Source organism: Lentzea sp. NPDC092896 (assembly GCF_044754905.1).
GTDB lineage: Bacteria > Actinomycetota > Actinomycetes > Mycobacteriales > Pseudonocardiaceae > Lentzea.
This window is the reverse complement of the sequence record NZ_JBIVPX010000004.1, coordinates 169979-227649: the sequence shown is the minus strand read 5'-3', so window position 1 is coordinate 227649 and position 57671 is coordinate 169979. Positions and strand designations below refer to the sequence as shown.

Below are 57671 nucleotides of genomic sequence, written 5' to 3'. Positions count from 1 at the left end.
GCGCAAGCTCGTCAGCGTCGTGATGGTGTCCGCCCAGCTCGGTCTCGCGGCCGGTGACGGTGACCCGGAGGACGTCGACGCGGTGCACCAGGAAGTCGCTTCCGTCGTCTCCGCCGAGGTTTCCCGTCTTGGGGGCGTCGTCGGCGGCAACGTGGGTTCCGTGTTCCTGGCTCTGTTCGGTGTGCCCAAAACGGCCGAGGACGACGCCGATCGCGCCGTGCGTGCGTCGTTGGCCATCCGCGACCGGTTGGCCGCTGTCGCCGACGTGCAGATCGGCGTGGCGACCGGCGACTCTCTCGTGCGGCTGCCTTCGTCCGGTACGCCCACTGCCACGGGCGTGCTGCTCGATCAGTGCCGTCAGCTGATGGCGTTGTCTCCGCTGGGCGCCGTTCGTACGTGCTCCGCGACCCGTGAGGCGGCAAGTTCGGTGACGTGGGAGGCCGATGGCGCTCCGACCGGGGGCTGGCAGGCGGTCTCGTGCGTGTCACCGCGTGGTGCGACCCGGCGTTCGCAGGCCGCCGTGCCGTTCGTGGAACGTGAGCGTGAGTTGCTGGTGTTGCAAGGGCTTCTCGAAGAAGTCCGCACGCGCCGACGCCCGCACTTCGTGACCGTGCTCGGCGAAGCGGGCGTGGGCAAGACACGGCTCGTCAACGAGCTCACGTCGTCTTGCAAGACCGCATTGCGTGGCACTGCAACGGCTTTCGGCGACGACCACGGCTACGGGCCGCTGTCGGACGTCGTGAGCGGCTTCTCCTCCTTCGAGACCCTGCGGGCCGCTCTCGCGTCGTTGGTCGGCGTCGGTGAGCTCGCGGACCGGCTGCACGGGAGCCTCGCCAGCCTGGCCGAACCCGGTCCTGGTGTGCGGGCGGACTTCCCGGCGTGGCGGCGGTTCCTGGAGGAGGTCGCGGAGTCCGACCCGCTGGTCGTCTTCCTGGAGGACGTGCACTGGGCGAACGACGTGGTGCTCGACTTCGTGGAGGAACTGAGCGAGCACGCCGGTTCCGTGCCGTTGCTGGTGATCGCCACCGCGCGGCCGGAGCTGCTGCAACGCAGGCCGTCGTGGTTCGGCGGCAAGCGCAACGCGACCACGATCAGCCTGGAGCCGTTGTCCCACAACGGAACGCGCAGCCTGCTGAACTCGTTGCTGCAGACCCGCGAGCTGTCGTCCGAACTCTGGCAGGCGCTGGTGACGTGTGTCGGCGGCAACCCGTTGTTCGCCACCGAATACGCCCGCATGGTGGCCGATCCGCGCATGCCGTGCGTGCAGAACGACGCTTCGCTGCCGGTCCCGCCATCAGTGCGTGGCGTGCTGACCGCTCAGCTCGACTCACTGCCGTTCGAGGTGAAGGCGGTGCTTCAGGACGCCGCCGTCGCGGGTGATCTGGTGTCGCCCGGAGCGGTGGCCGCGGCGGGGCAGCGGAACGCTCTCGAGGTCGCCAAGGCTCTGGAACTGCTGGAACAGCGCGACTTCCTGCGCCGTCAGGGCCGCAACAGCGAGACGGGCGAGATCGAGTACGGGTTCCGGCATCTGCTGGTGCGCGACGTCGTGGCGGACCAGTTGCCCCGCGCCGAGCGTGCCGTGAAGCGGGAACGCGCGCTCGGCTGGTTCGAGGAACCGGCACTGGACCTCACCGACCGCCGGGCGGGCTGACCGCTCCCCGGTGACACGCTGAACGCCGGGCCGCGCGACCCACCCCCAGCGCGCTGCCCGGCGTTCAGTTCCTGCTTCAGCTGGTGACGACCTGCACCAGGTGGTCGACGGCCTCCGCGACCGGCACCTCGACGCGCTCGCCGGAGCGGCGGTCCTTGACCTCGACCGTGCCGTCCTTCAGGCCGCGGCCGATCACCAGGATCGTCGGGACGCCGACGAGCTCGGCGTCCGCGAACTTCACGCCGGGGCTCGCCTTGCGGTCGTCCAGCAGGACGTTGAGGCCCTTGGCGCTGAGCTGCTTCGCGAAGTCCTCACCGGCGTTCATCAGCGTCTCGTCCTTGCCGGCGACCACGACGTGGACGTCGGCGGGGGCGACGTTGCGGGGCCAGATCAGGCCGCGGTCGTCGTGCGACTGCTCCGCGATGACCGCGACGAGCCGCGAGACGCCGACGCCGTACGAGCCCATGGTGATGCGGACGGGCTTGGAGTCCGGGCCGAGGGCGTCGAGCGAGAACGCGTCCGCGTACTTGCGGCCGAGCTGGAAGATGTGGCCGATCTCGATGCCGCGCGCGGCGACCAGCACACCCTTGCCGTCCGGCGACGCGTCACCTTCGCGGACCTCGGCGACGTCGATGACGCCGTCGGGGGTGAAGTCGCGGCCCGCCACCAGGTCGACGACGTGGTGGTCGGCCTTGTCCGCGCCGGTGACCCAGGCGGTGCCCGTGACGACGCGGGGGTCGGCGAGGAAGCGGATGCCGTTGGCCTGGATGGCTCCCGGGCCGATGTAGCCCTTCACCAGGAACGAGTTCTTGGCGAAGTCGGCCGCCTCCAGCATCGCGACCTCAGCCGGTTCGAGGGCTGCCTCGAGGCGCTTGAAGTCGACCTCGCGGTCACCGGGGACGGCGATCGCGAGCAGCTCCCAGTCCTTGCCGGGGCTCTTGACCTTCACCAGGACGTTCTTCAGCGTGTCCGCCGCGGTGAACTTGCGGTCGGTGTTGGCGTTGAGGAAGTCCACCAGCGTCTCGATGGTGGGCGTGCTCGGCGTGTGGTGCACCTGTGCGGCGGGCTTGTCGTCGATCGACTGCGCGGGGGGCACGGGCGTCGCGACGGCCTCGACGTTCGCCGCGTAACCGGACTCGGTGCTGCGCACGAACGTGTCCTCGCCCGTCTCGGCGACGGCCAGGAACTCCTCGGACGCCGAGCCGCCCATCGCACCGGACGTGGCGGAGACGATCACGTACTCCAGGCCGAGCCGGTCGAAGATGCGGATGTAGGCGTCGCGGTGGTTCTGGTACGACTGGCTCAGGCCCTCGTCGGTGAGGTCGAACGAGTACGAGTCCTTCATCAGGAACTCGCGGCCGCGCAGGATGCCCGCACGGGGACGCGCCTCGTCGCGGTACTTGGTCTGGATCTGGTACAGCGTGACGGGGTAGTCCTTGTAGGAGCTGTACTCACCCTTCACGGTGAGGGCGAACATCTCCTCGTGCGTGGGGCCGAGGAGGTAGTCGGCGCCCTTGCGGTCCTTGAGGCGGAACAGGTTGGGGCCGTACTCCTCCCACCGGTTCGTCGCCTCGTAGGGCTCCTTGGGCAGCAGCGCGGGGAACTGGATCTCCTGCGCGCCGAAGGCGTCCATCTCCTCGCGGACGACGGCCTCGATGTTGCGCAGGACCTTGAGGCCCAGCGGCAGCCAGGTGTACCCGCCCGGCGCGACGCGGCGGACGTAGCCGGCGCGCACCAGCAGCTTGTGGCTGGGCACTTCGGCGTCCGCCGGATCCTCGCGAAGGGTGCGCAGGAACAGCGACGACATCCTGGTGATCACGGTGGGTGCTCCTCGTTCACGGGCAGTTGAAACAGCGTACTGGTTGGGCGTTCCCCGAAATCGCGCGCGGTGCTCCGTCTGGGCTCTGACCTGGGCGAACCAGAATTGTCAGACCCCTTGAGTAGCGTCCGATCCATGCCTCTGACCATTGCCATGATCACCATCGACACGGGCGACGCGCGCAAGCTCGCGGAGTTCTGGACGGCCGCACTCGGCACCACGATCCAGAACGACTGGGGTGAGTTCATCGTGCTCGCGCCGAACACCGAGACCGGCGTCGCGCTCGGCATCCAGCAGGTGCCGGACGCCACGCCGGGCAAGAACAGAGTCCACTTCGACTCGCACGTGCCGGACCGCAAGGCGGAGGTCGCCCGCCTCCTCGCGCTCGGCGCCACGGAGATCGCGGTGCACAGCGTTCCCGGTCTCGTCTGGACCGTGCTCGCCGACCCGGACGGCAACGAGTTCTGCGTCGGCCAGGCCGGCGAGGAGCTCTAGCGGTACGACTCGGCCCGTCGCCGGACGAGTTCGCTCCGCACCGGGCCGGGTCACGCCGTCAGAGCGCCACCGGCAGCCGGGAGCTCCAGCGGCACGGCTCGGTCCGTCGCCGGGCGAATTCGCTCGCCGGCAGACCGGGCTACGCCGTCAGAACGCCACCGGCGGCCGGGAGCTCCAGCGGCACGGCTCGTCCGTTGCCGGGCGAATCCGCCTGCCATCGGGCCGAATCACGCCGTCAAAGCGCCACCGGCAGCCCAGAGCACTAGCGGTACGACTCGGTCCGTCGCCGGACGAACCCGCCCGCCATCGGGCCGAGTCACGCCGTCAAAGCGCCACCGGCAACCCAGAGCACTAGCGGTACGACTCGGTCCGTCGCCGGACGAATCCGCCCGCCACCAGACCGAGTCACACCCGTCAACGCGCCACCGGCAACCGAGAAACTCCAGCGGCACGGCCGTCCGTTCCTAGGCGAGTTCGCTCACCACCAGGCCGGGTTACACCGTCAGAGCGTCGACCAGTCCAGCGAAGAGCTCCAGCGGTGCGGCTCAGTCCGTTGCCGGGCGAATCCGCTCACCACCCGACCGGGTCACCCGGTCAGAGCGCGACCGGCAGCCCGTAGTCGATCCAGGTCCGCGCCACCTCGAACCCGGCGCGCTCGTACACGCCGAGCGCACGGGTCGAGTTGGCCGAGTCCACGGAGAGCCCGGCGCGGTGATAGCCCTGCGTCCTGCCCTGAGCCAGCGTGCGGCTCAGCAGGGCCGAGGCCACCCCACGCCCGCGGTGCTCCTCCAGGGTGCCGACGTCCCCGATCCACAACTCGCGGACGCCGGTCATCTCCTCGACCACCGGGTAGTGCCGTGCGAGCACGAACCCGACCACGGCGCCTCCGGAGAGCGCCAGGAAGGAGGACTCCGGAACGAACCGCAAGCTGTCGGTGAACGACGCCGCCCACTCCTCAGGGCTGCGGTCGACCGACCCCCAGTGCTGGGCGAAGGCCGTGTTGCAGACGTTGCGGACCTCTTCGCCGCGGGCCGCGGAGAACGGCACGATCTCGTAACCGGACGGGATCGGGACCTGGGCGAGTGACTCGCCCAGTGCCACCTCCAGCTCGTAGAAGTAGCGGTCGGCGCCGAAGCCGAGCTTCTCGACCAGGGCGACGTGTCCCTCGGAGCGGCTCTCGACCATGGTGCACACGGCGAGCGGCAGGTCCGGGTGTCGTGCGACGTGGAGGTCGTGCGCCAGGGTGGCGAGGCGCGGCAGCAGTTGCCGCCCGATGCCCTCGCGGCGGAACTCGGGGTGGACCGCTCCGTCGAGCCGGACGCGGTGCGTGCCCACGGGGTTGTCGCGCAACGCGACCAGCCCGTAGGCGGCAAGCCTTCCGCCCGCGAGCACGGCCAGCGATCCACCGGGCAGGTCGGCCTTGCCGAACGACTCCGCGAAGTCCTCTTCGGACAACAGTTCGCCGGTGTCGTCGACCGCCTCGGCCGCGTTGTAGAGCGCGGCCACCGCCGGGATGTCCGCTGTCGTGAGCGGGCGCCACACGAGTTCCACGTCGAATGACGCTACGGGGAGGGGATGTCGCCAACAACCGAATAACGCGTTGCCCGCGATGAGCCACCGGGGCCATCCTGCGAGCGATGACGCCACCGGAGATCGCACCGCTGCACGAGGACCTGACGTTCCACGGACCTCTGTCCGAGGCACGAGCAGCTCGCCTCATCCGCTCACTCCTGCCGTTGGACGACGCCCACGTGCTGGACGTGGGTTGCGGCTGGGCGGAGTTCCTCCTGCGGACCCTGGAAGCCGCTCCCACGGCCACCGGCACCGGTGTCGACCTGAACGCCGCGGACATCGCGCACGGTCAGGCCAACGCCGAGGCACGAGGACTGGCCGGCCGCGTCAGTCTGCAGGTGGCGGACGTGGCCCGGTGGCATCCGGACCGGCCGGCCGACGTCGTGATCGTCAACGGCGCCAGCCAGGTGTGGGGCGGAGACCCGTTGCAGCACACGGCGAACGCGCTCACGGCGGCGAAGCGGCTGTTGCGCGCGGGCGGCAGGCTTCTGCTGGGCGAGGGTTTCTGGGAACGCGAGCCGACCGAGGAACAGTTGGCGGCCATGCCGGTGCCACGCGACCAGTACGGCTCGGTGGCCGATCTGGTGGACCTCGCGCACGCTCACGGCTACCGCATGCTCGCGGTGGAACAGGCGAGCCTCGACGAGTGGGACGTGTTCGAGAACGGGCACGGTCTCGCCTGGGAACGCTGGCTGCGCGACAACCCGGACTCCGAGCACGCGCCGGAGATCAGGGCGAAGGCCGACACCTCCCGGGGCTACCGGTTGCGGGGGTGGCGCGGCACGCTCGGCCTGGCCTACCTGACGCTCCAGGCGCCGTAGGCCTGGTCCGGTAGGCCTCGTCCGCGACAGTCACGGACGAGGCCGGCGCGCCGCACCTCCGTCGGGGAACACGGCCGGGCTCGAACCGGCGTCCCTCCGGATCAAGAGCCGGAGCTCTACCACTGAGCTACGCGTTCCAAGGGCGTTCGGCGGGCCGGGCTCGAACCGGCGTCCACCCGGCCCCAGAGCCGGGCGCTCTACCTCTGAGCTACCACCGAACGCACCACACAGCCTGCTCAGCCGGGAAGGTCCTGTCCACCGAATACCTCGGTGCGCAGTGGCTTGCCGCTGAACGCGTGCGCACGCCGCAATGCCATGGCCCACAACGGATCCGACACGGCCACGCCGTGCACGAGTTCCGGGGTCGGCCGGAAACGCGCGATCAGGCCGTGCTTGCGGGGCGCGGTCCAGCCGGCGCGCTGAGGATCCACGCCGTGCGAACGGCACGCGACCTCGACGAACGAACGCGTGCACGTCGCGGTGCCGTCCAGCACCTCCCACGGCAGCGGCAGGGATGCCCACACGGCGGTGTCCGGGTGCAGGCCGCCACCGGTCTGCTCGTGCCACCAGGCCAGGTCTGCCGCCATGACGCGCATCGTCTTGCCCGGCCAGGCGGCCTCGAGCAACGAGGTGAGACCCGCGGCGTGCAGGCAGGCGATCCACGCGGTGCGGGCGGCGTTGTAGGCACCGGCGTAGGCGTTCCAGGTCGACGAGTCGACACCGGAGCGCACGATCATCGTCGCCCTGTCCACGTCGGACGTGCGCCACAGCTCGCCGAGCACGGAGGCGATGGACCTCGTCGCCGCGGACCACCGGCCGAGCAACTCACCGAGCTGCTCTGCGGACAGGTGCCGCAGGACGTCCCACACCGGGTGCGCGAGCGCGATCATCGCCCAGTCCGTGCCGGACCGGCACCGTTCGAGGAGCACGTCGGCCACCTGGTCGAACGGGTTCTCGCGGCCGGCCAGGCTGAACTCGCGGCGCAGCTTGCGGCGCGCCGTGAAGTACGCGACGAAGCAGGCCGCGTCGGGGTCCGCCCGGAAGCGGTCGCGGTCGATCACACCCACGAACCCAGCCGACGCGAGCAAGGTCGCGCGGCGCAGTTCCTGGGCGCGCCCCAGCCGATCGGCCTTCGCGGACAGCCTGCGCAGCACGCGGAAGCGGCGGTTGTACTGCCGCTTCGACAGTTCGATGCCGGCGGACGCGCGGGCGTCGCGGTTCAGCCGGTCCGCGAGGAAGTCCGCGTGCTCCGGGTCGAAGCCGATGCCGGCACCGGCCAGCGCCGCGAACTCCAGCACCGACAGCGGGGCCTCGACGTCGACCACGTCGTCCATCTCGAACAGGCGGCGGGTGGCGGCGACCTGACGTGCGGCACCGACCGGGCGGGCGTAGTCGTCGCTCATCCCGGAGAAGCCGTGCAGGCGGGACGCGTGCGCCGCGACACCGTTGATCACCGCACGCTCGCGCCGCTTGAGCGACGGCAGCGCCTCCAGCACGAGAACTGCCACGTCCTCCGGGCGCGGCCGGGCGTCGAGCGAGCGGTACAGGCGGTCGAGTGCGTCCACGCCTTCCAGATGACCACGCCCTGTCCAGCTGTTTTCCGGCTTTGCCCTACCCTTTTCAACCGTGCTGGTGCTGCTTCCCCCGTCGGAGACCAAGGCGATCGGCGGCGAGGGCGCGCCGCTCGACCTCGACGCGCTGTCGTTCCCCGAGCTCAACCCCGTGCGCGACAAGCTGGTGTCCGCGCTGGCCGATCTCGCGAAGAACGTCCCGGCGAGCCTCAAGGCGCTCGACATCTCCGAACGCCAGGTCGACGAGGTGCACCGCAACGCGGCGCTGCGCACGTCGGAGACCACGCCCGCACTGTTGCGCTACACCGGTGTGCTTTACGACAACCTGGACTTCCCGTCGTTGAAGAAGGCGGCGAAGGAACGCGCCTACCAGCGGCTCGCGGTCGCGTCGGCGCTGTTCGGGGCGGTGCGCGGCGGCGATCCCGTGCCCGCGTACCGGTTGTCCGGCGGCAGCACGCTGCCCGACCACGGCAGCCTGCGGACGTTGTGGAAGCCCGCCCTGGAGCCGTTGTTCGAGGACGCCGGCGAGTTCGTCGTCGACCTGCGGTCCGGCGCGTACTCCAGCCTCGCGCGGATCCCCCACGCCGTCGTCGTCCGGGTGATCACGAGCGAGGGCAAGGTCGTGAGCCACTTCAACAAGGCGCACAAGGGGTTGCTCGCGCGCGCCATCGCGACGTCCAGCGCGGAGCCGCACGACCTGAAAGGCCTGGTCAGGCTCGCACAGAAGGCCGGGCTCACGATGGTGCCGACGGGCGAGAAGACCGCGGACCTGATCACCGGTTAATTCGGTTGCGGGCATCGGACCCGCGCGGCAAGCTTCTCTCCGAAGCGTGAAACGAAGCTGGATCGAGGAGGTGCGTGATGTCAGAGCCTGTCTTTGGACGTGGCACCGCGTTCGCGACCCGTCCAGCCGCCCTTCGCGCCTGATCAGCACCGTTTGATCGCAGAGCGCCAGTGGGGCGGTCACCTTCGCCTTTTGGGAGACCCCACCGTGCGCGAGCACGATCTTTTCGAACGTTACGAATCTGCTTTCGACGGCGCCGACGACACCATGCGGCGCAAGGGAAAGCGCACCAACCGGATCGCCGACGACGCGGGACCGACGCGTCGCGGCCGAATGACCGAGGAAGAGAAGCTGCGGGTCTCGCGACTGCGCGAGGACCAGCTCAGCTCCGCGGACACCCCCGAGGACGGCGACCGCTGGTCCACGTGGGGCGACGCCGACCAGGGTCCGAAACCGCATCCTGACTGGCTCATCACGGAACTGGCCGCGGTCGACCGCGAGCTGGGCATCGTGAAGACCGGCAAGGAGGCGGACGTCTTCCTGCTGGAACGCGCCATCGGCGACAGGTCGACCCTGCTCGCCGCGAAGCGCTACCGCAGCAACGACCACCGGATGTTCCACCGCGACGCGGGGTACCTCGAGGGTCGTCGCATGAAGAAGTCCCGTGAGACGCGGGCGATCGCGAACCGCACCGCGTTCGGGCGCAACCTGATCGCGGAGCAGTGGGCGGTCGCGGAGTTCGCCGCGCTCGCCCAGCTGTGGCAGATCGGCGCACCCGTGCCGTATCCGGTGCAGCGCAGCGGCACCGAGCTGCTGCTGGAGTTCATCGGGGACGCCGACGGCACGGCGGCACCGCGGCTCGCGCAGGCCCGTCCCGACGAGGACGAGCTGCTCGACCTGTGGCGTCAGCTGGTCGCGACGCTGATGACGCTCGCCGAGGCGGGCATGACGCACGGCGACCTCTCGGCTTACAACCTGATGGTCCACGACGGCAGGCTGGTCATGATCGACCTGCCGCAGGTGGTCGACCTGGTCGCGAACCCCCGCGGCCCGGAGTTCCTCGACCGCGACGTCCGCAACATCTGCGGCTGGTTCGCCTCGCGTGGCCTGCCGCACGAGATCGGCGACGCGTCCGCGCTGGTGGCGACGCTGCTGGACGTGGCGGGTATGGCCTGACCCACGTTGCGCGCCCGGCCGTGTCCAACGACACTGCCGGGCGCGCAAGGCTTCGCGATAGATCAGCTAGACTGTGCTGTACACCGATGCAGGCTTGACGGCCGTTGACCGGTGTTTCCACCCACTCATCAGCGGCGTGACCATCACGCCGGGCCCGTCCTTGTGATCGGCACCGCGGTAGCTCGCGGGGCAGCCTCGAGACGTGCCATGTCCCGGAGGTTTGTTTTGCCATCAATGTCCGAAGGCCGTTCCGAGCGTGGGCAAAGCCGCAGGTCACCGCGGCGCCGCTCGGGTCGCCAGGGCAATTCCTCGCGTCCGCAGCAGCGGGTCGAGGAACCGATCGTCGCCGAGGTCTTCGAGAGCACGCTGCCGGAAGGCCCGCTGCCCTCGTTCGCTGAACTCGGCCTTGCCGACGCGCTGATCAAGTCGCTCGTCGCCAACGAAATCACCGAGCCGTTCCCGATCCAGGCGGCCACCCTTCCCGACGCCATGGCCGGCCGCGACATCCTCGGCCGTGGCCAGACCGGCTCCGGCAAGACGCTGGCGTTCGGCCTCGCGATGCTGACCCGCCTCGCGACCGGCCGCTCGCAGCCGAACAAGCCGCGCGGCCTGATCCTCGTCCCGACCCGCGAGCTCGCGATGCAGGTGGAGACGGCTCTCATGCCGCACGCCCGCTCGCTGGGCCTGTGGTGCCGCGTCGTCGTCGGCGGCACGTCGTTCCCGCGCCAGATCGAACACCTGCGCCGCGGCGTCGACCTGCTGATCGCGACGCCGGGCCGTCTGTCCGACCACGTCCGCCAGGGCACGTGCGACCTCGGCTCCGTCGAGATCACCGCGCTGGACGAGGCCGACCAGATGGCCGACATGGGGTTCATGCCCCAGGTCCGCGCGATCCTCGACCTGACCCCGCAGGACGGCCAGCGCCTGCTGTTCTCCGCGACGCTCGACGGCGACGTGGACAAGCTGGTCCGCCAGTACCTGCACAGCCCGGTGACGCACTCGGTGGCCCCGGCCACCGCCAGCGTCACGACCATGGAGCACCACCTGCTGTTCGTGTCCGCTGAGGACAAGCAGAACGTGGTGACCGAGGTGGCCGCGCGCGAGGGCCGCACGATCATGTTCGTGCGCACCAAGCACCACGTCGACCGCCTGGCCAAGAAGCTCCGCTCGGTCGGCGTCCACGCCGGCGCCCTGCACGGCGGCAAGGCTCAGAGCGCACGCACCCGCGTGCTCGGCGAGTTCCGCGAGGGCACCACGCCAGTTCTGATCGCGACGGACGTCGCGGCACGCGGCATCCACGTCGACGACGTCTCACTCGTCGTGCACGTGGACCCGCCGGCCGACCCGAAGGACTACCTGCACCGCGCCGGCCGCACGGCCCGCGCAGGCCAGTCCGGCACGGTCGTCACCCTGGTCACGCACGACCAGCGCCGCGCAGTCCAGGGCATGGCCGCACGCGCGGGCATCCGTCCGGAGAGCACGAAGGTGCGCCCCGGCGACGACGACCTGGTCCGCATCACCGGTGCCCGCACGCCTTCGGGCGAGCCGATCATCGAGCGCGAGAAGCCGGCCCGCCGCAGCGGCGGCTCCGGCGGTCGTCGCTTCGGCGCCCCCGCGGCCGCCGGCAGCGGTGGCGGTGGCTACCGCGGCGGCTCCGGCCGGCGCACCGAGGGCGGCGAGTTCCGCGGTGGACCGCGCCGTTCGGAGCGTTCCGAGGGTGGTCGCACGTTCGGGCGGACCGAGCGCGGCGCGGGTCGTCCGCGCCGGGCAGCACCGCAGCACTGAGCTTGATCTGATCAACGGCTGAAGGCCGCTTCCCCGTCTCGGGGAGGCGGCCTTCGTCGTGTGCGGGGGTCTGTCGTCTTGAAGGACGTCCTTTGCCGTGCGGTAGCTGCCTCTCCTGGTCGGGAACGGCGTTGGCTGCGTTGGGGTGGGCCGTTCCCCACGACGAAGCGCCGCTTTTCGCCGTTCTGTGGCCGAGTTGTCCACAGATCGGTGAGCGGTGGGTTGACGCGCCCGAATCGTCGTTAAGTTGGGTGGAGGCAGGTGGTCAGCCCCCTGGGTGGGCGGGGCCTGAGCAGCGGGCGTTTTCGGTGCGGCACGTAAGGTGCGGCATGGGGCGGAACTGGTACCTGCTGTGGGGCGGCAGCGCCATCTCGGCGTTGGGGGACGGCATCTTCCTGGCGGCACTTCCGTTGCTCGCCACCACGCTCACGCAGGATCCGAAGCTGATCGCGGGTGTCAGCTTCTTCGGCACGCTCCCCTGGCTGCTGGTCGCGCTTCAGGCAGGAGCCGCGGCAGACCGGTACGACGGCCGGCGTCTGCTGCTCACGGCCTTGTGGGTCCAGTGCGCGCTCATGGCGTTGCTCGCCGCTTTCCACGGTGCGCACATCGCCTTCCTGTACGGCATGGCGTTTCTGATCGGCGCCGCCGAGACCGTGCCGAGGGCAGTCGGTCAGCCGCTCATCAAGGCCACCGTGGAGAACCACCTGCTGGAGCGGGCGAACGGGCGCCTGTTCTCGTCTCAGGCGGTAGCACTGCAGTTCGCTGGACCACCGCTCGGCGGGCTGTTGTTCGCGATCGCGGTGCCTGCGCCGTTCTGGGTCAACGCGCTGACGTTCGCCATCGCGGCGGTGCTGGTCATGAAGATGCGCACCGAACGCAAGGAGCCGTTGGCCCGGCCGAAGGTGACCGAAGGCTTGCGGTGGCTGGTGAAGCACAAGGCGCTGAGGACCATCACGGTCGTCTCGGCGACGACGAACCTGTGCATCGCGATGACGATGGCGACGCTGGTGTTGTTCGCCCAGCAGAGGCTTGGGCTGACGAACGCCGGGTTCGGGGCCTTTCTGGCCACGCTGGCGTGCGGCGGGGTGGCAGGTGGGTTGCTCGCCGAGCGGTTGCTCGCGCGGTACCGCCACATGGTCGCGGTGACAGTGGTGCTGATTCCGTTGATGTGGCTGGGGATCGCGACGCTCGCCCACGATCTCGCCACGGTCGCGGTGTTCGCGGTCGTGAGTTCGTTCTGCACGGCGGTGTGGGGCGTGGCGACCTCGAGCTTCCGGCAGAGAGTGGTTCCCACGGAGTTGCTCGGCCGCGTCAGCAGCGCGCAGACCCTGATCACCTGGGGTGTTCAGCCGGTCGGCGCGCTGCTGGGCGGACTCACCGCTGACTACTTCGGACTGCTTGCTCCCTGGTACGTGTCGGTCGCGCTGCGAACCGCCGTGGGGCTGCTTAGCCTCAGATCGCTGCGGCGAACTGCGCTGAGTACAGCCGGTGGTACGCGCCCTGCCTAGCGAGCAGCTCCTCGTGCGTGCCCTGTTCGACGATGCGGCCGGCCTCCATCACCAGGATCAGATCGGCGTCGCGGATGGTGGACAGCCGGTGGGCGATGACGAACGACGTGCGCGACGAGCGCAGTGCTGCCATGGCGTGTTGCACCAACGACTCCGTGCGGGTGTCGACTGAGCTGGTGGCCTCGTCGAGGATCAGCAGCGTCGGGTCGGACAGGAACGCACGCGCGATGGTGAGGAGTTGTTTCTCGCCCGCCGAGACGTTCGAGCCCTCCTCGTCGATCACGGTGTCGTAGCCGTCGGGCAGGCAGCGCACGAAACGGTCCACATAGGTCGCTTCGGCCGCGGCGAGGATCTCCTCCTCTGTGGCGCCCGGTTTGCCGTAGGCGATGTTGTCGCGGATGGTGCCGCCGAACAGCCATGTCTCCTGCAGCACCATGCTTGCCTGTGCGCGCAGGTCCGCGCGGCGCAGTGAGGTGATGTCGACGTCGTCGAGGGTGATGCGGCCGCCGCTGAGTTCGTAGAACCGCATGATGAGGTTCACCAGCGTTGTCTTGCCGGCGCCGGTGGGGCCGACGATGGCGATCATCTGGCCCGGTTCTGCGACCAGGGACAGGTTCTCGATCAGGGGCTTGTCCGGGTCGTAGGAGAACGACACGTTCTGGAACTCGACCTTGCCGCAGCGCCACGGGGGTGGAACGGCGTCCGAGGAGTCCGGGCGTTGTTCCGGTGCGTCGAGGAGTTCGAAGACGCGCTCCGCCGACGCCACGCCGGACTGCAGCAGGTTCGACAGCGATGCCGCCTGCGTCAAAGGCTGGGTGAACTGGCGCGAGTACTGGATGAACGCCGTCACCTCGCCCAGCGTCATGCCGCCGGAGGTGATGCGCAGGCCGCCGATCACCGCGATGGCGACGTAGCTGAGGTTCGACAGGAACATCATCGACGGCATGATCAGGCCGGACACGAACTGCGCGCCGGCCGCCGCCTCGTACAGCTCGTCGTTGCGGCGGCGGAACTCCGCCTCCGACTCCTGCTGCCTGCCGAACGCCGTCACCAGCTGGTGGCCGCTGAACGCCTCCTCGATGTGCGCGTTCAGGCGGCCGGTGTGCTTCCACTGCGCCACGAACTGCTTCTGCGCGCGCTTGCCGATCGCGCCGGTCAGGGCGACCGAGATCGGGATGACCAGCATCATCACCACCGCCAGCAGCGGCGAGATCACGAACATCATCACCGTCACACCGATGATGCTCAGAACGGCCGTCAGCAGCTGGCTCATCGTCTGCTGCAACGTAGTCGCGATGTTGTCGATGTCGTTGGTGACGCGGGAGAGCAGCTCGCCGCGCGGCTGGCCGTCGAAGTACTTGAGCGGCAACCGGTGCAGCTTCTCCTCGACGCTCTCGCGCAGCCGGTAGACCACGCGCTGCACCACGCCGTTCAGCAGCCGCGACTGCAGCCAGCTGAACAACGAGGCGAACACGTACAGACCCAGCGCGAACGAGAGCACCGCCCCCAGCGAACCGAAGTCGATGCCCGGCCCGCGCAGGCCGTTGAAGATGATGTCGGTGGCGTCGCCGAGGATCTTCGGGCCCAGGACGGTGAACGCGATGCCGAGCACGCCGAGTCCGACGACCGCGACGAACGTGACGCGTTCGGGTTTCATCAGGCCGGCCACGCGCCGGGCCGACGTGCCGAAGTCCGCGGCCTTGCCGACCGGCGCCTGCATGGCGAACCGCCCGGCGGGGCCGCCCATCGGCCGCGGCTGCTCACGGGTGGTGGTCATGACGCTTCCTCCGGCGTGAGCTGGGAGTGGACGATCTCCAGGTACGTGGGGCAGTTGTCCATCAGCTCGCGGTGCGTGCCCCTGCCGACGATCTCGCCGTTCTCCAGCACGAGGATCTGGTCGGCCTGGGCCACTGTGGACACCCGCTGCGCCACGACGATCACGGCGGCGTCGCGCGTGTACGGCTTCAGCGCCGCGCGCAACGCCGCGTCGGTGGCGAGGTCGAGCGCGGAGAACGAGTCGTCGAACAGGTACACGTCCGGCCTGCGCACCAGTGCCCGTGCGATGGAGAGCCGCTGCCGCTGGCCGCCGGACAGGTTGGTGCCGCCCTGCGCGATCGTGGCGTCGAGCCCGCCCATCGCGGTGACGAAGTCGCGTGACTGCGCGATGTCCAGCGCCGTCCACATCTGCTCGTCGGTGGCGTCCGGCGCGCCGTGCTGGAGGTTCGACCGCACGGTGCCGGTGAACAGGTACGACACCTGCGGCACGAGCCCGATCCGCGATCGCAGCGTCTCGGGGTCCTGCGCCCGCACGTCGACGCCGCCGACCCGCACCTCCCCCGCCGTCACGTCGATCAACCGCGGGATCAGGCTCATCAACGTCGTCTTGCCGGATCCGGTGCTGCCGATGATCGCGGTGGTCTGCCCGGCGCCCACGCTGAACGACGTGCTCCGCAGCACCGGCGCGTCGGCACCGGGATACCGGAACTCCGCGCTGTGGAAGGAGACCTCGCCGCGCCCGTGAGACGCGGCCACCGACTCCACCGGAGCGTGCACCGACGGTTCGGTCTCGATGACCTCGATGATCCGCCCGGCGCTGACGGAGGCACGCGGCACCATCGTGGAGATGAACGACGCCATCATCACCGACATCAGGATCTGCAGGAGGTAGGCGAGGAACGCGGTCAGCGCGCCGACCTGCATCTCCCCGTCCGCCACGCGGTGCGCCCCGAACCACAGGACCGCGACGCTGGACACGTTGAAGATCAGCGTGACCGTCGGGAAGATCATCGCCTGGAGCCGGCCCGCCCGAAGCGCGATGTCGGTGAGCTGCGCGTTGGCGTCGGCGAACCGTTCGGTCTCGGCCTTCTCCCGCACGAACGCCCGCACCACGCGCACGCCGGTGAGCTGTTCGCGCAGCACCCGGTTCACGTGGTCGATGCGCTCCTGCTGACGCCGGAACAACGGCACCATCCGCACGGTGATCATGCCGATCGCGATCGCCAGCACCGGCACGCACACCAGCAGCAGCCACGACAGCCCGACGTCCTCGCGCAGCGCCATCACGACACCGGCCACGGACATGATCGGCGCCGCGACGAACATCGTCGTCAGCATCACGACCAGCACCTGCACCTGCTGCACGTCGTTCGTCGTGCGGGTGATCAGCGACGGCGCCCCGAACCGCGCGACCTCCTGCGCGGAGAACGAGCCGACCCGGTGGAACACCCCGGACCGCACGTCCCGCCCGAACGCCATCGCGGTGCGCGTGCCGAACTTGACCGCGACGATCGAACAGGCGATCTGCAGCAGCGAGACGACGAGCATCCAGACGCCCTGGTCCACGATGTACGAGGTGTCACCGCGCGCGACGCCGTTGTCGATGATGTCGGCGTTGAGGCTCGGCAGGTACAGCGAGGCGATCGTGCCGACGAGCTGCAACCCGACGACGATCGTCAGCTCCCTGCGATACGGCCGCAGGTAGGTGGTCAGCAGGCGGGTGAGCACTCGGTCCCCGCCTGGTGGCGAGGCTGTCTGGGTGGACAAGCAAGGCTCCTGTGGGTCGAGACGTGCACGAAAAAACCACCGTCCAGACCGAAGCCTGAACGGTGGCAAGTAAAGCCGCAAAGTGAATTTGCTACTTCTTGGCGGCCGCCTTGAAGGTCCATTGTGCGGCGGAACCGGAGCAGGACGCCGCGGTCACCTTGCTGGACGCGTCCCGGTAGCACTTCGTGTTGTACTGCATGTCCGAAATGGTCTTGTTCGGGTTGATCGACCACTGCTGGGCCGGTCCGCCGTCACACTTCTTCAGCAGCACCTTGCCCGAGGACAACGTGGTGCACTGCTGGGGCGAACCCTGCTCCATGAACGCGCCGTGGAACTTGAACTGCTGGTTCGCGGCACCGGAGCAGGTGGCCGTGGTGAGCTGCGCGCCGGACGAGCCGCCCTGCAGGCACTTGCCGGTCGAGACGTTCTTGTACTCGCCGTTGGTGGTCTTGGGCTTCGCGCCGCCGTAGCACTCGCCGGTCGAGGTGTTGAAGATCGGCGTCGAGTCCACCTGCAGGTTCGACGGCGGGTTGAGGATGGTCTCCTCCATCACCGGCTTGCCGTCGTCGTGGTAGTTCGTGAGCGCGTCCTCGCAGTCGATCGCGTTCATGGCGTTGCCGCCCTTGCCGCCGACCCACGCGTCGAAGTGCCACAGCTTCGGGCCGCCGTTGGGGCCGTTGCCGTTCCAGTCCTGCTCACAGGAGGAACAGGAGTCCTCCATGATGAAGTACTTCTTGACCCGCGGGAAATAGATCTTCGTTCCCGGCTTGGCCTCCTTGCTGGACGTCGCGAACGTGATCGGGTCCGACCACGTGCCCTTCCCGCCGGCGGTGTCGTGGATCTGCGGGTAGGCGATGTCACCACCGGGCGGCGTGTTGTCGTACCAGCCGTAGAAGGTCCAGAAGACCTGTTGGGGTGCCGCGTTCGCCGGGGCCGAAACAACCAAACCGGACATCGCAAGCAAAATGCCTGCCGCCAAAGACAGGACGCGTTTCATGCGGGCCTCCGCAAAACCGGTGGACTTAGGCGGCGTGGTTGCAGAGTCCACCGGATGCGCGGCTTTTGTAAAGAAACTTATCTAACTATTTGCGGAAGCAATACCAGCGACGGGACCGACCACGATGATCGCCGGAGGACGAACCTCCCAGGTCTTCACGTCCGCACCCAGTGAGTCCAAAGTGGACCGAAAAACGCGCTGGGACGCCGTGCTGCCCTCCTGGATCACGGCGACGGGCGTCGAACCGGGGCGGCCTTCCATCAACGCCGTGGCGAACGCACCGGCTCGTTCGACGGCCATCATCAGCACGACGGTGCCGCGAAGGCGTGCGATCGCGGACCAGTCAACGAGAGAGCGCGGATCATCTGGGGCGACGTGACCAGACACGACGACAACCTCGTGCGCCACGCCTCGGTGCGTCACCGGCACACCGGCCAGCGCAGGCACACCGAACGCCGACGTCACGCCCGGCACCACGGTCACCGGGATCCCGGCCTCGGCGCACGCCAGCAGTTCCTCGAAGCCGCGCCCGAAGACGTACGGGTCGCCGCCCTTGAGCCGGACGACGAACTTCCCCTCCTTGGCGCGGTCGATCAGCGTCTGGTTGATGAACTCCTGCGTCGCCGCACGGCCGTACGGGATCTTCGCCGCGTCCACGACCTCGACGTGCGCGGGCAGTTCCTCCAAGAGCTCGCGCGGCGCCAGCCGATCCGCCACGACCACGTCCGCGTGCGCCAGCAATCGCTTGCCCTGCACGGTGATCAGCTCCGGATCGCCGGGTCCGCCACCCACCAGCGCCACACCGACGGGCGGGGCGGCCTGGTCCGCGATGCGTCCGTCGCGCAACGCCGCCACGAGCCCGTCCCGCACGGAGGCCGAGCGGCGGTGCTCACCACCCGCCAGCACACCGATCAGCATGCCGTCGTGCGTACCGGTCGCGGGCGTCACGGCCGTGCCCTCAACGGCGATGTCCGCGCGCACGCAGAACACACGCTGCGAAAGCGCTTCTTCGCCGATCTGCGCGTTCACCTCGATGTTGGACGTGCACGCCACCACGTACCAAGCACCCTCGACGTCACCGGCCTCGTAACGCCTCTCGTGCCACGTCAGCTCGCCCGCGTCGACCATGCCCTGCACGGCGGGTGTGACGGACGGCGACACGAGCTCGACGACGGCGCCGGACGCGATCAGGCGAGGCAGACGGCGCTGCGCGACCGTGCCTCCGCCGACCACGAGGACGCGCCGGCCCCGGAGGTCGAGGCCGGCCAGGTAGTGCTGTTCAAAGGGCATGCGTAGAAGCATCCACACGGGACACGCCGTGTCCAGCCGAAGGGAACATGGTCACAGCGTCAACAGCTCGAAAGAGGTGGCCAGCACTCCCCCGAACCGCTTCCCGGTGTTCTCCGCCATCGAACGGAGGAACGCCGCCGGATCGGCCATGTCGCCACTCAGCGCCTCCAGGTACGCCTTGTGCGCGCGTAGAGAGACCACGGAGGCATAGAACGAGTCGGTGATGTCCACGGCGTGCGTCGCCAACGGCGAGGACGCCGCCGCCAGGTACTTCACGCCTTCCCACTTCTCCAGGCCGAGCTCCGGGAAGATCCACCGGTTGCCCGCGTCTCTGACCGCGTCGACGGTGGCGCGTCCGACGGCGATGTGGTCGGCCATGTTGAGCCCGCCGCCCGGCCAGGTCTCGCGGTAGTTGCCGGTGATCACGAACTCCGGCTGGTGACGGCGGATGGCGGCCGCGATGTCACGCCGCAACGGAAGTCCGTACTCGATCGTGCCGTCCGGGTGGTCCAGGAACTCGACCTCGGTCACGCCAACGGCCACGCACGCCGCGATCTGCTCAGCGACCCGCAACGGCCCGCAGACACTCGGTTCTATCGAGTCGATGCCGTTCTCGCCGCGGCACGCGAGCAGGTACACGATGTTCTTGCCTTGGGCGGTCCACCGCGCGATGGCGCCTGCACCGCCGTACTCCATGTCATCGGGGTGAGCGACGACGACCAGCGCGTTCGACCAGTCTTCCGGTACAGCTTCCAGATCAGCCATGCGTGCAGGGTGCGCGCCGGGGCACGCACCCTGCAACAGATGGCTCAGAGCTGAGCGGTGATCACCGAGTAGTAAGGCGCGATCCGCCCGTACACGCCGGGGTAGCCCGCGCCGGCACAGCCGCGGCCCCACGAGGTGTCACCGATGAGCTTGCCGCCGAACACCAGCGGGCCACCGGAGTCGCCCTGGCAGGTGTCGGTGCCGCCCTGCGGGAAGCCCGCACACACCATGGAGGTGTTGCTGTACTGCGGGTACGCGGTCTTGCAGGTCGCGTCCGAGGTCAGCGGCACATTGGCCTTGAGCAGGTACCGCGAGGCGGAACCGCCCGAGGACGTGGTGCCCCAGCCGAGGATCAGCGCGGAGTTGCCGGCCGTGTAGAGCGCGGTGTCGGACGGCGTGGCCAGCGGCAGGGTGGCCGAGTTGATGCTGCTGGCCAGCGTCAGCACCGCGACGTCGTAGCCGGCGGTCGCGGTGGTGTAGCTCGGGTGCACCCAGATCTTGGTCACGCTGACGACCGTGCCCGCGGTGCTCTGCTTGTCGTCACGGCCGTGCACAACGCGCACGCTGGAGGCGGAACTGCCCTTCACGCAGTGCGCGGCGGTGAGGACCTTGTTGGCCTTCACCAGCGTTCCACCGCAGAACTGCGATCCGGACGAGGACGCCAGGTAGACGACCCACGGATAGGTGGAGGTGCTCGCTCGCGTACCGCCGACGATCATCGGCGACACGTCACTCGCGGTGGCCGGGGCGATGAAGAAGATGCTCGCGAGAGCGGACACCACGACGGACACGATCAGGCGATGCAGGGTTTTCGCCATGTTTGCCAGTCCTTCCCGATGACACTGTGTGTGCAGGGTGTACAACTGCGGCACACACAGCGTCACGGGCGAGGATTCGGCGGCGTAACCGCCATTAGTCGCACATGTCCGACTTCACATTTGACCTATTTGAGAATGTCGCGGGCTTTGAACGCGGCCGTAACCGTGGCGGCATCCGCGTCGCCGTAGAGCTTCTTGGCCGTGGCGACGGTCGCCTCGGCGGCGGCCTTGAACGTCGTGTTCGGCGTGTAGGAGAACTGCGACTCCAGCACGATCTTCGCCGCCTTGTCCCGGCCGAACGCCTTGAAGACGTCGAACAGCGCCCGCGACCAGATCTGGCCGTCGAAGTGCACCTCGTTCTGCCGGTCGCCCACCTTGAGCTCGGTGTCGGCGCGACGGATGCAGTGCGGCGTCGTGGTCGTGTACGAGGTCGAGTCCCAGTCCATGATGCACGCCAACGGGGTCTTGGCCGTGTCCTGCGAGTCACGCGAGGACAGCACCAGCGCCCACCAGTCGCCGAAGCCCTCACCGATCGAGCCGCCGTCCAGTGACGAGCCGAAGCCCGGCACCTGGGCGTCCTGGATCGCGTGGCCGAGCTCGTGCCACACCACCTCGACGTCCTCGGCGTCGTCCACGCCACCCGTGCCGAAGGTGATCTGGTCCTTCGACGGGTCGTAGAACGAGTTGTCCTCGGTCAGGCCGAGCGTGGTGATCTTCTGCGCCTCGTTGTTGATGTTCTTGAACCCGAGGCTCTGGATGTACTTCTGCGCCTCCGTCACGCCCCAGTAGGCGTTGACCTGCTCGAAGAAGTCGTTGGTGCGGGTGTACTCGAACTTGTTGCTCTTGTTGTACGCCAGCTTGCTCTTGGCGCCAGTGATCGTCGCGTAGCTGCCCTTGAGGTAGCCGGAACCGTCCAGATCGGACAGAGTGACCGACTTGTACGCGGCGGCGGGCACGGCCGAGTCGGCGTCGTTGGCGTCCTTGAGGTTCTGGTTCTGCTGCGAGACAACGGGGTTCGGGCTGAACACCTTGCCGGTGCCGTTCGCGTGCTTGACCAGGCTCTCGCTCTTCACGACGGCGCCGGACTCCGCGTGCACCAGCGTGCGCTCGGATCCCTTGCCGTTGTCGGAGATCACCTCGTAGACGAGGCCGGTGCCGGGCAGCACCTTCAGGTTCGCGCCCTCGGGGGCACTGACCTTGGTCTTGGCGTCCTCTGCGGTCACGGCCGGGGTGACGTCGACCGAACCGACGGCGAGCCGGCCGTCGTCGACGGTCTTCACCCCGGTCGCCTTGTCGACGTGCTCGACGTAATAGGCGCCCAGCACTGGTTTTCCGTCGTAGGTCTGCTCGTACCACGTGTGCGTGGCGGTCAGGGAGTCGCGAACGGTCAGCAGCCGCAGGCCTTCCTTCGGCGCGGCGGCCTGGGCGGTGATCGTCAGCAGGGACAGCGCGACGCCGGCGGTGCAGGCGACAGCGACGAGACGACGGGCTCTCATGCCGGTCTCCAGTGCTTTCGGGCCCGGTGCAGGGGTGGGCCGTGTGCATGGCGACGCTAATCAAGAAAACTTCAGCGGAGACCCTACGAAAGAAGGAAAAACATCAGTGTTCCCATACTCCGGGAACAACAATTACGTCGGCTTCGACCGGATTGTCCAGCGTTGGTCCGGTTCCAAAAGCGACGAACGCGACCGCGGCCCCACGTGAGGCCAAATCGCACGCGCCCTCATGACCGACTTCGGTGCCAGAGCGCAGAAGCGGTCCGACGGCGTCGATCGCCTCCGGGGTCCCGATCACGAACGCCGCGCGGCGAATTTCCGCCTCGGCTCGGGGCGTGCGTTCCTCCGCCGAACCCGGCCCGAGCCCGACCAGCGCGAGGCGACCACGCGGCAGCACCCGTGCCGCGGCCACGGTCACGTTGTCCCGCTTGAACTTCTCGGCCGCCAGCTCGATCGGACCGCCGTGGCCGATGCTCCGCGCGCCCCGCAACGCGGCCGCCTCCGCGACGCTCGCGGTGCCCATCGAGTTGCGCACCACCGAGCTCGGGTTCGGCACGCCGATCTCGGCGAGTTCCTCGGTCGGGAACGTCAGCAGCTCGGCGGTGTCACCGTGCCAGAAACCCCAGTCCTCCACGGCGTCGACAATGCCGGGTTCGTCCGCCTTGGCGTCCGCCGTCGCGAATGCCTTGATGGCACGCAGATCCAGACCACCGTGGGTGTCCAGTTCCGACAGTGCGGCACCCACGCTCGTGGCCGACGCACCCCGCGTCGAGCCCACACCGACGACGAGCGTGCGCGGCACGATCCGCAGCACGTTGTCCTTGGTCGCGGCGGCCCGGTCGTCGATGACGATCACCCACGTCGCGTCCTCACCGCCCGCCACGACGTTGGGCGGCAGCGCGGGCAGCGGGAAGTTCAACGGGTTGCGCAGCACGACCTTCTCGCCCGCCTCGATGGCGGCGGTGCAGGCCGCGACGTCGCCGTCCGCGGTGGCGTCGAGCTGTTCGACCAGCTCGTCCAGCACCGAGTCGATGGACGGGCCGCTGGTCACCACGGCCGTGCGGTTCAGCAGATCGGCGACGTGGCGGGCGAACACGTCCACGTCACCGGCCAGCGCGACGACGAAGTGCTCGTCCACGCACACCACGGCGGGGTCGGATCGCTTGTCCCGCAACAGGGGCGCGATCAACCGGACCGCCGCGGCCGCGTCCAGGAACAGCACGACGGCACCCAGGCGGGGCCAGAGACCGCGGACAGCGGGCTTGACGGGACCGTCGGGGACGACCGCGTCGGCACCGAGCAGCCCGGCCAGATCTGCGGCGTCACCACGCTGGGCGGCACCGGCGAACACACCGATCACTTCTTGGTTCCCCACAGCACGGTCACCGGCACGGCCGGCGCGAACCCGGAGTCGAGCAGGCGCGAGGCGGTCCAGTGCACGCCCTCGACCTCGTATCCGGCCGCCTGCAACGCGTCCCGCGCGGGCACGATCTCGTCCACGCTCTCGGTCGCGACGACGACGCGCTTGGCCGACGCCGCCGCGCTCGCCTTGACCGCGCTCAGGTTGCCGCGGCCGACGAACACCGCGTCCGGGCGCGGCAACGAGGGCGCGTCCAGTTCGGCTTCCTCAACGCGGACGTCGACGCCGTGCGCGGACGCGTTCGCGATGATGCGCACGCACTGCACAGGATCCGGCTCGACCGCGATCACCGCGGCGCCGAGCCGGGCGCACTCGACGCCGACCGCGCCGGAACCGGCCAGCACGTCCCACACCAGCACGCCCGGACGGGGGGCGAGGCGGGCCAGCACGAACGCGCGGACCTCGGCGCCGAGCACGTGCGTACGGCTCCCGAAGGCGTCGTCCGGCAGCGCCCAGCCGTCGTTCGCGCGGAGGAACTCGTTGTCCGCCAGGCACAACACGGCGTCCGGGGCGGTCCAGCGCCTCGTCACCGCGTCGCGCGGGTCCACAGTGGTCAGTTCGCCCGAGTCCTGCACGATCAGCGATCGGCGCCAGCCCGCGAGACCCGCGCCGATCTCGGCGGGCCCGATGCCGGCGGCCAGCTTGACGAGCACGGCGGAGCGGGCGCGGCACACGTTCAGCGCGGGGCGCAGGCCGTCCGCCGCGTCGACGATCTCGACGGGGCGGCCCGCTGCCTCCAGCAGCTTCTCGAACGACATCAGTTGCCGGCGGTGCGCTTGGGCTTACGGGCGGTCGGCCGCTTCTTGGGAGTGGCCGTCGAAGCGCGGACCGTCGGCGGCTTCGGCTTCTCCGCCGCGACCACCACCAGCTTCGGCTTCGGCGCGGGCTCCTCGGCGGGCTTGCGCACCGACTGTTGTATTTCCTCGACCGCCGTCCACGCCGGGTTCGGCTCGGCGACGGGAGCGGTGGCCGGCGCGGGCGAGGACGCGGGAATGGGCTCGTCCACGCGGGTCGCGATGCGCGAGGCGGCGCGGCGGGACCAGCGGGTCGGGCGGGCGGCGCGCAGGGGCTCGTCCACCGACGCCGTCGCCGAGGCCGACACACGACGCGTGGGCGCCTTCACCGCGGCACCGACGAGGAACAGCGTCGGGCGGTACAGCTTGTGCTGCTTCACGACGGATTCCAGCTCGCCGACCGTGGTGTGCACGACCAGTTCGTCGGCCTGGCTCACCTTGTACGCGACGACGACCGGCGTGGCCTCGGAGTACCCGCCCTGCAGCAGCTTCTCCACGAACTGGCCGGTGCGCGCGCCCGAGACCGTGGCGGCCATCGTGGTCTGCAGCGCGGCGAACTCACTCACGAGCTCGCTGCTCTCCGGCGAGATCAGCACGGTGGACGACGCCTCGGTCAGCGTCAGCTCGCGGCCGATCTTCGCGGCAGCGGCGGCGACGACGGACACGCCCGGCACGACCTCGGTCTCAAGCCCGAGACGCACGCACAGGTCGTGCTGCTCCTGGACGCCACCGCCGGTCGCGGCGTCGCCCGAGTGCAGACGCACGACGACCTGACGTGACGCGGCAGCACGGCGGTACACGTCGGTGATCTCCTCGGGCGTGACGCGCGAGAAGTCGACCAGTTCGGCGTCGGCACGGGCGTGCTCGCGGACGCACTCGGCGTCCACCGCTGTGGGCGCCCAGATGACGACGTCGGCTTCCGCGATGCGGCGCGCGCCTCGGAGAGTGATGAGGTCGGCGGCACCGGGACCGGCGCCGACGAAGGAGACCCGACCGGTCGTCGTCACGACAGCTCCACAGGGGGTTTGGGGAGAGACTTAAGCGATGACCGTACCGTCTGCCACTCCTGCCACGAACGGGTGGCAGGCCCGCACGAAACGGGCTACGGCCTCCGGATCACCGGCGGGGTGCGTGTGCAGGTACGACGCGTGCACGCCGCCCATCACGAACCCTTCGGCGACGGGCCGTGAGTCGACGCCGCGCCAGTGCCACGCGGGCGGGGTCGAGTGCGGTGTGGACAGCTGGGTCCGGTGGAACTCGTGGCCGGTCACGCGGCTGCCGGGCGGGTGCAGCGGTGAGCTCGCGGAGGCCACAGCGTCCCGATAACCGAGGGTCAGCTTCGGGGTCATGAACCCCTCGGCGTCGAGCACGCCGCACATCGGGTGCCCGTCCAGTGATCTCGCGAGGTACAGCAACCCTCCGCACTCGGCGTGGACCGGCGCACCCGAACGAGCGAACCGAGCCACTGCCTCGCGCAACTTCGCGTTGCCGGACAAAGCTTCCGCGTGTTGCTCCGGAAATCCGCCGGGCAGGACGAGGCCCGCCGTGCCCTCCGGAAGATCTTCGTCGTGGAGCGGATCGACGACGGCGACGGCTGCTCCTGCCGCCTTCAGCACCTCGACGTGCTCGGCGTAGCCGAACGTGAACGCCGCTCCGCCCGCCACGGCGACCACCGGTTCGTTCCCGACTCGGTCGACCTGAGGTTCCCACGCGGCGACGGCCATCGCGGGCACCGACGAGGCCAGTCTGCGGACCGCGTCGAGATCGACGTGCTTGCCCACGGCGGCGGCGATCGCGTCGACCGCGGCGACGGCCTCCGGCCCGTGCTCCGCCGCCGTCACGAGCCCCAAGTGCCGTGAGGGCAAGGAGAACTGCGGATCGCGCGGCAGCACGCCGAGCACGTCGAGGCCCACCTCGTCGCACGCCGACCGGAGCACCTGCTCGTGCCGTTCCGAACCGACCTGGTTGAGGATCACGCCGCCGAGCCGGACGGTGGGGTCGTAGCCGCGGAAGCCGTGCAGCAACGCGGCGAGCGACCGGCTTTGCCCGCGTGCGTCCACGACGAACAGCACGGGCGCGTTGATCAGCTTGGCCACGTGCGCGGTCGAGCCGATGCCCGCGGTGTCGATGCGGCCGTCGAACAGGCCCATCACGCCCTCGACGACGGCGATGTCGCAGCCCTTGGAGCCGTGCGCGAAAAGGCCGGGGATCCGGTGCTCGCCGACCATCACGGGGTCGAGGTTGCGGCCTGGCCTGTTCGTGGCGAGCGAGTGGTAGCCGGGGTCGATGTAGTCGGGTCCCACCTTGAACGGCGCGACCCGCGACCCGGCCCTGCGCAACGCGGCCATCAGGCCCGTCGCGACGGTGGTCTTGCCGCTGCCAGAGGCCGGGGCCGCGACGACCAGCCTGTTCACCACTCGATCCCCCGCTGGCCCTTCTGCCCGGCGTCCATCGGGTGCTTGACCTTGGTCATCTCCACCACGAGGTCGGCGGCGTCGATCAGCTTCTGCGGCGCGTACCGGCCGGTGATGACGACGTGCTGGTGGCCGGGCCGGTTCGCGAGCGTCTCCACCACCTCGTCGACGTCGATCCAGCCCCAGTGCAGCGGGTAGGTGAACTCGTCGAGCACGTAGAAGCCGTGTCGTTCGGCGTTGATCCGGCGCTGGATCTCGTGCCAGCCCTCAAGCGCGGCGGTGGCGTGGTCGTCCTCGGTGCCCTGCTTGCGGGTCCAGGACCAGCCCTCGCCCATCTTGTGCCACTCGACGGCGCCGCCCTCGCCGGTCTCGTCGTGCAGCTTGCCGAGCGCCTTGAACGCGGACTCCTCGCCGACCTTCCACTTGGCGGACTTCACGAACTGGAACACGCCGATGTCCCAGCCCTGGTTCCAGCCGCGCAGCGCCATGCCGAACGCCGACGTCGACTTCCCCTTCATCTCACCGGTGTGCAGCATCAGCAGCGGCCGGTTGCGGCGCTGGCGGGTGGTCAGGCCGTCCTTCGGCACCTCGGTGGGTTGTCCTTGAGGCACTGGGATTCTCCTTGCTCGTTGGTCGCTGCTCCGCAGACTCCGGCGAGTTCGCCGGACGCGAACTCACGCGGCCCGGACGACGCCGGCGAGGTGGTCGGCGCTGAGCTGGTCGAGCTTCACGCAGGTGCCCTGCAACGCCTCGGCGATCTTCTGCGCGAGGCCGAGCCGGACGTGGCCCTGTTCGCAGTCGACGACCACGACGGCGGTCTTCTCCAGCAGGGTGGCGGCCTTGAGCGCGTCCTTGGTCGGGTCGCCGCCCAGGCCGGACGACGTCGCGCGGCCGTCCGTGAGCAGCACGACGAGCGGGCGCTTCTGCGGGTCGCGCATCCGTTCGATCTCCAGGACGCGGTGGGCCTTCAGCAGGCCGTCCGCGAGCGGGGTCCGGCCTCCGGTGCGCATCTTCTTGAGGCGGGTGGCCGCCGCGTCCACGGAAGTCGTCGGGGGCAGAGCGACTTCGGCGGTCTGGCCGCGGAACGTCACCACGCCGACCTTGTCCCGGCGCTGGTAGGCGTCGCGCAGCAACGAGATCACCGCGCCGCTGACGGCCGACATCCGCTTCTGCGCCGCCATCGAGCCGGAGGCGTCGACGACGAACAGGACGAGGTTCGACTCCTTGCCCTCCCTGACCGCCTTGCGCAGGTCGGAGGCGGTGAGCAGCAGTCCGGGGCCACTGCGGCCACGTGCTCGTTGGTGGGGCGCGGCGTTCGTGAGCGTGTCGACCAGGTGCAGCCCGTTGCCGTCCACTTTGGACGACCGGACGATCCGGCCGGTGCGCGCGCGGGCCCTCGAACGCTTGCCGGGCGCGCCTTCGCCGACGCCGGGAACCTCCAGCAGCCGCGCCTTGAACGCGGGCGAGGGTTCCGGCGCAGGACTGTCGCTGGGCGCGTTCCCGTTGCCCTTCGGGCCTTCCTGCGGCTCGGGCAGCTCACCGCCGCCGGGGCCGTCGTCGTCCGGGCCTTCCTCCGGCTCCTCCGCGTGCTCGGCGGCCTGCTTCATCGCGTCCTCGAGCTGCTGCTCCTCGATGCCGGGCTCGTCGAACGGGTCGCGCCGCCTGCGGTGCGGCAGGGCGAGCCGGACGGCGGTCTCGACGTCGGTCTCCTCGACGGTCTCGGCGCCTCGCCACGCCGCGTGGGCGGTGGCGGCACGGGCGACCACGAGGTCCGCGCGCATGCCGTCGACCTCGAAAGCCGCGCAGACAGCGGCGATCCGGCGCAGCTCACTGTCCGGAAGGGACACTTGCGGCAGCTTCTGCTTGGCGTCGGCGATCTGCTGCTTGAGCTTCGCGTCCTCGGCCTCCCACTTGGCCGCGAACGTCACGGGGTCGGCCTCGTAGGCGAGCCGGCGCCGGATCACCTCGGTGCGCACGCTCACGTCCCGCGCCGCCTTCACCGCCACGGTCAGCCCGAACCGGTCGAGCAGCTGCGGCCGCAGCTCGCCCTCCTCGGGGTTCATGGTGCCGACCAGCAGGAACTGCGACGGGTGCGAGACCGACACGCCCTCGCGTTCCACGTGCGCGCGCCCCATCGCGGCGGCGTCGAGCAGCAGGTCGACCAGGTGGTCGTGCAGCAGGTTGACCTCGTCGACGTAGAGCACGCCGCGATGCGCCGCCGCCAGCAGCCCGGGCTGGAACGCCCGCACGCCCTCGGTCAGCGCCTTCTCCAGGTCGAGCGACCCGACCAGCCGGTCCTCGGTGGCGCCGACGGGCAGTTCGACGAGCTTGGCCGGTCGACGGTCAACGCCGTCGTGCGGCCCGTCGGGGCAGTCGGTGCTGCCGGGCACGCAGCCGAACCGGCAGCCTCGCGACACGTCCAGTTCGGGCAGGAGCGCGGCGAGGGCACGCACGATGGTCGACTTCGCGGTCCCCTTCTCGCCGCGGACCAGAACGCCGCCGATGCCGGGATGAACGGCGTTCAGCAGCAGGGCAAGCCGGAGGTCGTCATGGCCGACGACAGCCGAAAAGGGGAACATGCTCGGCGAAGTCCTTCCTCGGGTGTCCACGCCCGCGGTCGGTGATCAAGAGGGGAACGAGTTCCTGACTCCCGGTTCTCTCACTACCGGTCACAGTCGCGGGACGGCGCCGGATTCGCACCGGCTTCCTCGCACTCCCCTCACAGCCCCGGCATCGTCGCATTTCGCACCGCCGGGTCCAACAGCCAGGTGAGCGACGTCGCCCTAGATCAGGCTCTGGAACTCCGCCCAGGCCTCCGCGACCTCGTCCGCCGTCCACTCCAGCGCGGGCTCGGCGATCGTGATCTCGTTCTTCGCGAGCAGGCCGTCGCGCCAGAAGTTGCCGAGGAACTTGCCGCTCACCTCGGTCAGCCGCTTCGGGTCGCCGGGCAGGTGCAGCGCGAACTGGTGGGTGTGCGGCTCCGGCAGGCCCATGGCGGACGCCACGACCTTGGCGTGCTCCACGTAGGTGCCCAGCCGGGGCAGCACGGTGTCCAGGCCGTGCAACGCGGACAGCGCCGCCGGCCACTGCTGGAACAGCATGCCGCCGTACCGGTGCCGCCACACCCGTGCCTGGTCGACGAAGTCCTGGGTGCCGGCGAGCGCCGCGCCGGAGATGCCTTCGAGGGACTTGTAGAACGACACGTAGACCGAGTCGAACAGGCCCGCGATCTCGGGCAGCGGCTTGCCCAGGCCGAAGGTGCTCTCCCACAGTCGCGCGCCGTCGAGGTGCACGACCGCGTCTCGTTCGCGCGCGGCGTCGACCAGCGACGTCAGCTCGTCCCACGTCGGCAGGACGAACCCCCTCTCGCGGTCCGGGACCTCCAGCAGCAGTGTCCCGTACGGCTCGGGGCAGGTCGCGACCTCGGAATTCTCGACCTTGATCGGTCGCAGGCCGGACAGCACGGTCAGCGCGTCGTCCTCGTGGTTCAGCGGATGCGCCTGCGAGTGCATCGCGACGATCGGGTTGTGCGTGCGGTCGGCCCAGCAGCGCAGGGCGATCTGCTGCGCCATGGTCCCGGTCGGCACGAACAGCGCCGCCTCGGTGCCCAGCAGTTGTGCGACGCGGGTCTCCAGCGCGCCCACCGGGCCGCCATCGCCGTAGCGGTCGGGGTCGACGTCCGGCACCGGGCCGAGCCTCTCCAGGAGCGTCTTCTTGCGGGTTCCGGAGAGCTGTCGGTTCATCACCCAGGCATCAAACCTCAGCGGCGAGCGTGTCCGCGAGCGAGATAACGCCCGCCCGGATCTCGGCCGCCGTCATGCCCTGGGCCAGCAGGAACTCGATGTGCTCGCCTCGCAGCACGGCCAGCACGGTGTGCGCCTTGAACGTCGAGCCGACCAGCCGGGCCAGCCGCTCGACGGTGATCCGGAAGTTGCCCTCGCAGCTGCGGACCGTCGTCCGTTCCACGGCGATGACCAGCGGCAACGACGCCAGCACGTGGTCGAACAGGGTGCCGGCGAACTCTCCGGCGGAGCGGCACTCCAACGACGCGGTCTGAATCCAGGAGGCAGCGGTGGCGTCGACCACGGCGCCCACCAGGCCCGCCTTGTCGCCGAACCGCCGGAACACGGTGCCCTTGCCGACGCCCGCCGCGACAGCCACGTCGTCCACCGACACGGCGTCGATGCCGCGCTCGCCGATCAGCCGGGTGGCGGCGGCCAGGATCGCGGCCCTGTTGCGGGCGGCATCGGCACGTTCCAACGAACTCTCCCTTGACACAAGCGGACCGGCAGTCCGTATTCTAGCAACCGGACCAGCGGTCCGCTTATCCAGGGGAGGCAGCGAATGAAGGCAGTGCGGTTCCACGAGTTCGGCGGGCCCGAGGTGCTGAAGGTCGAGGAGGTCCCGGACCCGACCGGCGACACGCTCGTCGACGTCACCGCGATCGGCCTCAACTACGGCGAGACGGTCATCCGCCGGGGCAAGGGCAGGGAGCTGTTCCCGTGGTACCCAGGGCCGTCGCTCCCGGTCGTCCTCGGCTCGGAAGTCGTTGGCATCACAGGAGAAGGCCGACGGGTCATGGGCGTGCCGCGCGGCGGCGCCTACGCCACGAAGGCCGTCATCGAGAACCCGATCGACGTGCCCGACGGCGTGAGCGACCACGAGGCTCTCGCCCTGCTCCTGCAGGGCACCACGGCGGTCGCGGCGGTCAAGGCCGCCCGCATTCAGCCGGGCGACCGGGTGCTCGTCGAGGCGGCGTCCGGTGGCGTCGGCGGTCTGCTCGTGCAGCTCGCGGAACGGGCGGGTGCGACCGTGCTCGCTGCGTCCAGCAAGGGCGGTCTCGGCTACGACTGGGATGACCTGGACCCGGTCGACGTCGTCTTCGAGTCCATCGGCGGCGCGGTCGGGAAACGCGCGTTCGAGCTGCTCAACGATGGCGTCGGCCGCATGGTCGTGTTCGGCTACGCGAGCGGCGAGCCGTTGGACGTCACCGCGAGCGACATCTTCCGCAAGGGCGTCGCGGTCATGGGACTGCCCCGCGACACCACGCCAGAAGAGGTGTTCGAGCTCCAGCTCAAGCCGAACCTCGGCGGCGTCTACCGGCTCGACGAGATCGCCGAGGCGCACAGGGCGCTCGAAGCCCGCACCACGACGGGCAAGCTCATCGCGCGACCGTGACCGACTTGGGCGCGCGGAACGACAGCAGCTGAAGCCACTCCGGCTCCGAGCGGTCCAGCCGCAACGACGGCTCGTGCTCGGCCACCGTCCGCAACGTCACCGCGGCCTCCAACCGAGCCAGCCCGGCGCCGAGGCAGAAGTGCCGGCCGTAGCCGAACGCCAGGTGCCGAGGATCGGTTTCCTTACCGCTCAACAACAACACGAGCTCCGCACCGGCAGGCACGCGCACACCGGACAGCACGACCTCACGCGCGGTCAGCCGCCGCCACGTCACCACGGGCGTTTCGGTCCGCAGCACGTCCTCGACGAACGCCTCGGCCACACCCGGCGACCCCAGACGCGCCCACAACGCGCGGTCCTGCAACGCACGGCGCAACGCCGTGGACAACAACTGGGTCGTCGTCTCCTGGCCCGCGATCAGCAGGAAGTAGCAAAGGCCGGCGGAGTCCTCAGCGGACACTCCGGCATCGGCCAGCGCGCAGAACAACTCGCCGTCGCGGGCGTGGTAGCGCTTGATCAGCCACTGGTGGAAGTCGCCGACGTCGTCGACCAGCTCCAGCTGCCGTTCCCGCGAGATGTCGCCCCAGAAGAACTCCAGCGACCCGGAGCTCCAGCGCTTCAGCGTCGGGATGTCGACGTTCTCCAGCCCGAGCAGGTCCATCAGCACGATCGCGGGCAGGTCCCACGCGAGCGAGCGCACGAGATCCGTGCCACCCAGCCGTTCCAAAACCAGAGATCGGATGCGAGGCTCCGCAGCGGCAACGCGGACCGGCGTGAAGAACGACGCGACGAGACGGCGCAATTGAGCGTGTGACTCGGAACCGTTGTTCGCCAACGTCGGCGGCAAGGAAAAGCGGGCGCGAACCAGCGAACGCAACGCGGCCGTGCCCACCGGGGTCACGGCGGTCAGGGCGTTGTCGGGCAGGTAGGTGACCGGATCGGCCAGCACGGCGCGCACGTCCTCGTAGGCCGACACCACCCAGCGGCCGCCGAGGAACTGCACCGGCGAGGTGAGTTCGGCGCGCGTGAAGGTGAACAGGTCCACGAGCGGCACGCTAGCGGGCGGATGGGAGACTCAGGCGGTGACCGTGAGCACAACTGAGGCGATTTCCAGTGGTGGTGAGTCGACGTTCGACTGGATCGACGTCCGCTCTGAAGCGCGAGCCAAGGCGGGTCTGAGCCGGCGGCTGCGGCCCCGCACGTCGGACTCGACGGACCTCGACCTCGCGAGCAACGACTACCTGGGCCTCGCCAAGGACAAGCGCGTCGCGGGTGCCGCGGCCGCCGCCACGCTGAAGTGGGGTTCCGGTTCCACGGGATCGCGCCTGGTCACGGGCTCGACGGAGCTGCACGCCGAGCTGGAGTTCGAGCTCGCGAACTTCTGCGGCTCGCAGTCCGCGCTGGTGTTCAGCAGCGGGTACATGGCGAACCTCGCCGCGGTCACGGCGCTCACGGGCCCTGGCACGGCGATCGTGGCCGACCAGCACATCCACGCGTCGCTGATCGACGGAACGCGCCTGTCGAAGGCCGACGTCGTCGTCGCGGACCACTGCGACGTCGGCAAGGTCCGGCACGCCCTGGAGACCCGCGGCAAGCGGCGCGCGATCGTCGTCACGGACTCGGTGTTCAGCGTCGACGGCGACATCGCCCCGCTCAGCGAACTGCACGAGGCCTGCCGCGCGACGGGTGCGGCGCTGGTCGTGGACGACGCGCACGGCCTCGGCGTCGTCGGCCCCGGTGGCCGGGGTGCGGTCGCCGCGGCGGGCATCATCAAGGCGCCCGACGTGATCACCACGCTGACGCTGAGCAAGTCGCTGGGCGCGCAGGGCGGCGCGGTCCTCGGACCGAGCCGGGTGATCAAGCACCTGATCGACACCGCGCGCCCCTTCATCTTCGACACCGGTCTCGCGCCCAGCAGCGTCGCGGCGGCCCTCGCGGCGATCAAGATCCTGCGCGAGGAGCCGGACCGCCCCGAACGGGCGCTGACCGTGGCACACGACCTGAGCCACCGCTTGAAGGAAGCCGGTTTCCAGGTCAGCACGCCGACCGCGGCCGTGGTGAGCGTGCGCGCGCCGTCGCCGGAGCAGGCGTTCCAGTGGGCCGAGACCTGCCGCGCGAGCGGTGTCGTGGTCGGCTGCTTCCGGCCGCCGTCGGTGCCGGACCAGATCAGCAGGCTGCGGCTCACCGCGCGCGCCGATCTGACCGAGGCCGACATCGAGCGCGCGGTGCGCGTGATCAGGGAGAGCGCCGCATCCGCAGGTGTGGAATCCCGTCCTCGATGAACTCGGCGCCCTCGGCGACGAACCCGAACGACGCGTAGAAGTCGGCGACGTACGTCTGCGCGTCGAGCACTGACGGCGTGGTGCCGATGTCCGCGAGCGCGGCCTGCATGAGGCGACGGCTGTAGCCGCGGCCGCGGGCCATGCGCGCGGTGGCGACGCGTCCGATGCGGAACGTGCCGTCTGCCTCTTCGAGCAGTCGCAGGTACGCGAGCGGCTCGTGCGATCCTTCGGACTCCAGCCAGAAATGCCGTGTGCCCTGGTCGAGATCGTGGCCGTCCACGTCGGCGTAGACGCAGTTCTGCTCCACGACGAAAACGTCCTGACGCAGCCGCAAGATCGCGTAGAGCTGGGCGGGGCTCAGGTCGAGCCCCCACTGACGGCGCAGGGTCGCCGGAAACTGTGTGGTTCGCACCTGGTCGTGGATATCAGAAGCCCAGCGTCTGCCGGTAGTGAGCGAGCCGGGTGTAGACACCGGGTTCATCTGCCCGAGCGCAGCCACGACCGAACGACACGACGCCCGCGAGCCTGCCGCGCACCACGAGCGGCCCGCCCGAGTCACCCGTGCAGGCGTCCCGGCCACCACGCCCGGCGCACAGCATCGCGCCCGGCCGGTAGTCCGGTTCCTTCAGCACGCACTCGGAGTCGGACAGGATCGGCACCGTCACCTTGCGCAGCGACATCGCCGGCGGGGTGTTCTCGGCGGTGCGGCCCCAGCCGAGCACCACGCCGTCGTCACCGACCTCGCCGAGCGCGATCGTCCGGTACGGCACCGGGTTCGCGAGCGTCAGGATCGCCACGTCGTCGCCCTTGGTGACCTCGACGTAGTCGGGGTGCCGCCACACGCCCGCGACCACCGCGTCGACGCCCTCGGCCTTGTTCCGCAGGTCCGTGCGGCCGGCGACCACCCGCAACTGCTCGGCGGGGCGCTGGTTCTTGCCGAGCACGCCCTTGAGCGTCACGCAGTGCGCGGCCGTCATGACCTTGTCCGGGGCGACGAGCGCGCCACCGCAGATCAGCTGACCGTCCGTGGTGGTGATCGCCACAACCCACGGGGTGTCGGCCACCCGCGCGGGTGTCCCCCCAACGATCGCATCAGCGGACGAACCACCGCTGACCAGCGCGATCACCGCTACCAGCACGGCACACCGCTTACCCCTCACGGACCACTCCTCGTTGCGCCAGGTGGACGATCGGTCACCAACGGTAGCGATCGCGCTAGGACGGCGTCAAAACCGGAGATTCTCGTGTTAATGTCCCATCAGGCCGGAGATTTTGCGGTCTATGACTTAGATCACGGGGGTATGTACGGTGTTGTTCGACTTCGGCCAGGTTCCGGCCTTCCTCATCGCGTGCGCGGTCGTCATCGTGACCCCCGGCGTGGACGCGTTCCTGCTCCTGCGCACGTCACTGCGCTCGGGCACCCGCGCGGGACTGCTCGCGCTGGGCGGCATCCACGCGGCCGCGGCGGTCCAGGTGGCGTTGGTGATCTCGGGCCTCGGAGTGCTGCTCGCGCGGTACCCGATGGTGCTCACGGCGCTGCGCTGGATCGGCGCCGGCTACCTGCTCTACCTGGCGATTTCCATCACGCGCGGCCTGATCAAGCGCTCCGGCGGCGAGCCGGAGCAGGTCATGAGCACGCGGCCGTTCCGGCAGGGCTTCCTGACCAACATCACGAACCCGAAGATGATCCTGTTCTCGCTCGCGTTCCTGCCACAGTTCATCGGATCGGGTGAACCGGCGCCGCAGCTCGCGATGCTCGCCGTCGTGTTCCTCGGACTGGCGGCGGTGTGGGAGCTGATGATCGTGCTGGCGGCCTCCCGCGTGGCGGGGAAGCTCAAGCGACCCGGTGTGACGACCGCGCTCGACGCTGTCTGCGCGGCCGTCTTCCTCACCATGTCGGTCGGTCTGGTCCTCTGAGCCTCACGCGAGGTGCAGGTACCACCTCTGCACCTGCGCGTACCGGCCGGGGGGATCCTTCTGGAACAGGGTCAGACCTGCGGAGCCGGGCGTGAGGTAGTCACCGTTGCCCACGTTGCGGACCAGGTGACCGCCGAACAGGTCAGGTCCCTCCAGCCGCCACTGCTGTGCCGGATCTGCCGCGGCGCAGTTCCCCGCCAGGTCGACGAACCTCGTGTCCGGCTTGGAACGAAGACAGACGTCGCCCGCCCGCAGCTGGAACGCGCCGCCGTCGAGCTCGACCCGCTGGTACGGCGATCCGGGGCACGGACCCATGCCGGTCCCGTCGGCGCAGTAGTCGGCCAGCTCGACGGCCCACCACCTGGAGTTCTCCAGGGTGACCAGGGCGCCGGTGGTGTCCGGCAACGGCGGCACCGAGCCGACCTCGGTCACGACCCACCGCTGGTGGTCGCTGTCCAGCGACGACTCCGGGATGATCTTGAGATCGAACTCGTCGTACCAGCTCGTGTCGGCGTATCCCGGCCAGGTCGCGGCCTTGAGCTTCGTGGCGCCGGACGCGTCGGTGACGAACTCCCAGCGCTGGTACCCGGCAGCCTCGTCACACGCTTCGGTGACGAAAGAACGCTCGCCGTTCACGCACCACCGGTCGGCGACGTTGCGCAGGAAGAACTGCCCGTTCGGCAGGCCGACCTTCTCCCAGTGCTGGGTCGCGGCGCCGGTGCAGTCGGCCATCTCGACCTGGAAGTAGTCGCTCCTGGCCGATGTCATGCACTGGCCGCGCGCGACGTTCTTCAGTTCGACGATCGGGTTCCGGGCGGGCTCGGCGCTCGCGGGAACGGTGGTCATTGCCCCCAGGGTGAGCGCGGCCGCGATGGCGGCGACGACACCCAATGATCTTTTCCCCATGCCCTCACACGCTACGGATCTACGATCGGGTTCGTGGCGGATCGACTGCAGTCACTGCGGGACGCGCTGGCCGCACGTCCCGGCGAGCCGGTGCCGTTCGACGTGCTGGCCGCCGAGGTGTGGCCGGACGAGCCGCCGATGCATCCGCGCGCGGCGTTGCGGACGCTGGTCAGCCGGTTGCGCGGCACCGAGCAGGTGATCACCGAACCGACCGGGTACCGGCTGGTGCCGCGCCCGCCCGCTCCGTGCCAGCTGCCCGCGGACCTGCCGGACTTCGTCGGCAGGAGGGACGAGATCGCGCGGCTGGAGCTGATCGACGAGCCGGTGCGGGCGATCACCGGGCTGCCCGGCGTCGGCAAGACCGTGCTCGCGATCAGGGAGGCGCACCGGCTGGCGCCCGAGTTCCCGGACGGGCAGCTCTACGTCAACCTGCGCGGCTTCTCCACCGGGCCGGCGATGACGGTCGGGCAGGCGCTGGAGCGGTTCGTGAAGGCGCTGGGCGGCGGGCCGAACGACGACTACCACGAACTGCTGCGCAACCGGCGGGTGCTGGTGGTGCTCGACAACGCGACCGCCGAGGTGATCGAGCCTCTCCTGCCGGCCGCCCCCGGCTGCGCCGCGTTGATCACGAGCCGCCAGGACCTGCCGCAGTTCGCGCAGGTCACCCTGTCCGTGCTGGCCGAGCAGGAGGCACGGGAGCTGCTCAAGGGCATGCGGGTCGAAGGGGACACGAGCGAGCTGATCGGGCTGTGCGCGCGGCTGCCGCTGGCGTTGCGGATCGCCGGGGCGAACCTCGCCGGGCGGCACCTGCCGGACTACGTCGAGGAACTGCGCGAGCACCGCCTCGAGGCGTTGGAGATCGAGGACGACGACACGGCCGTGCAGGCGACGTTCGACCTCTCGTACCGGAAGCTCTCACCGCGGGCGCGCAGGACGTTCGACTTCCTCGGCGCGGTGCCCGGCCCGGACATCCCGCGCGACCTGGCCGGAGCCGCGACCGACGAGCTGGTCGCGGCGAACCTGGTGCAGCAGAACAACAACCGCTACCAGCTGCACGACCTGCTGCGCCTCTACGCGCACGAACGCGCGACCGAGCAGGACCGGCGGACCGTGTTCGACTGGTACCTCAAACGGGCCGACGGGGCGGAAGCTCAACTGCAGGTCGGTTTCACCCGGCTGCTTCCGTCCACTCCGGACGCCGTCGCGTTCGCTGACCGGGAGGAGGCGATGGCCTGGTTCGAGGCGGAACGGCCGAACCTCGTCGCGCTCGCCGAGGACCACCCCGACGCGGCGCTGGTCGTCGCCACGAGGCCGTTCCTGCTGCTCACCGGCCAGTACGCCGATCTGCGCACGATCGCGCGCGCCGCGTTGGACGGCGGCGAGACCGGGCAGCGCGCGGCCGCGATGCGGGTCTGCCTCGCCTACCTCGACTGGCGGTCCGGCGAGCACCGGACGGCGATCGAGCACAGCGAACGGGCCATCGCCGAGTACCGCGCCGCCGGCACGCAGGCCCCGGAGGCCACCGCGCTCAACATCCTCGCCGGGATCCACCACGACCTCGGCGACCTCGCCCGCGCCCGCGAGCACCTCGCGTCGGCGATCGAGCTCTACGGGCCCAACGGCATGCGGGCGCAGCTGATCGGCGGCCTCGGCAACCTCGGGCTGGTCGACCTCGAACTCGGCAGGCTCTCCTCCGCCGAGGACGCGCTGCGCCGGTCCGTCGAACTGGCCGGGGAGATCGACGACTGGCAGCACCTCGCGAACGGCCTGAACAACCTCGGCGTGGTGCTCGCCGCCCGGCACCGGCACGAGGACGCGGAAGCCGCGTTCAGCGAGGCGCTCGACCTGTCGCGGAAGCACGGGCTGCGGCCGATCGAGATGTCCGCGCGGGTCGAGTACGCGGAGCTGCTCATCGCCCTCGACCGCCGCGAGGAAGCCCGTGACCACGCCGAACGCGCGCTCGAACTGGCGGGCGACGACGACCTGTTCATCGAGGTCGACGCCTGCCTGGTGCTCGCGGAGGTCAACCGGTCGGTCGCCGGGTACGACGACGTGTTGCGACGCGCGGCCGACGCCGAGTTCCGCATCATCGAGGTGCGCGCGCTGGCGGGCAAAGCCGCGCTGACACACGACGAAACGTTGTACGACAAGGCGATCGAACGAGCGGAGAGCGCCGGACTGCGCTACCGGGCCGACCTGGTCAGGACACTCCGCTCAGGTACGTCGTGACGCGCGTGTAGACGCCGGGCGCGTTCGGACGAGCGCAGCCGATGCCCCACGACACGATGCCCGCCAACCGGCCGTCGACGACGAACGGACCGCCTGAGTCGTCGACGCACGCGTCGATGCCGCCATCGGGATATCCCGCGCAGAACATGGACTGGGCGTCGTAGCGCGCATAGGTCGCGGCGCACTGCTCGTCCGGCATGATCGGAACGTAAGCCTTGTGCAGCAACGGACTCTTGTCCGCGTCGTTCTCCGCCTGCCGCCCCCAGCCGTACACGACGCCCACGCTGCCGTTCATGTAGACGCCCGCAGCGGCGACCGGCAACGTCCGGTACGGCATCGGCTCCGCGAGCGTGAGCAACGCGATGTCCTTGCCGCGCGAGGGAGTCACGTAGCCGTCGACGAGTTCGTACGACGTGCCGGCCGAGGTGGAACCGCCGTCGGTGCGCAGGTCGAGCCGCCCACCGACGACGGTGATGGAGCCGGGCTCGCGGCCGTGGACGCAGTGCGCCGCCGTGACCACCTGCCGGGGCCCGAGGAGCGCGCCGCCGCAGAACTGGTAGCCCGACGACGTCGTCAGGGCGACCATCCACGGCACCTCGGCGACGTCGTCCACCACTTCGCCGCCGACGATCCGGGGATCGGCACGAGCCGGGGTCACCGTGATCACGAGCAGGACCAGCACCGCCAGCAGTCGCATGTGGACCAGCTGACCCCAGTGGCCTACGGGTCGACAACCCCGGGCGGCGAAGCATCCACGACCGAGTGAAGATCCTTGGCGTAACGGGAGATCCGGACGTACACGCCGGGCTTGTTCTTGCGCGCGCAGCCCTCGCCCCACGACGTGACGCCGACGAGCTTGCCGTCCACCACGATCGGGCCGCCCGAGTCGCCCTGGCAGGTGTCGACCTTGCCGCCCTCGTAGCCCGCGCAGAACATGTCCGCCTTCACGAACTGCGGATAGGTGTCGACGCAGAAGTCGTCCGGCAGCACCGGCACGGTGGCCTGCATGAGGAAGCGGGACGTCTTCCCGTTCTCCGCCGTGCGCCCCCAGCCGAGCGCGCGCAGCTGCGTTCCCGGCTGGTAGAGCGCCCGGTCGGACAGTTCCGCGAACGGCAGCGGCCGGTACGGCAGCGGGTCCTTCAGCGTCAGGACGGCCACGTCCTCGCCCTCGTCCGCGGAGACGTACTGCTTGTGGATCCAGATCTTCGTGACGACGGCCGTCACCCCGGCCGTGCGGTCCTGTTTGTCCTCGCGGCCGGCGACGACCTTCAGCTCACTCGGCGAGCGGCCGAGCGCGCAGTGGGCCGCGGTGAGCACCTTCTCCGGCGCGACGATCGTGCCACCGCAGAACTGGCCACCGCGGTCGTCGACGAGGTAGACGGCCCACGGGTTGGCCTCGATGGAGGCCCGCTCGCCGCCGACGACCTGCTCGTCGGCGGCGGCGGTGCCCGTGGAAGCGAGCAATGCGGAGAGAACCAACACCAGGAGTCGTCTCATGACTCCAGATGGTAGCTACTCCGCTGGGCCGTTCGGAGCAACCTTGCTCCAGACCCTACCGGCCGCGCCCATGACCGACTCGCCGATGTCGTTGATCGTCTTGATCAGCGGGTCGGCGGAGTTGCTCATGGTGTCCTTGTACGACCTGGCGGCGCTCTTGATGTCGTCGCCGAGGTTCGTCGTCGGCCTGTCGTCCTCACGGCGCGCGTACGTGCCCGTCAGGATCTCGCGGTACTCCTCGCTCGCCGACCAGCGCTGCAGTTCGGCGGCCCGCACCACGACCAGCGGGTGCGTGCGGGTCTCGGTGTGCAGGAGCTTGAGGATGCTGTCGCGAATGTCCTCGACCTCCTCGTACTCCTTGGCCTGGGCGAGGAACGACGCGATGTCGACGTTGCCGCCGAGGTCGCCCGCGAGCGCGAGGTGCGTGCGCAGCGCGGCCTGCGGGTCCTGGCAGGCCAGCAGGCCGGCCCGGTCGCAGGACAGTTCGGTCTTGCGCTGCCACTCGCGCAACGCCGCGATGACCGCGCGCATCGCGATGGCACCCGCGGGCACCCACGCGAACGACGTCGTGAGGTCGACGAGCCTGCGCAGCAGCGTGTTGTAGAGCGCGTGGCCCGACATCGCGTGGCCCATCTCGTGACCGATCAGGAAGCGCAGCGACTCGTTGTCGAGCAGGTCGACCGAGCCGGTGCTGATCACGATGAACGGCTTGTCGATGCCGTAGGTGTAGCCGTACGCCTGCGCGTTGCGCTCGACGAAGAGCTCGGGCACCTCGGCGAGGTCGAACGTCGCCGCCACCTCGTTGCGGATGCGGTCGAGCTTCGGGTACTGCTTGGGGCCCACCCGGACGGAGGACGCCACCTGAAGCAGGCGCTCACCCCGCTCGGTGAAGGCTCCGGCGACCGCCTTGAGGATCGGTGCCACGGCGGGCACCGCCCTCAGCACCGCGAGGGCGCCTCGGTCGGCAGGATGCTCATAGGCGCGTGGGCTGATGCCCGGGAACCGCACCCTCGATGACTGCTCAATATCCCCCGTCACTCCCCCAGGTTAGACACGATCCGGACAAGGCTGCACGGAATCGGCACCGGATGGTTGCAAACTTGCCCGGTGAGCAGCGACGAAGACACCACAGTTCTGCCGTTGCGCGGCGGGGCCTCAGCGACATTGGTCCGCCGTCGTGCGGTCGCCAACGACCGCGGGGCGATCCTCTACGTGCACGGTTTCGCGGACTACTTCTTCCAGGAGCACGTGGCCGCGCACTACACGGCCCAGGGCTACGACTTCTACGCCGTCGACCTGCGCGGATACGGCCGGTCGTTGCGCGACGGCGAGGTGCCGAACTACACGACCGACATGGCCGTGTACTTCGAGGAGATCGACGCCGCGATCGCCGTCATTCGTGAAGAGCATTCGCGTGTGGTGCTGATGGGACACTCGACGGGCGGCCTCACCAGTTCGTTGTGGGCGCACGAACGGCGCTCCAGCGACCTGATCGACGCGTTGGTGCTCAACAGCCCGTGGCTGGACGTCGTCGAGCCGCCGTTCGTGCGGCAACTCGTGAAGGTGATCGGCGGGATCGCGCCGAAGGTGAAGATCCGCGCGAACCTCGGTGAGGCGTACGGGGCCGCGATCCACAGCTCGCGCAACGGCGAGTGGGACTTCGACCTGAAGTGGAAGCCGCTGGCCGGTTTCCCCGTGCTGGCCGGGTGGATCCGGGCGGTGCTGGTGGCGCAGGAGAAGGTCCACAACGGACTCGACGTGCGCGTGCCCGTTCTGGTGCTGCACTCCGACAAGAGCATGTTGAACGCCAAGGAGTGGAGCGAGGACGTGTCCAAGGCGGACGCCGTGCTCGACGTCGAGGGCATGCGCAAGTGGGGCCCGAAGATCGGATCATCGGTCAGGGTCGTGGAGATCAAGGCCGGCATGCACGACCTGTTCCTGTCGCCTGAGCCGGTGCGTGCGGCGGCTCTCGCGGAGGTCGACGAGTTCCTGAAAACGGCTTGACCTCGTTGTAGGTCGAGGTTCGAGACTGGTCGTCATGAACATCGACTTCAACGCCTGGTACGCGCTCGAAAGCGCGATGCAGGACGAGAAAAGCCGTCGCGTGAGCCGGGCGACGTTGAAGCGTGTCGCCCGGTTCGCCCACCCGCAACGGCGTGCCGTGTACGGACTTCTGGCCACTTCCTCGGTCGCGGCGGTGCTCGCGGTGGCGTCGCCGGTGCTGGCCGGCCGGGTCGTCGACACCATCATCGGCGGCCGCGACTTCGGGCTGGTCGTGTGGCTCGCGCTGGCGATCGCCGGGGTGGCGGTGCTGGAGGCCGGGTTCTCACTGGCCGAGCGGTGGCAGTCGTCGCGCGTCGGCGAGGACCTGATCCTGCGGCTGCGGCAGGCCGTCTTCGACCACGTGCAACGGATGCCGATCGCGTTCTTCACCCGCACGCGCACCGGTGCGCTGGTGTCGCGGCTGAACAACGACGTGATCGCGGCGCAGCGGGCGTTCTCCGAGACGATCTCCGGCGTCGTCACGAACGTGATCGCTCTGATTCTGACCCTGATCGTGATGCTGACGCTGTCGTGGCAGGTCACGGTGCTCGCGATGATCCTGCTGCCGATCTTCCTGCTGCCCGCACGGCGGATGGGCAAGCGTTTGGCGTCCATGCACCGCGAGGCCGCGAACCTGGACTCGGCGATGACGACGCAGATGACCGAGCGGTTCTCCGCGCCCGGTGCCACCTTGATCAAGCTGTTCGGCCGTCCTTCCATCGAGAGCGCCGAGTTCGGGTCACGGGCGCGGCGCGTGCGTGACATCGGTGTGCGGACCGCCGTGGCGCAGTGGCTGTTCCTCGTGGCGTTGACGCTGGTGTCCTCGTTGGCGTTGGCGCTGGTCTACGGCCTGGGCGGGTACTTCGTGTTCGCCGGGGAGATGGCGCCGGGCACGATCGTGACGCTGGCGCTGCTGCTGACTCGCCTGTACGCGCCGTTGACGGCGTTGGCCGGCGCACGGGTGGACGTGATGACGGCGCTGGTGTCGTTCGAGCGGGTCTTCGAGGTGCTGGACCTGCCGCCGCTGATCAAGGAGAAGCCGTCGCCGGTCACCGTTCCGGACGGCCCGGTGTCCGTGGAGTTCTCGGACGTGAAGTTCGCCTACCCGTCCGCGGACAAGGTCTCGCTGGCCTCGCTGGAGGAGGTGGCGACGCTCGACACCCGTGGCGGCGACGTGATCCTCGGCGGGGTGTCGTTCGTCGCCGAGCCCGGTTCGCTGATCGCACTGGTCGGCGCGTCGGGTGCGGGCAAGTCGACGATCGCGTCTCTGCTGCCCCGCCTGTACGACGCGGACTCCGGCGCGGTCCGGCTGTCCGGTGTGGACGTTCGCGACCTGTCGTTCGACTCGATCCGCGAGACCGTCGGCATGGTGACGCAGGACGGGCACCTGTTCCACGAGTCGATCGGCGCGAACCTGCGCCTCGCGGCCCCGTCGGCGACCGACGAGGAGATCTGGGACGCGCTGACCCGAGCGAGGCTGGCGGACCTCGTGTCGTCGTTGCCGGATCAGCTCGACACCGTGGTGGGGGAACGCGGCTACCGCCTGTCCGGTGGTGAACGGCAACGGCTGACCATCGCCCGGTTGCTGCTGGCCAAGCCCCGCGTGGTGATCCTGGACGAGGCGACCGCGCACCTGGACTCGCGCTCGGAGGCCGCCGTGCAGGAAGCGCTGGTCGAGGCGCTGGCGGGCCGGACGTCGCTGGTGATCGCGCACCGGCTGTCAACGATCCGGGCCGCGGACCAGATCCTCGTCGTCGACGCCGGTCAGATCGTCGAACGTGGTACGCATGAGACGTTGCTGGCCCTGGAAGGCCACTACGCCAAGCTGTACCGCACTCAGTTCAGCGAAGAGCCGATCGGAGCACCGTGACCATCCCCTCGCCCGACAACCTGTACCCGTTGCCGGACTACGCGCGCACGGTGCTGCTCAAGCCGTTGGTGAAGAACCCGCAGATCGAGATCGGCGAGTACACCTACTACGACGACCCACACCACGCCACGGAGTTCGAGCAGCGCAACGTGCTCTACAACTTCGGCGCCGAAAAGCTCGTCATCGGCCGTTACTGCGCGTTGGCCGAAGGCGTGCGGTTCATCATGTCCGGCGCCAACCACAGCATGGCGGGCGTGTCGACGTTCCCGTTCACGATCTTCGGCGGCGTCTGGGGCGAGAAGACGCTCGACATCGCCCTCGGCGCACCGAGCCGCGGCGACACGGTGGTGGGCAACGACGTCTGGATCGGCTACAACGCCCTGATCATGCCGGGCGTGCGGATCGGCAACGGGGCGATCATCGCCGCCGGGTCCGTGGTGGTGTCGGACGTGCCGGCGTACGGGATCGTGGGCGGGAATCCGGCCGGCCTGCTTCGGAAGCGGTACAGCGACTCCGAGGTAGAGCTGCTGGAACGGGTCGCGTGGTGGGATTGGCCGGTGGAGAAGGTGACCGAGCACGTCCGCGTGATCATGGCGGGCACCCCGGCCGAGCTCGCGGCCGTCGAATGAGGACGTTGCTGATCACCGGCCCGGTCGGGGTCGGCAAGACGACGGTCGCCGAGGCGGTCGCCGCAGATCTGGCCGCGTTCGGACGGCCGGTCGCCGTCGTGGACCTCGACTGGCTGTCGAACTGCCGGCCCGCGCCCGCCGACGACCCGTTCCAGCTCGAACTGCAGCTGCGCAACCTCCGGGCGGTGGCGCGAAACTACGCCAAAGCCGGCACGCAGCGCCTCGTGCTGGCGGGCGTCGTGGAGAGCCGGGCCGATCGCGAGCGGTACGCCGAAGCCGTCGGCGGCGAGCTGAAGGTTTGCCGGCTCAAGGCGGACCTGTCCGTGATCCACGAACGGCTCGTCGCACGGCACCACGACGAGGCGGAACTGCGGTGGCACCTGAACCGCGCCGACGAGCTCGAAACGCTGTTCGCGTCGTCCTCGATCGAGGACTTCGTCACGGACGCGAACCGGCCGGTGGAGTACGTGTCACTGGAGGTGGCGTTGGAGTGGAAGCTCAGCGAGCCTGTCCTGCACGGCTCATCGGCGTCGGACTGACCACACGACATCTGTTCACCGTGGCGTCCGAGTGATTTTTCCGACGGACTGCGCTGATCGCGCGATCATGGGCACATGGAGTACGACCGCTACTGCGACCTGACCATGCGGGGCGGCACGACCAGCGGAGTCGTGTACCCCCTCGCGGTCGCCTCGCTGGCCCGCCACTACGAGTTCAAGCAGATCGGTGGCGCGTCCGCCGGCGCGATCGCCGCGGGGTTCACGGCGGCGGCCGAACGCGGCCGCGCCTCCGGCGGGTTCGAGAAGCTGGCCGGGCTGATCGACTGGTTCACGTCCGGTTCGGGCGCGGAGCGGTGGCGGATGGCTCAGCTGTTCCAGCCTGCCGAGAAGACCCGTGCGCTGTACCGGATCGTCATCGCGTCCATGCAGAAGCGCGAGACGACGGGGCGTAGTGCGTTCTCGTGCCTGTTCTTCGCGTTGCTCGGGGCGGTCGGGCTTCGGGCGAAGTCGGTGCTGGCGCTGATGGCGTTGTTGTGGCTGGGCGGGCCCGTGCTGTTCTCGGCGTGGCTCGCGCCCTCGGCGTATCCGGGCTGGATCGCGGCACTGGTCGTCGTGCTGGCGCTGGCGTGCCTGGTGATGGTGTTGTGGCCGTTGCGGTCGAGTTTGCCTTGGCCTTCCTGGGTGTTGGGCGCGGTGCCGCTCGTGCTGGGGCTGGCGTTCTCGCGGCACTACGCGACGGCGGCGATCGTGCTGCTGGTGTGGCTGGTGCTGTCGCTCGCGGCGGTCAGCGCGCTGTTCGTCACTTACGGGTATGCCATGCAGCGGTTCTTGAAGAACAACGCCCAGTCCATCCACTTCGGACTCGTGCCGGGCACGGGCGACTTCACGCCGTCGTGGCTCGATCGCCTGGCGGGAGTGCCGAAGTCGACGGGCGTGCCGCCGTTGGCCGACTGGATCGCCGACCAGCTGGACGACATCGCGGGCACCTCCGAGGCGTTGACGTTCGGCGATCTCGGCGACATCAACCTCGTGCTGATGACGACGGACCTGTCCGAGGGGCGGCCGTACCGGTTGCCGTTCAAGGAGGAGTGGCAGTACTGCGAGGAGTGCCTGGGTCACGTGTTGCCGAGCCGTGTGGTCGAGCAACTCAACGGGCTCGAAACGGCGGCCAAGTGCCCCCTGCACGAGTTCATGCCGCTGCGGGAACTGCCTGCGCGCGACCAGCTTCCGGTCGTGGTCGCCGTGCGGATGTCACTCTCGTTCCCCGGCCTGATCGCCGCCGTGCCGCTGTGCAGGGACGGGCGGGTGCACTGGTTCTCCGACGGCGGCATCACCAGCAACTTCCCGATCCACTTCTTCGACGCGCTGCTGCCGCGCTGGCCCACGTTCGGCCTGACCATCCAGCCCTACCCGAACGGCGACAAGAACGACGTGTGGCTGCCGGAGCAGGACGCGTCGGCCTCCGGCACCCCCTACTCGTCGATCAGCTCCGTGCCGCGCTTCCTGGTGTCCATCCTGGACACGTTCCTGGACTGGCGCGACACCATGCAGTCCGCGCTCCCCGGCTACCGCGGCCGCATCGCGCACGTGCGGCAGTCGGCGGACGAGGGCGGCTCGAACCTGTTCATGCCGCCCGCCACGATCAAGAAGCTCGCCCTGCGCGGCCAGCAGGCCGGCGACATGCTGCGCGCACGGTTCGAGCAGCAGCACAACACCGACCGCTACCGCTGGATCCGGCTGCGCATGGCGCTGCGCGAATACCAGGAGCTCGGCACGCAGGCCGCCGACCGCGACGCGTTGTACGAGGAGTTGCTGGAGCGGTTCGAGATCCCGGCCGAACTGCACGACTGGTTCCGCACTCCCCCGGTCGACGGCGATCCGTTCCGGCAGGAGATCGACGTCGCGCTGGACCACGTCGGGCGGCTCAAGGACGACGGACCGTTCGACGGGGTGCCGCCGGTGGATCCGGATCTGCGGCTGACACCACCCGAGTAGGCCCGCTACCCTGGGACACATGACGCGTCGATTTAGCCGCCCCCGACCTGCGTGGGTGGCGCGCGCCTGAAACCTTCCCGTAGGTCGGGGGACTCCGCAGTCAGGAACCCAGACCGGAAGACGGGAAACCCCATGTACCGCACCGAAGAACTCGTGCACGCCCTGAACGTCCGCGATCTCACCGATCCCGCGCAGGGCCCGCACGCGATGCAGCTCCTCATCGCCGACCTGAAACAGGCGTTGGCCAACCCGCGGGAAGTCCGCCACCACCCGCTCGTCCCGGTGGAGCACAACTACGAACACCTCGGCTACCCGAAGGACGCGATCACCCGGGACGCCCGCTACACCAGGTACGTCAGCGAGACGTGCATGCTGCGCAGCCACACCACGGCGATGATCCCGCCGGCGCTCAGGGACGCGACCCCGGACGTGACGCTGCTCTGCCCCGGCCTGGTCTACCGCCGCGACACGGTCGACCGCCTGCACACCGGCACGCCGCACCAGCTGGACGTCTGGCGGATCAGCGACGCCGAGGAACCGCTCGACGCCCTCATCCACACGGTCGTCACAACCCTGTTGCCCGGCAAGCGTTATCGCACGATCGACGCCCAGCACCCGTACACCACGCACGGCAAGCAGATCGACGTCGAGCACGACGGCGAGTGGGTCGAGGTCGGCGAGTGCGGACGGGCCGCGCGGCACGTCGTCAAACACCATCCGCACGGACTCGCGATGGGCCTCGGCCTGGACCGGATCCTGATGCTCCGCAAGGGAATCCCGGACATCCGCCTGCTGCGCAACGACGACCCGCGCATCAGGACGCAGATGCTGGACCTCACCGAGTACCGGCCGATCTCCCGGCACCCGGCCGCGATCAGGGACATCTCGATCGTCACGAGCGACGACGAGGACGTGGAGACCCTGGGCGACCGGATCCGCGCGCTCGTGCCGGAGGACGTCGTCGAGGAGATCGAGATCCTCAGCGAGACGCCTCCGGAAGAGCTACCGCCGCACGTCCAGCAGAGGCTGGAAATCAAGCACGGTCAGAAGAACGTGCTCATCCGCGTGACGATGAGGGCGCCGGAACGCACCCTCACCGACCGCGAGACGAACGAGATCAGGGACAGGCTGCTTCAGGGCTTGCGGCCGACAGCGCCGTAGATGCCCACGTGGGCGTCGTCGAAGGAGTCCGGGCGCCAGTCGTTGACCGCGACGACGCCCGGCTCCAGCAGTTCCATGCCGTCGAAGAACCGCGTCACGTCGGCGTGCGTGCGCATGGTGAGCTTGTTGTCCGAACTGCTGTAGATCTTGGCGACCTCACGGGCCTCGGCGAGCTCCTCCTCGGACAGCGTGTCCCAGGTGGCGTGGGTGATGGCGAGGTACGAGCCGGACGGCAGGTCGGCCATGTACTGGGCGATGGCCTCGTACGGGCTGTCGGTGTCCGAGACGAAGTGCAGTGCGGCGATGACCAGCACGCAGACCGGGCGGGAGAAGTCGAGCGTCTCGCGGGCGCCGGCCAGCACCGAGGAGGTGGCGCGCAGGTCGGCCAGGATCGCGTTCGCGTTGGGGTTGTCGGCCAGCAGGGCGTTGCTGTGCGAGACGGCGACGGGCTCGAAGTCGACGTAGACGACGCGCGCGTCCGGGTTGTCGTGCTGGGCGATCTCGTGGACGTTGCCCACGGTCGGGATGCCGGAGCCCAGGTCGAGGAACTGGTCGACGCCCTGCGTCATCAGGTGGCGGACGACCCGGCGCAGGAACGAGCGGTTCGCCTGCGCGCTCTGGGCGACGCCGGGGAAGATCTGCTCCACCTGCTTGGCGGCGGCACGGTCGGCTTCGAAGTTGTGCGAGCCGCCCAGGTAGTAGTCGTACATCCGCGCCACGCTCGGGCGGGTGACGTCGACCGTGGACGGGACCCACTTCAGCTCTTCCATCACGTGCGCATCCTCCGTCGTCGCCGCACGGGTGTCCACCGCCACACCACCGAACCGGGATGGTTTCGGTCACGTGTGGGAGGACATGTCCTCCAGCACCGCTGAGCTCCACGCGAGGTTCCGCCTTCTCAGGGAACGCTCGCCGGTGCACTTCGACGCCGATATCGGTGGCTGGTGCATCACCCGTTACGACGACGTACTGACAGTGCTCGACCTCGACGCGGGCGACCCGGACCCGTTACCCAAACGGGCGATCGCGCACGCCATGAAGGTCGTCCGGCCCGTGGTCACCATGAGCACCCTCGAGTTGCTCGACGCCGATGACGCCACGTTCGCGCAATCGCTTGCAGCCACGGCGGCCGAGGCGTTCACGCTCGCGCACGGCGTGGAAGCGTTCGCCGCCACGGCCCTGGCCACCACGCAGGCGTTCCTCACGAACGCGTTGCGCGCGCTCCACGATCATCCGGCCCAGGCCGAGCTGCTCAGGTCCGAACCGGCGCTCGCGCGGGACGCCGTCGAGGAGCTGCTGCGGTTCGACACCCCGGTTCCCCTCGCTCCTCCCCGCCGGACGCCCCGCCCCGTCGTGCTGAGCGGGCGTACGGTCGAGGCAGGCGAGATGCTCCTGCCGTTCGTCGCGGCGGCCAACCGGTGCTCGGTGAAATTTCCCGGCGGTGAGCGCCTCGACCTGCGGCGCAGGCCCGTCGGCGTGCTGGCCGCGTGCCCCACGAGCACCGCGCTCGCCCGTGTGACCGGTGAAATCGCGCTGGTCAGGCGCCTGCGGGCAGCTGCTCGCTGACAGCGAACACGCCAGGGGAACACCACCCCACTCCAGATGGTTGAGCGGTACAGACTCAACTTTGGAGGGTGACGAGATGGGCGAGACTCTGGCCCTGCCGGTACTGCCGCTGGACGACGTCGTGGTGCTGCCGGGCATGGTGGTGCCGATCCGCATCTCCGGTGCGGACGCGAGCGCCGAGGCCCGTGCGGCCGTAGACGCGGCCACGACCGCGGCGAATCATCAAGTGCTACTCGTCCCACGGCTGGACGGGAAGTACGCAGCAGTGGGCACGCTGGCCGAGATCGAACAGGTCGGCCGCCTGCCCGGTGGCGAACGCGCTGCCGTCGTGCGCGGCACCAAGCGCGTGCGCATCGGCACGGGCACCACGGGGCCGGGCGCGGCGCTGTGGGTCAACGCGACGATCGCGGACGACTCCCCGATCACCGACCGGACCCGCGAGCTCGCGAAGCAGTACCGCGCCCTCGTGACGAACATCCTGCAGACGCGTGGCGCGTGGCAGATGGTCGACTCGGTGCAGCAGATCAGCGACCCGTCGGCGCTGGCCGACCTCGCGGGTTACGCCTCCTACCTCGACGACCAGCAGAAGATCTGGCTGCTGGAGACGAGCGACGTCACCACCCGGCTGGAGAAGCTGGTGGAGTGGGGTCAGGCGCACCTGACCGAGCTCGACGTCAACGAGACGATCGCGAAGGACGTCAAGGAAGGCGTCGAGAAGCAGCAGCGGGAGTTCCTGCTGCGCCAGCAGATGGCCGCGATCCGCAAGGAGCTGGCCGAGCTCGACGGCAAGCCCGCTACCGAGCAGGACGACTACCGCGCCCGCGTCGAGGCGGCGGACCTGCCGGAGAAGGTCGCGAAGGCCGCGCTGGCCGAGGTCGACAAGCTGGAGCGCACCTCCGAGCAGTCCCCTGAGGTGGGCTGGATCCGGACGTGGCTCGACACCGTCCTCGAGATTCCGTGGAACGAGCGGACCGAGGACTCCTACGACATCAAGGCGGCGCGCGAGATCCTCGACGCCGACCACGCCGGCCTGGACGACGTGAAGCAGCGCATCACGGAGTACCTGGCCGTGCGCAAGCGTCGTGCCGACCGCGGCATGGGCGTCGTGGGCGGACGTCGTTCGGGCGCCGTGCTCGCGCTGACGGGCCCTCCCGGCGTCGGCAAGACGTCGCTCGGTGAGTCCGTGGCACGGGCGATGGGCCGCAAGTTCGTGCGTGTCGCTTTGGGTGGCGTGCGCGACGAGGCCGAGATCCGCGGTCACCGCCGCACGTACGTCGGCGCGTTGCCGGGCCGGATCGTCCGGGCGATCACCGAGGCCGGTTCGATGAACCCGGTCGTGCTGCTCGACGAGATCGACAAGGTCGGCTCGGACTACCGCGGCGACCCGACGGCGGCGTTGCTCGAGGTCCTGGACCCGGCGCAGAACCACACGTTCCGCGACCACTACCTGGAGGTCGAGCTGGACCTCTCGGACGTCGTGTTCCTCGCGACCGCGAACGTGCTGGACACGATCCCGGCACCGTTGCTCGACCGCATGGAACTCGTGCAGCTCGACGGCTACACCGAGGATGAGAAGGTCACGATCGCCGGCGGTCACCTGCTGCCGCGCCAGATCGAACGCGCCGGCCTCACCCCTGAGGACGTCACGTTCGAGAAGCCCGCACTGCACCAGCTCGCGAGCGAGTACACGCGGGAAGCCGGTGTGCGGCAACTGGAACGGGCTCTCGCGCGCATCCTGCGCAAGGCGACCGCGAAGGTGGCCCTGGGCGAGGCGGAGTTCCCGATCACGATCGACCAGCCGTCGCTGAAGTCCTACATCGGCAGCCCGAAGAACACGCCGGAATCAGCGGAGCGCACCTCCGTCCCCGGCGTGGCAACGGGTCTGGCGGTCACGGGTGTCGGTGGCGACGTGCTGTTCATCGAGGCCTCGCTGGCCCCGAAGGACACCGGCTCGTCCGGCGTCACGCTGACCGGTCAGCTGGGCGACGTGATGAAGGAGTCCGCGCAGATCGCGTTGTCGTACCTGCGTGCGCACGACGACAGGGCCGCGGCACTGGCCGACCGGGGAGTGCACATCCACGTCCCGGCGGGCGCGGTGCCGAAGGACGGACCGTCCGCGGGCGTCACGATGACGACGGCGCTGGCCTCACTGCTGTCCGGCCGCCCGGTGCGTTCGGACGTGGCGATGACGGGCGAGATCTCGTTGACCGGCCGGGTGTTGCCGATCGGTGGCGTGAAGCAGAAGCTCCTGGCCGCTCACCGCGCGGGCATCACGACCGTGCTGCTGCCGCAGCACAACGAGCCGGACCTGGAGGACGTGCCGGAGTCGGTGCGTGAGCAGCTGACCGTGCACTTCGTCTCGGACGTGGCACAGGTGCTGGAGCACGCGCTCTCGAAGGAGACCGTCGCCACGACCGTTGCGGCGTAACGGCTTCATCGACTAGACCCCTCGTGGGGGCAGTAGCGGCGACTGCTGCCCCCACGAGGCTTTTCGTGTCTACAGGCCAACATCGATGACGAGCCGGTTCGGGCTCGTCAGCGTGAACACCCGGTGCCACGACGCGGCGTTGGCGTAACCGACGGCAACTCCCAGCGTGGCCTCGAAGTCGCACGTGAGCGCGACCCCGCGGACGTTGCCCAGGCCAGGCGTCGCGAAGTTCCGCGACCCGGTGTACGTCAGGTTCCCGTTGTCGTCGTGCGCGGCCGCGCCGATCAGCGTGACCGCCAGGATCTCCTGGATTCCAGGCCCGGCAACGGTGATCGGGTTCCCGGACGCGCAGTGCGACACGCCGGTGACCTCACTGACCCGGTACTCGCCCGGCAACCCGGACAGGTCCAGCACCACCCGGCTGAAGCCGTTGTGCTGCCCGGTCCTGATGTCCGACAGCGTGGCCGTGCTCTGCGCCGACGCCATCGGCGCGATCGTGAACACCGCCAGCACCGCCACGAGCACCGCGACAAGACGTCTGTTCATCTCGGCCCCCTCTCAGGGCTCTTCCCACACCCTGAAGACGTGTGACCCAGACCACAGTTGCGTCAGTACGAGTAGATGTCGATGACGACCCGGTCGGGGTTGGTCAGCGTGAAGACCTTGTGCCACGAGTTGACGTTGTCGTAGCTGACCGCGATGCCCATGGTCGCCTCGAAGTCGCACGTGAAGGCGACGCCCTTCACGTTGGTCAGCCCCTCCGGCACGAAGTTGCGCGGACCGGTGTACGTCCGGTTGAAGTTCTCGTCGTACGACGCGGCGTTGAAGAAAATCGTCTCCAGGACCTCGTTGCCCGCCATCGGAACCGGGTTGCCCGAGGCGCAGTTCGAGACCTCGGTCGCCTCCCGCGACTGGGAGTTGCTCGGCAAGCCGTTCATGTCGAGCACGACGCGCTCGAACCTGTCGTGCTTGCCGGTCCGGATGTTCGTGAGCTCGGCATGCCCCTGCGCCGACGCCACCGGAACGAACGTGAACACCGCGGCCACCGCGAGCAGCACCGCACCAAGACGCTTCTTCACTCGTCTCCCCAGTCAGCTGTTGTTGACGTCGACCACGACACGGCTCGGGTTGTCCAGGAACGAGATCGTGTACGCGCGCCCAGTCCCGGCGTACCCGATCGCGAAGTCCAGGTGGCCCTCGAAGTCGCACGTGTTCGTGACACTCTTGACCTTCGCCAGCCCAGGCGTGTCGAACGCACGCGGCCCGGGGTAGTTGTGCGCGTTGGCGGACCGCATGCTCACGACCAGGAACTCATCCCCCTTGGCCGCGATGGGCTTGCCGGACGCGCAGTGCTCCAGCGAGGCCGCCCGCGACTCCACCACGCTCGGCCGCGCCCCGTTGAACTCGAACACGACCCGGTCGAACCCGGCGTGCAGCCCGGTCCGAATGGCCGTCAGCTCGTTCCCCTCTGCCGCCGACGCGGCCGGCACAACACCCACCGCCATCCCCACGGCGACAAGCGCTGCTGCAGCGATTCGCTTCATCTCTCCCCCTGTTCCCAGAAGACGCCCGCGCAGATCACGCGCGACCCGCCTTCCTGGTTGCCCGCCTACCCCAGAAAGTCCTCCAGCGGCACCGGCGTCAGCCCGTCCTGCTTGGCCCGGTTGAGGAACGCCGTGAAGTCCTCGACGAACGTCGTGCGGAAGTGCATGAGCACGATGTCGCCGCGGTTGAGCTTGTCCCCCTGCTGGAACTGCACGCGCCCGTCGTTGACCGCAGCCGTCCAGTTGACCAGCGCCTTGAACCCGCAACTGGCCGCCGCATGACGAGTAGTCGCGTCGTAGTTCCCGAACGGCGGCCGGAACAACGTGGGCCGCTTCCCGTAGTCCGCCGCCAGGAAGTCCGCGTTGCCGCAGATCTCGTTCTTCTGGAACTCGAACCCCTTGCCCTGCAGGTTCGGATGGTTCGACGTGTGACTGTGCACCGTGACGGGCAACTGCTTGAAGTAGTCCTTGTGCCCCTCGGCGTACTTCGTGTTGAGGAAGACCGAAGGCCACACCCCGGCCTCGATCATCAGCTCACGAGCCTTCGGATGCTGCACGGCCCCGTCGTCGATCGTGATGAACACGTACGGCTTGTCCGTTTGAATGCGCGTAATGACGGGCACCATCCCGTCGACCACAGCAGGCGCCTTCGCCTGCACAGTCCCGTACGGATAGGGCGGCTCGAACATCCGCTTGGGCCGCTCCGTCGTAGTGGTGGTCACCGGCGCCGCAGACGTGGTCAGCACCGGCCCACCGGTCCCGGACTCAGGCGCGTCCGCACACGCCACAACTCCAGCAACCAGCAAAAAGGCAGCAAAAAGCCGCAACCTCGACATCAAAAATCCCCCTCCACGCGAAAGACGTCGCGCAGGCCTCCATGGTTGCACGGGGATAGGGTCGAACTGATCACAAAGGAGGACTCCCATGAGCCTCGAGCGCCCAGTCGCTCCCGACCCCTACCAGCTGCTCCCGCAGGTCGGCACCTTCACCGTCACCTCGACGGACGTGCGCGACGGCGAACAGCTGGACGACGCCCAGGTCTTCGAGGGCGGCAACACCTCCCCTCAACTCTCCTGGTCGGGCTTCCCCGAGGACACCCGCAGCTTCGTAGTCACCTGCTACGACCCGGACGCCCCGACCCCGTCGGGCTTCTGGCACTGGGTGGCCGTGAACCTCCCGGCAACCACCACCCAATTGGACACCGGCGCAGGCACCTCGGACGCCACACTTCCGGGTGACGCCTTCCACGTGCGCACCGACTACAGCACCCGAGCCTTCGGCGGCGCCGCCCCACCCAAGGGCGACCACCCGCACCGCTACTACTTCGTGGTGCACGCCGTAGACGTGGACAAGCTGGACGTGGACGAAAACGCCTCTCCAGCGGTGGTCAGCTTCAACCTGGCCTTCCACACCCTGGCAAGGGCGATCATCACCCCGACCTACCAGCACTAACGCAACAGCACGACACGGCACGCCTAATCGCCCGCGAGGCCGAAGGCGAGCCGTCCTTACCGCGCGGCAAGGGCGGTGGGGTCCCGTCACGAGTCGCGCCATAGCTCTTGCTGCACCTGAGGAGGGGTGTCAACTCGACACGCTTTTCGTCGAGTTGACACCCCTCCTCAGGTGTGGCCCGCTCTTGGCTCGGCTCGTGACGGGACCCCACCGCCAACGCAACCTTCTAACCAACCGGCGGCCGCCCAACGCAACAGGCGTGCCATCTACCCGCGTATGGCGCGGACCCCCCGATCAGATTGCCGGGGGTCTGGGGGCAGAGCCCCCAGGGGAAGCACCCAACGCAAGGTCGCCGCCCGCAAGGCGACCCACCCACCCGGTCGCGGATCGCAAGCCGGGGAACGCAACCAAAGCCGCGACAACCCGTAAGCCCCACGTAACCCCTTCAAGGGAACACGCCCGATCCCAAAATGGTTGGATCCACACGTGAGGCACTTCGACCTGGTCATCATCGGCACCGGCTCCGGCAACAGCATCCCGACGGACGCCATGGCAGGCTGGCAGATCGCCATCCTGGAAAAGGGGACCTTCGGCGGCACCTGCCTGAACGTGGGCTGCATCCCCACAAAGATGTTCGTCCACACAGCAGACCAGGCCGCAGCCCCAGCAAACGCCAAAAAGCTGGGCGTGGACGCCACACTGGACGCAGTCCACTGGCCAGAAATCCGAGACCGCATCTTCAACCGGATCGACCCGATCGCCGAAGGCGGCCGCAACTGGCGAGCCAACGAGAACGCGAACGTGACGGTCTACGAGGGCACGGCAACGTTCATCAACGCGAACACGATCGACACGGGCACCGGCGAGACCATCACCGCCGACCGGATCGTGATCGCGGCAGGCAGCCGCCCCACGATCCCGGACATCGCGGACCTGGACACCACGGGCTTCCACACCAGCGACACGATCATGCGCCTCGACGAACTCCCCGAGAGCCTGATCATCGTCGGCAGCGGCTTCATCGCCTCCGAGTTCGCGCACGTCTTCAGCAGCTTCGGCGTCAAGGTCACGCTGGTCGCCCGCTCGAACCTGCTCCTGCGCCACGAGGACCTGGAGATCGCCACCCGCTTCACGGACATCGCGAAGCAGAAGTGGAACGTCCTGCTCAACCGCAAGACCACCCGCGCCGAAAAGACGGACGCCGGCGTCAAGCTCCACCTGGAAGGCCCCAACGGCGAGGAAACCGTTGAAGCGCAACAGCTCCTCATCGCCACGGGCAGGCAGCCGAACAGCGACCTGCTCCAGGTCCAGAACGCCGGCCTCGACACGCACGCCGACGGCCGCGTGAAGGTGGACGAGTTCCAGAAAACGAGCCAGCCGCACATCTACGCCCTGGGCGACATCAGCTCGGACTACCAGCTCAAGCACGTCGCGAACCACGAGGCCAAGGTGGTCCGGCACAACCTGCAGAACCCCGAGAACCAGATCAGGAGCGACCACCGCTTCGTGCCGGCCGCCGTGTTCTCCAGTCCACAGATCGCGAGCGTCGGCCTGACCGAGGAACAGGCCAAGGAAAAGGACATCCGGTACGTCACCGCGACCCAGGCCTACGCGTCGATCGCGTACGGCTGGGCGATGGAGGACACGACCGGATTCGCGAAGCTGATCGCGGACCCGGCCACGGGGCAACTCCTCGGCGCGCACATCATCGGCCCGCAGGCGTCGACGGTGATTCAGCCGCTGATCCAGGCGATG

The 57671-nt window shown here is 69.3% G+C and carries 51 protein-coding genes, 2 tRNA genes and 1 riboswitch (2 of these 54 running past the window's edge); of the genes, 21 read left to right on the top strand and 32 right to left on the bottom strand.

The annotated features are described in order from the left end of the window. A protein-coding gene (locus ACIQF0_RS21970; protein ID WP_401031944.1) for a BTAD domain-containing putative transcriptional regulator crosses the window boundary here: on the top strand, nucleotides 1-1651 show its 3' portion. 905 nt of this gene lie to the left of the window's left edge; 1651 of the gene's 2556 nt are visible here — the last part of the coding sequence; its start codon lies beyond the left edge, outside the window; it ends in the stop codon at nucleotides 1649-1651. Nucleotides 1652-1727: 76 nt separating this feature from the next. Here the strand turns inward: ACIQF0_RS21970 and ACIQF0_RS21965 are convergent, their stop codons facing one another. Continuing rightward, a complete protein-coding gene (locus ACIQF0_RS21965) occupies nucleotides 1728-3470 on the bottom strand; it encodes a proline--tRNA ligase (RefSeq protein ID WP_401031941.1) in 1743 nt (580 codons plus the stop codon). A 135-nt stretch (nucleotides 3471-3605) separates the two neighbouring features. Here ACIQF0_RS21965 and ACIQF0_RS21960 point away from each other — a divergent pair, with 135 nt between their 5' ends. Next, nucleotides 3606-3965, top strand: coding sequence for a VOC family protein (locus ACIQF0_RS21960; protein WP_401031938.1), 360 nt, complete (start codon nucleotides 3606-3608; stop codon nucleotides 3963-3965). 594 nt (nucleotides 3966-4559) lie between these two features. Here the strand turns inward: ACIQF0_RS21960 and ACIQF0_RS21955 are convergent. After that, the gene (locus ACIQF0_RS21955) at nucleotides 4560-5516 is read right to left on the bottom strand and encodes a GNAT family N-acetyltransferase (protein ID WP_401031935.1); all 957 of its coding nucleotides are present in this window, start codon (nucleotides 5514-5516) and stop codon (nucleotides 4560-4562) included. 86 nt (nucleotides 5517-5602) lie between these two features. Here ACIQF0_RS21955 and ACIQF0_RS21950 point away from each other — a divergent pair, with 86 nt between their 5' ends. Further along, nucleotides 5603-6358 carry an SAM-dependent methyltransferase gene (locus ACIQF0_RS21950; RefSeq protein ID WP_401031932.1) on the top strand — a complete coding sequence of 252 codons (756 nt, stop codon included), beginning with the start codon at nucleotides 5603-5605 and terminating at the stop codon, nucleotides 6356-6358. A gap of 65 nt (nucleotides 6359-6423) precedes the next feature. Here the strand turns inward: ACIQF0_RS21950 and ACIQF0_RS21945 are convergent. The 3 genes from ACIQF0_RS21945 to ACIQF0_RS21935 all read right to left on the bottom strand — a co-directional run bounded on the left by ACIQF0_RS21945 (nucleotide 6424) and on the right by ACIQF0_RS21935 (nucleotide 7923). After that, a tRNA-Lys gene (locus tag ACIQF0_RS21945) sits at nucleotides 6424-6495 on the bottom strand. Between the two features lie 8 nt (nucleotides 6496-6503). Beyond that, nucleotides 6504-6576: transfer RNA gene (locus ACIQF0_RS21940), tRNA-Gln, on the bottom strand. 18 nt (nucleotides 6577-6594) lie between these two features. Further along, nucleotides 6595-7923, bottom strand: a complete 1329-nt coding sequence (locus tag ACIQF0_RS21935; RefSeq protein ID WP_401031930.1) for a hypothetical protein — start codon at nucleotides 7921-7923, stop codon at nucleotides 6595-6597. 61 nt (nucleotides 7924-7984) lie between these two features. On the opposite strand from ACIQF0_RS21935, the gene yaaA reads away from it, so the two are divergent. The 4 genes from yaaA to ACIQF0_RS21915 all read left to right on the top strand — a co-directional run bounded on the left by yaaA (nucleotide 7985) and on the right by ACIQF0_RS21915 (nucleotide 13182). Continuing rightward, entirely contained in the window at nucleotides 7985-8713 is a 729-nt protein-coding gene (gene yaaA, locus ACIQF0_RS21930) for a peroxide stress protein YaaA (RefSeq protein WP_401031927.1), read from the top strand. Between the two features lie 207 nt (nucleotides 8714-8920). Next, nucleotides 8921-9889, top strand: a complete 969-nt coding sequence (locus tag ACIQF0_RS21925; RefSeq protein WP_401031924.1) for a serine protein kinase RIO — start codon at nucleotides 8921-8923, stop codon at nucleotides 9887-9889. 225 nt (nucleotides 9890-10114) lie between these two features. Beyond that, nucleotides 10115-11674 carry a DEAD/DEAH box helicase gene (locus ACIQF0_RS21920; RefSeq protein WP_396426061.1) on the top strand — a complete coding sequence of 520 codons (1560 nt, stop codon included), beginning with the start codon at nucleotides 10115-10117 and terminating at the stop codon, nucleotides 11672-11674. 329 nt (nucleotides 11675-12003) lie between these two features. Further along, the gene (locus ACIQF0_RS21915; RefSeq protein ID WP_401031920.1) at nucleotides 12004-13182 is read left to right on the top strand and encodes an MFS transporter; all 1179 of its coding nucleotides are present in this window, start codon (nucleotides 12004-12006) and stop codon (nucleotides 13180-13182) included. Here the strand turns inward: ACIQF0_RS21915 and ACIQF0_RS21910 are convergent. The 15 genes from ACIQF0_RS21910 to ACIQF0_RS21840 all read right to left on the bottom strand — a co-directional run bounded on the left by ACIQF0_RS21910 (nucleotide 13127) and on the right by ACIQF0_RS21840 (nucleotide 30979). After that, nucleotides 13127-14959, bottom strand: a complete 1833-nt coding sequence (locus ACIQF0_RS21910; RefSeq protein ID WP_401031917.1) for an ABC transporter ATP-binding protein — start codon at nucleotides 14957-14959, stop codon at nucleotides 13127-13129. The genes ACIQF0_RS21915 and ACIQF0_RS21910 overlap by 56 nt on opposite strands. Then, the gene (locus ACIQF0_RS21905) at nucleotides 14956-16686 is read right to left on the bottom strand and encodes an ABC transporter ATP-binding protein (protein ID WP_401032805.1); all 1731 of its coding nucleotides are present in this window, start codon (nucleotides 16684-16686) and stop codon (nucleotides 14956-14958) included. Before ACIQF0_RS21905 ends, ACIQF0_RS21910 begins: the two co-directional genes overlap by 4 nt. A 130-nt stretch (nucleotides 16687-16816) precedes the next feature. Continuing rightward, a complete protein-coding gene (locus ACIQF0_RS21900; RefSeq protein WP_401031914.1) occupies nucleotides 16817-17680 on the bottom strand; it encodes a ricin-type beta-trefoil lectin domain protein in 864 nt (287 codons plus the stop codon). 123 nt (nucleotides 17681-17803) lie between these two features. After that, a complete protein-coding gene (gene cobA / locus ACIQF0_RS21895; RefSeq protein ID WP_401031911.1) occupies nucleotides 17804-19012 on the bottom strand; it encodes a uroporphyrinogen-III C-methyltransferase in 1209 nt (402 codons plus the stop codon). Nucleotides 19013-19063: 51 nt separating this feature from the next. Beyond that, the gene (locus tag ACIQF0_RS21890; protein WP_401031908.1) at nucleotides 19064-19777 is read right to left on the bottom strand and encodes a PIG-L deacetylase family protein; all 714 of its coding nucleotides are present in this window, start codon (nucleotides 19775-19777) and stop codon (nucleotides 19064-19066) included. Between the two features lie 44 nt (nucleotides 19778-19821). Next, nucleotides 19822-20595, bottom strand: coding sequence for a S1 family peptidase (locus ACIQF0_RS21885; RefSeq protein ID WP_401031906.1), 774 nt, complete (start codon nucleotides 20593-20595; stop codon nucleotides 19822-19824). 125 nt (nucleotides 20596-20720) lie between these two features. Continuing rightward, nucleotides 20721-22091: a M36 family metallopeptidase gene (locus tag ACIQF0_RS21880; RefSeq protein ID WP_401031903.1), complete on the bottom strand. Its 1371-nt coding sequence runs from the start codon at nucleotides 22089-22091 to the stop codon at nucleotides 20721-20723. Nucleotides 22092-22194: 103 nt separating this feature from the next. After that, complete coding sequence (locus ACIQF0_RS21875; protein WP_360048190.1) at nucleotides 22195-23451, bottom strand: cobalamin biosynthesis protein; 1257 nt, start codon at nucleotides 23449-23451, stop codon at nucleotides 22195-22197. Beyond that, nucleotides 23448-24269, bottom strand: coding sequence for a hypothetical protein (locus ACIQF0_RS21870; protein ID WP_401031900.1), 822 nt, complete (start codon nucleotides 24267-24269; stop codon nucleotides 23448-23450). Before ACIQF0_RS21870 ends, ACIQF0_RS21875 begins: the two co-directional genes overlap by 4 nt. Next, nucleotides 24269-25312 (bottom strand): SAM-dependent methyltransferase, encoded by a 1044-nt coding sequence (locus ACIQF0_RS21865; protein WP_401031897.1) that lies wholly within the window; start codon nucleotides 25310-25312, stop codon nucleotides 24269-24271. The genes ACIQF0_RS21870 and ACIQF0_RS21865 overlap by 1 nt, the downstream gene beginning before the upstream one ends. A gap of 30 nt (nucleotides 25313-25342) precedes the next feature. Continuing rightward, the gene (locus ACIQF0_RS21860) at nucleotides 25343-26722 is read right to left on the bottom strand and encodes a cobyrinate a,c-diamide synthase (protein WP_360048196.1); all 1380 of its coding nucleotides are present in this window, start codon (nucleotides 26720-26722) and stop codon (nucleotides 25343-25345) included. Next, entirely contained in the window at nucleotides 26716-27330 is a 615-nt protein-coding gene (gene cobO / locus ACIQF0_RS21855) for a cob(I)yrinic acid a,c-diamide adenosyltransferase (RefSeq protein ID WP_401031893.1), read from the bottom strand. Before cobO ends, ACIQF0_RS21860 begins: the two co-directional genes overlap by 7 nt. 63 nt (nucleotides 27331-27393) lie before the next feature. Beyond that, nucleotides 27394-29298 carry a putative cobaltochelatase gene (locus ACIQF0_RS21850; protein WP_401031890.1) on the bottom strand — a complete coding sequence of 635 codons (1905 nt, stop codon included), beginning with the start codon at nucleotides 29296-29298 and terminating at the stop codon, nucleotides 27394-27396. Between the two features lie 37 nt (nucleotides 29299-29335). Further along, nucleotides 29336-29472: riboswitch (cobalamin riboswitch) on the bottom strand. A 30-nt stretch (nucleotides 29473-29502) separates the two neighbouring features. Continuing rightward, nucleotides 29503-30462, bottom strand: coding sequence for a threonine aldolase family protein (locus ACIQF0_RS21845; protein ID WP_401032803.1), 960 nt, complete (start codon nucleotides 30460-30462; stop codon nucleotides 29503-29505). Nucleotides 30463-30472: 10 nt separating this feature from the next. Next, complete coding sequence (locus tag ACIQF0_RS21840; RefSeq protein ID WP_401031887.1) at nucleotides 30473-30979, bottom strand: helix-turn-helix domain-containing protein; 507 nt, start codon at nucleotides 30977-30979, stop codon at nucleotides 30473-30475. A gap of 84 nt (nucleotides 30980-31063) precedes the next feature. Here ACIQF0_RS21840 and ACIQF0_RS21835 point away from each other — a divergent pair, with 84 nt between their 5' ends. Then, nucleotides 31064-31897 (top strand): zinc-binding alcohol dehydrogenase family protein, encoded by an 834-nt coding sequence (locus ACIQF0_RS21835; RefSeq protein WP_401031884.1) that lies wholly within the window; start codon nucleotides 31064-31066, stop codon nucleotides 31895-31897. Here the strand turns inward: ACIQF0_RS21835 and ACIQF0_RS21830 are convergent. Then, entirely contained in the window at nucleotides 31881-32942 is a 1062-nt protein-coding gene (locus ACIQF0_RS21830) for a hypothetical protein (protein ID WP_401031881.1), read from the bottom strand. The genes ACIQF0_RS21835 and ACIQF0_RS21830 overlap by 17 nt on opposite strands. 43 nt (nucleotides 32943-32985) lie before the next feature. Here ACIQF0_RS21830 and ACIQF0_RS21825 point away from each other — a divergent pair, with 43 nt between their 5' ends. Then, nucleotides 32986-34179 (top strand): 8-amino-7-oxononanoate synthase, encoded by a 1194-nt coding sequence (locus ACIQF0_RS21825; protein ID WP_401031879.1) that lies wholly within the window; start codon nucleotides 32986-32988, stop codon nucleotides 34177-34179. Here ACIQF0_RS21825 and ACIQF0_RS21820 read toward each other — a convergent pair. Next, entirely contained in the window at nucleotides 34133-34591 is a 459-nt protein-coding gene (locus tag ACIQF0_RS21820) for a GNAT family N-acetyltransferase (RefSeq protein ID WP_401031876.1), read from the bottom strand. The two genes, ACIQF0_RS21825 and ACIQF0_RS21820, sit on opposite strands and share 47 nt — an antisense overlap. Before the next feature lie 13 nt (nucleotides 34592-34604). After that, nucleotides 34605-35339: a serine protease gene (locus ACIQF0_RS21815; protein ID WP_401031873.1), complete on the bottom strand. Its 735-nt coding sequence runs from the start codon at nucleotides 35337-35339 to the stop codon at nucleotides 34605-34607. 148 nt (nucleotides 35340-35487) lie between these two features. Here ACIQF0_RS21815 and ACIQF0_RS21810 point away from each other — a divergent pair, with 148 nt between their 5' ends. Further along, the gene (locus ACIQF0_RS21810; RefSeq protein ID WP_401031870.1) at nucleotides 35488-36096 is read left to right on the top strand and encodes a LysE family translocator; all 609 of its coding nucleotides are present in this window, start codon (nucleotides 35488-35490) and stop codon (nucleotides 36094-36096) included. A 3-nt stretch (nucleotides 36097-36099) separates the two neighbouring features. On the opposite strand, the gene ACIQF0_RS21805 is transcribed toward ACIQF0_RS21810, so the two are convergent. Next, nucleotides 36100-37002, bottom strand: coding sequence for a ricin-type beta-trefoil lectin domain protein (locus tag ACIQF0_RS21805; protein ID WP_401031867.1), 903 nt, complete (start codon nucleotides 37000-37002; stop codon nucleotides 36100-36102). Between the two features lie 33 nt (nucleotides 37003-37035). On the opposite strand from ACIQF0_RS21805, the gene ACIQF0_RS21800 reads away from it, so the two are divergent. Then, nucleotides 37036-39231: a tetratricopeptide repeat protein gene (locus tag ACIQF0_RS21800; RefSeq protein ID WP_401031864.1), complete on the top strand. Its 2196-nt coding sequence runs from the start codon at nucleotides 37036-37038 to the stop codon at nucleotides 39229-39231. On the opposite strand, the gene ACIQF0_RS21795 is transcribed toward ACIQF0_RS21800, so the two are convergent. The 3 genes from ACIQF0_RS21795 to ACIQF0_RS21785 are packed head-to-tail and all read right to left on the bottom strand — an operon-like array spanning nucleotide 39203 to nucleotide 41766. Continuing rightward, nucleotides 39203-39928, bottom strand: coding sequence for a S1 family serine peptidase (locus tag ACIQF0_RS21795; protein ID WP_401031862.1), 726 nt, complete (start codon nucleotides 39926-39928; stop codon nucleotides 39203-39205). The genes ACIQF0_RS21800 and ACIQF0_RS21795 overlap by 29 nt on opposite strands. 23 nt (nucleotides 39929-39951) lie before the next feature. Beyond that, complete coding sequence (locus ACIQF0_RS21790; protein ID WP_401031859.1) at nucleotides 39952-40728, bottom strand: S1 family peptidase; 777 nt, start codon at nucleotides 40726-40728, stop codon at nucleotides 39952-39954. A gap of 15 nt (nucleotides 40729-40743) precedes the next feature. After that, nucleotides 40744-41766, bottom strand: a complete 1023-nt coding sequence (locus tag ACIQF0_RS21785; RefSeq protein ID WP_401031857.1) for a M48 family metallopeptidase — start codon at nucleotides 41764-41766, stop codon at nucleotides 40744-40746. Nucleotides 41767-41835: 69 nt separating this feature from the next. Here ACIQF0_RS21785 and ACIQF0_RS21780 point away from each other — a divergent pair, with 69 nt between their 5' ends. The 6 genes from ACIQF0_RS21780 to ACIQF0_RS21755 all read left to right on the top strand — a co-directional run bounded on the left by ACIQF0_RS21780 (nucleotide 41836) and on the right by ACIQF0_RS21755 (nucleotide 48926). Beyond that, nucleotides 41836-42732, top strand: coding sequence for an alpha/beta hydrolase (locus tag ACIQF0_RS21780; protein WP_401031854.1), 897 nt, complete (start codon nucleotides 41836-41838; stop codon nucleotides 42730-42732). A 34-nt stretch (nucleotides 42733-42766) separates the two neighbouring features. Continuing rightward, nucleotides 42767-44641, top strand: a complete 1875-nt coding sequence (locus ACIQF0_RS21775) for an ABC transporter ATP-binding protein (protein WP_401031852.1) — start codon at nucleotides 42767-42769, stop codon at nucleotides 44639-44641. Then, entirely contained in the window at nucleotides 44638-45270 is a 633-nt protein-coding gene (locus tag ACIQF0_RS21770) for a CatB-related O-acetyltransferase (RefSeq protein WP_360048222.1), read from the top strand. Before ACIQF0_RS21775 ends, ACIQF0_RS21770 begins: the two co-directional genes overlap by 4 nt. After that, nucleotides 45267-45809, top strand: a complete 543-nt coding sequence (locus tag ACIQF0_RS21765) for an AAA family ATPase (protein ID WP_401031849.1) — start codon at nucleotides 45267-45269, stop codon at nucleotides 45807-45809. Before ACIQF0_RS21770 ends, ACIQF0_RS21765 begins: the two co-directional genes overlap by 4 nt. Before the next feature lie 75 nt (nucleotides 45810-45884). After that, nucleotides 45885-47765 (top strand): patatin, encoded by a 1881-nt coding sequence (locus ACIQF0_RS21760; protein ID WP_401031846.1) that lies wholly within the window; start codon nucleotides 45885-45887, stop codon nucleotides 47763-47765. 132 nt (nucleotides 47766-47897) lie between these two features. Next, nucleotides 47898-48926, top strand: a complete 1029-nt coding sequence (locus ACIQF0_RS21755) for a hypothetical protein (RefSeq protein WP_401031844.1) — start codon at nucleotides 47898-47900, stop codon at nucleotides 48924-48926. On the opposite strand, the gene ACIQF0_RS21750 is transcribed toward ACIQF0_RS21755, so the two are convergent. Further along, entirely contained in the window at nucleotides 48899-49735 is an 837-nt protein-coding gene (locus tag ACIQF0_RS21750; RefSeq protein WP_360048228.1) for an SAM-dependent methyltransferase, read from the bottom strand. The two genes, ACIQF0_RS21755 and ACIQF0_RS21750, sit on opposite strands and share 28 nt — an antisense overlap. 46 nt (nucleotides 49736-49781) lie before the next feature. Between ACIQF0_RS21750 and ACIQF0_RS21745 the strand changes: the two genes are divergently transcribed. Together ACIQF0_RS21745 and lon are read left to right on the top strand one after the other, a co-directional pair. Beyond that, complete coding sequence (locus tag ACIQF0_RS21745; RefSeq protein ID WP_360048229.1) at nucleotides 49782-50492, top strand: hypothetical protein; 711 nt, start codon at nucleotides 49782-49784, stop codon at nucleotides 50490-50492. Between the two features lie 76 nt (nucleotides 50493-50568). Next, nucleotides 50569-52920: an endopeptidase La gene (gene lon / locus ACIQF0_RS21740; protein ID WP_401031840.1), complete on the top strand. Its 2352-nt coding sequence runs from the start codon at nucleotides 50569-50571 to the stop codon at nucleotides 52918-52920. Between the two features lie 69 nt (nucleotides 52921-52989). Here lon and ACIQF0_RS21735 read toward each other — a convergent pair whose 3' ends face one another. The 4 genes from ACIQF0_RS21735 to ACIQF0_RS21720 form a co-directional block, all read right to left on the bottom strand. Then, on the bottom strand, nucleotides 52990-53466 hold the full coding sequence (locus ACIQF0_RS21735; RefSeq protein ID WP_401031838.1) for a hypothetical protein: 477 nt from the start codon (nucleotides 53464-53466) through the stop codon (nucleotides 52990-52992). 62 nt (nucleotides 53467-53528) lie between these two features. Beyond that, nucleotides 53529-53999, bottom strand: a complete 471-nt coding sequence (locus tag ACIQF0_RS21730; RefSeq protein WP_401031835.1) for a hypothetical protein — start codon at nucleotides 53997-53999, stop codon at nucleotides 53529-53531. Between the two features lie 12 nt (nucleotides 54000-54011). Further along, complete coding sequence (locus tag ACIQF0_RS21725; protein WP_401031833.1) at nucleotides 54012-54464, bottom strand: hypothetical protein; 453 nt, start codon at nucleotides 54462-54464, stop codon at nucleotides 54012-54014. A gap of 65 nt (nucleotides 54465-54529) precedes the next feature. Further along, on the bottom strand, nucleotides 54530-55210 hold the full coding sequence (locus tag ACIQF0_RS21720; protein ID WP_401031830.1) for a polysaccharide deacetylase family protein: 681 nt from the start codon (nucleotides 55208-55210) through the stop codon (nucleotides 54530-54532). Nucleotides 55211-55388: 178 nt separating this feature from the next. Here ACIQF0_RS21720 and ACIQF0_RS21715 point away from each other — a divergent pair, with 178 nt between their 5' ends. Beyond that, the gene (locus ACIQF0_RS21715; protein ID WP_360048235.1) at nucleotides 55389-55916 is read left to right on the top strand and encodes a YbhB/YbcL family Raf kinase inhibitor-like protein; all 528 of its coding nucleotides are present in this window, start codon (nucleotides 55389-55391) and stop codon (nucleotides 55914-55916) included. Between the two features lie 486 nt (nucleotides 55917-56402). Then, on the top strand, nucleotides 56403-57671 hold the 5' portion of the coding sequence (locus ACIQF0_RS21710) for a mycothione reductase (protein WP_401031826.1). Its footprint extends 105 nt past the window's final position; only the first 1269 of its 1374 coding nucleotides appear in the window; its start codon is at nucleotides 56403-56405; the stop codon falls past the right edge of the window.

Bases quoted from the DNA above. Each gene is read 5' to 3' on its own strand.
- ACIQF0_RS21760 (WP_401031846.1), top strand. From the start codon at position 45,885: ATGGAGTACGACCGCTACTGCGACCTGACCATGCGGGGCGGCACGACC.
- lon (WP_401031840.1), top strand. From the start codon at position 50,569: ATGGGCGAGACTCTGGCCCTGCCGGTACTGCCGCTGGACGACGTCGTG.
- ACIQF0_RS21900 (WP_401031914.1), bottom strand. From the start codon at position 17,680: ATGTCCGGTTTGGTTGTTTCGGCCCCGGCGAACGCGGCACCCCAACAG.
- ACIQF0_RS21765 (WP_401031849.1), top strand. From the start codon at position 45,267: ATGAGGACGTTGCTGATCACCGGCCCGGTCGGGGTCGGCAAGACGACG.
- ACIQF0_RS21775 (WP_401031852.1), top strand. From the start codon at position 42,767: ATGAACATCGACTTCAACGCCTGGTACGCGCTCGAAAGCGCGATGCAG.
- ACIQF0_RS21795 (WP_401031862.1), bottom strand. From the start codon at position 39,928: ATGCGACTGCTGGCGGTGCTGGTCCTGCTCGTGATCACGGTGACCCCG.
- cobA (WP_401031911.1), bottom strand. From the start codon at position 19,012: ATGCCCTTTGAACAGCACTACCTGGCCGGCCTCGACCTCCGGGGCCGG.
- ACIQF0_RS21880 (WP_401031903.1), bottom strand. From the start codon at position 22,091: ATGAGAGCCCGTCGTCTCGTCGCTGTCGCCTGCACCGCCGGCGTCGCG.
- ACIQF0_RS21890 (WP_401031908.1), bottom strand. From the start codon at position 19,777: ATGGCTGATCTGGAAGCTGTACCGGAAGACTGGTCGAACGCGCTGGTC.
- ACIQF0_RS21755 (WP_401031844.1), top strand. From the start codon at position 47,898: ATGTACCGCACCGAAGAACTCGTGCACGCCCTGAACGTCCGCGATCTC.
- ACIQF0_RS21805 (WP_401031867.1), bottom strand. From the start codon at position 37,002: ATGGGGAAAAGATCATTGGGTGTCGTCGCCGCCATCGCGGCCGCGCTC.
- ACIQF0_RS21885 (WP_401031906.1), bottom strand. From the start codon at position 20,595: ATGGCGAAAACCCTGCATCGCCTGATCGTGTCCGTCGTGGTGTCCGCT.
- ACIQF0_RS21870 (WP_401031900.1), bottom strand. From the start codon at position 24,269: ATGTCGTTCGAGAAGCTGCTGGAGGCAGCGGGCCGCCCCGTCGAGATC.
- ACIQF0_RS21960 (WP_401031938.1), top strand. From the start codon at position 3,606: ATGCCTCTGACCATTGCCATGATCACCATCGACACGGGCGACGCGCGC.
- ACIQF0_RS21910 (WP_401031917.1), bottom strand. From the start codon at position 14,959: ATGACCACCACCCGTGAGCAGCCGCGGCCGATGGGCGGCCCCGCCGGG.
- ACIQF0_RS21715 (WP_360048235.1), top strand. From the start codon at position 55,389: ATGAGCCTCGAGCGCCCAGTCGCTCCCGACCCCTACCAGCTGCTCCCG.
- ACIQF0_RS21790 (WP_401031859.1), bottom strand. From the start codon at position 40,728: ATGAGACGACTCCTGGTGTTGGTTCTCTCCGCATTGCTCGCTTCCACG.
- ACIQF0_RS21845 (WP_401032803.1), bottom strand. From the start codon at position 30,462: ATGAACCGACAGCTCTCCGGAACCCGCAAGAAGACGCTCCTGGAGAGG.
- ACIQF0_RS21835 (WP_401031884.1), top strand. From the start codon at position 31,064: ATGAAGGCAGTGCGGTTCCACGAGTTCGGCGGGCCCGAGGTGCTGAAG.
- ACIQF0_RS21850 (WP_401031890.1), bottom strand. From the start codon at position 29,298: ATGTTCCCCTTTTCGGCTGTCGTCGGCCATGACGACCTCCGGCTTGCC.
- ACIQF0_RS21725 (WP_401031833.1), bottom strand. From the start codon at position 54,464: ATGAAGCGAATCGCTGCAGCAGCGCTTGTCGCCGTGGGGATGGCGGTG.
- ACIQF0_RS21735 (WP_401031838.1), bottom strand. From the start codon at position 53,466: ATGAACAGACGTCTTGTCGCGGTGCTCGTGGCGGTGCTGGCGGTGTTC.
- ACIQF0_RS21915 (WP_401031920.1), top strand. From the start codon at position 12,004: ATGGGGCGGAACTGGTACCTGCTGTGGGGCGGCAGCGCCATCTCGGCG.
- ACIQF0_RS21950 (WP_401031932.1), top strand. From the start codon at position 5,603: ATGACGCCACCGGAGATCGCACCGCTGCACGAGGACCTGACGTTCCAC.
- ACIQF0_RS21745 (WP_360048229.1), top strand. From the start codon at position 49,782: ATGTCCTCCAGCACCGCTGAGCTCCACGCGAGGTTCCGCCTTCTCAGG.